The 55,838-nt window shown below is 62.3% G+C and carries 56 protein-coding genes and 1 pseudogene (2 of these 57 cut by a window edge); 29 read left to right on the top strand and 28 right to left on the bottom strand.

Going from position 1 to position 55,838, the window contains the following annotated elements; genetic code table 11:
* A protein-coding gene (locus H4V98_RS21585; RefSeq protein WP_348535215.1) for an alpha/beta fold hydrolase crosses the window boundary here: on the top strand, positions 1-291 show its 3' portion. It extends 1,659 nt beyond the left edge of the window; the window shows 291 of its 1,950 coding nt (coding positions 1,660-1,950); its start codon lies off the left edge, out of view; the stop codon is at positions 289-291.
* A gap of 180 nt (positions 292-471) precedes the next feature.
* A complete protein-coding gene (locus H4V98_RS03030) occupies positions 472-1,839 on the top strand; it encodes a leucine-rich repeat-containing protein kinase family protein (protein WP_280757266.1) in 1,368 nt (455 codons plus the stop codon).
* A gap of 156 nt (positions 1,840-1,995) precedes the next feature.
* Here H4V98_RS03030 and H4V98_RS03025 read toward each other — a convergent pair whose 3' ends face one another.
* Positions 1,996-2,331: a collagen-like protein gene (locus tag H4V98_RS03025; RefSeq protein ID WP_196862485.1), complete on the bottom strand. Its 336-nt coding sequence runs from the start codon at positions 2,329-2,331 to the stop codon at positions 1,996-1,998.
* 330 nt (positions 2,332-2,661) lie between these two features.
* Between H4V98_RS03025 and H4V98_RS03020 the strand changes: the two genes are divergently transcribed.
* From H4V98_RS03020 to H4V98_RS03000, 5 genes are all read left to right on the top strand, one after another.
* Entirely contained in the window at positions 2,662-3,111 is a 450-nt protein-coding gene (locus tag H4V98_RS03020) for a DUF2382 domain-containing protein (RefSeq protein ID WP_196862486.1), read from the top strand.
* A 54-nt stretch (positions 3,112-3,165) separates the two neighbouring features.
* A complete protein-coding gene (locus H4V98_RS03015) occupies positions 3,166-4,371 on the top strand; it encodes a YsnF/AvaK domain-containing protein (protein ID WP_196862487.1) in 1,206 nt (401 codons plus the stop codon).
* A gap of 125 nt (positions 4,372-4,496) precedes the next feature.
* Positions 4,497-5,606 (top strand): pirin family protein, encoded by a 1,110-nt coding sequence (locus H4V98_RS03010; protein WP_196862488.1) that lies wholly within the window; start codon positions 4,497-4,499, stop codon positions 5,604-5,606.
* A 156-nt stretch (positions 5,607-5,762) separates the two neighbouring features.
* Positions 5,763-6,185, top strand: coding sequence for a response regulator (locus H4V98_RS03005; RefSeq protein ID WP_196862489.1), 423 nt, complete (start codon positions 5,763-5,765; stop codon positions 6,183-6,185).
* 206 nt (positions 6,186-6,391) lie between these two features.
* Positions 6,392-7,318, top strand: coding sequence for a ketopantoate reductase family protein (locus H4V98_RS03000; protein WP_196862490.1), 927 nt, complete (start codon positions 6,392-6,394; stop codon positions 7,316-7,318).
* Positions 7,319-7,558: 240 nt separating this feature from the next.
* Here the strand turns inward: H4V98_RS03000 and H4V98_RS02995 are convergent, their stop codons facing one another.
* Entirely contained in the window at positions 7,559-7,846 is a 288-nt protein-coding gene (locus H4V98_RS02995; protein WP_280757265.1) for a hypothetical protein, read from the bottom strand.
* A 279-nt stretch (positions 7,847-8,125) separates the two neighbouring features.
* Here H4V98_RS02995 and H4V98_RS02990 point away from each other — a divergent pair, with 279 nt between their 5' ends.
* Positions 8,126-8,380, top strand: a complete 255-nt coding sequence (locus tag H4V98_RS02990) for a hypothetical protein (protein ID WP_280757264.1) — start codon at positions 8,126-8,128, stop codon at positions 8,378-8,380.
* 141 nt (positions 8,381-8,521) lie between these two features.
* Positions 8,522-9,349: a shikimate dehydrogenase gene (aroE, locus tag H4V98_RS02985; protein ID WP_196862492.1), complete on the top strand. Its 828-nt coding sequence runs from the start codon at positions 8,522-8,524 to the stop codon at positions 9,347-9,349.
* Between the two features lie 152 nt (positions 9,350-9,501).
* Here the strand turns inward: aroE and H4V98_RS02980 are convergent, their stop codons facing one another.
* Positions 9,502-10,278, bottom strand: coding sequence for a TerC family protein (locus tag H4V98_RS02980; protein WP_196862493.1), 777 nt, complete (start codon positions 10,276-10,278; stop codon positions 9,502-9,504).
* Between the two features lie 327 nt (positions 10,279-10,605).
* Between H4V98_RS02980 and H4V98_RS02975 the strand changes: the two genes are divergently transcribed.
* The 4 genes from H4V98_RS02975 (at position 10,606) to H4V98_RS02960 (ending at position 13,260) form a co-directional block, all read left to right on the top strand.
* Complete coding sequence (locus tag H4V98_RS02975) at positions 10,606-10,911, top strand: hypothetical protein (protein ID WP_196862494.1); 306 nt, start codon at positions 10,606-10,608, stop codon at positions 10,909-10,911.
* A gap of 275 nt (positions 10,912-11,186) precedes the next feature.
* Positions 11,187-11,756 (top strand): DUF3455 domain-containing protein, encoded by a 570-nt coding sequence (locus H4V98_RS02970; RefSeq protein WP_196862495.1) that lies wholly within the window; start codon positions 11,187-11,189, stop codon positions 11,754-11,756.
* Between the two features lie 123 nt (positions 11,757-11,879).
* Positions 11,880-12,455 (top strand): sigma-70 family RNA polymerase sigma factor, encoded by a 576-nt coding sequence (locus H4V98_RS02965; RefSeq protein ID WP_280757263.1) that lies wholly within the window; start codon positions 11,880-11,882, stop codon positions 12,453-12,455.
* 55 nt (positions 12,456-12,510) lie between these two features.
* Complete coding sequence (locus H4V98_RS02960) at positions 12,511-13,260, top strand: anti-sigma factor (protein WP_196862497.1); 750 nt, start codon at positions 12,511-12,513, stop codon at positions 13,258-13,260.
* Between the two features lie 143 nt (positions 13,261-13,403).
* Here the strand turns inward: H4V98_RS02960 and H4V98_RS02955 are convergent, their stop codons facing one another.
* A complete protein-coding gene (locus H4V98_RS02955) occupies positions 13,404-14,309 on the bottom strand; it encodes an IS630 family transposase (RefSeq protein ID WP_196862498.1) in 906 nt (301 codons plus the stop codon).
* Between the two features lie 75 nt (positions 14,310-14,384).
* Positions 14,385-16,610 carry a heavy metal translocating P-type ATPase gene (locus tag H4V98_RS02950; protein WP_196862499.1) on the bottom strand — a complete coding sequence of 742 codons (2,226 nt, stop codon included), beginning with the start codon at positions 16,608-16,610 and terminating at the stop codon, positions 14,385-14,387.
* Between the two features lie 55 nt (positions 16,611-16,665).
* On the opposite strand from H4V98_RS02950, the gene H4V98_RS02945 reads away from it, so the two are divergent.
* The 4 genes from H4V98_RS02945 to H4V98_RS02930 all read left to right on the top strand — a co-directional run bounded on the left by H4V98_RS02945 (position 16,666) and on the right by H4V98_RS02930 (position 19,826).
* Positions 16,666-17,124 carry a MerR family transcriptional regulator gene (locus H4V98_RS02945; RefSeq protein WP_196862674.1) on the top strand — a complete coding sequence of 153 codons (459 nt, stop codon included), beginning with the start codon at positions 16,666-16,668 and terminating at the stop codon, positions 17,122-17,124.
* 310 nt (positions 17,125-17,434) lie between these two features.
* The gene (locus H4V98_RS02940) at positions 17,435-18,397 is read left to right on the top strand and encodes an ABC transporter ATP-binding protein (RefSeq protein ID WP_196862500.1); all 963 of its coding nucleotides are present in this window, start codon (positions 17,435-17,437) and stop codon (positions 18,395-18,397) included.
* The gene (locus H4V98_RS02935; protein ID WP_196862501.1) at positions 18,394-19,155 is read left to right on the top strand and encodes an ABC transporter permease; all 762 of its coding nucleotides are present in this window, start codon (positions 18,394-18,396) and stop codon (positions 19,153-19,155) included. Before H4V98_RS02940 ends, H4V98_RS02935 begins: the two co-directional genes overlap by 4 nt.
* Positions 19,156-19,424: 269 nt before the next feature.
* Positions 19,425-19,826 (top strand): hypothetical protein, encoded by a 402-nt coding sequence (locus tag H4V98_RS02930; protein ID WP_196862502.1) that lies wholly within the window; start codon positions 19,425-19,427, stop codon positions 19,824-19,826.
* Positions 19,827-19,853: 27 nt separating this feature from the next.
* On the opposite strand, the gene dkgB is transcribed toward H4V98_RS02930, so the two are convergent.
* On the bottom strand, positions 19,854-20,666 hold the full coding sequence (dkgB, locus tag H4V98_RS02925) for a 2,5-didehydrogluconate reductase DkgB (protein WP_196862503.1): 813 nt from the start codon (positions 20,664-20,666) through the stop codon (positions 19,854-19,856).
* A 229-nt stretch (positions 20,667-20,895) separates the two neighbouring features.
* On the opposite strand from dkgB, the gene H4V98_RS02920 reads away from it, so the two are divergent.
* Complete coding sequence (locus H4V98_RS02920; protein WP_196862504.1) at positions 20,896-21,966, top strand: DUF3616 domain-containing protein; 1,071 nt, start codon at positions 20,896-20,898, stop codon at positions 21,964-21,966.
* Between the two features lie 473 nt (positions 21,967-22,439).
* Here H4V98_RS02920 and H4V98_RS02915 read toward each other — a convergent pair whose 3' ends face one another.
* The 7 genes from H4V98_RS02915 to argE form a co-directional block, all read right to left on the bottom strand.
* The gene (locus tag H4V98_RS02915) at positions 22,440-22,676 is read right to left on the bottom strand and encodes a hypothetical protein (protein WP_196862505.1); all 237 of its coding nucleotides are present in this window, start codon (positions 22,674-22,676) and stop codon (positions 22,440-22,442) included.
* Between the two features lie 140 nt (positions 22,677-22,816).
* A complete protein-coding gene (locus H4V98_RS02910; protein ID WP_196862506.1) occupies positions 22,817-23,236 on the bottom strand; it encodes a type II toxin-antitoxin system VapC family toxin in 420 nt (139 codons plus the stop codon).
* Between the two features lie 5 nt (positions 23,237-23,241).
* Positions 23,242-23,499 carry a type II toxin-antitoxin system Phd/YefM family antitoxin gene (locus tag H4V98_RS02905; protein WP_196862507.1) on the bottom strand — a complete coding sequence of 86 codons (258 nt, stop codon included), beginning with the start codon at positions 23,497-23,499 and terminating at the stop codon, positions 23,242-23,244.
* 31 nt (positions 23,500-23,530) lie between these two features.
* On the bottom strand, positions 23,531-24,196 hold the full coding sequence (locus H4V98_RS02900; RefSeq protein WP_196865145.1) for an IS630 family transposase: 666 nt from the start codon (positions 24,194-24,196) through the stop codon (positions 23,531-23,533).
* A complete protein-coding gene (locus H4V98_RS02895; RefSeq protein ID WP_196865144.1) occupies positions 24,180-24,659 on the bottom strand; it encodes a helix-turn-helix domain-containing protein in 480 nt (159 codons plus the stop codon). The genes H4V98_RS02900 and H4V98_RS02895 overlap by 17 nt, the downstream gene beginning before the upstream one ends.
* Before the next feature lie 356 nt (positions 24,660-25,015).
* Entirely contained in the window at positions 25,016-26,335 is a 1,320-nt protein-coding gene (locus H4V98_RS02890) for an MFS transporter (protein WP_196862508.1), read from the bottom strand.
* A 119-nt stretch (positions 26,336-26,454) separates the two neighbouring features.
* Positions 26,455-27,648 (bottom strand): acetylornithine deacetylase, encoded by a 1,194-nt coding sequence (argE, locus tag H4V98_RS02885; RefSeq protein ID WP_196862509.1) that lies wholly within the window; start codon positions 27,646-27,648, stop codon positions 26,455-26,457.
* Positions 27,649-27,790: 142 nt separating this feature from the next.
* On the opposite strand from argE, the gene H4V98_RS02880 reads away from it, so the two are divergent.
* The gene (locus H4V98_RS02880) at positions 27,791-28,717 is read left to right on the top strand and encodes a LysR substrate-binding domain-containing protein (RefSeq protein ID WP_196862510.1); all 927 of its coding nucleotides are present in this window, start codon (positions 27,791-27,793) and stop codon (positions 28,715-28,717) included.
* A gap of 51 nt (positions 28,718-28,768) precedes the next feature.
* On the opposite strand, the gene H4V98_RS02875 is transcribed toward H4V98_RS02880, so the two are convergent.
* From H4V98_RS02875 to mdeB, 7 genes are read right to left on the bottom strand one after another with little or no spacing between them, the layout of a single operon-like run.
* Positions 28,769-29,944 (bottom strand): amidohydrolase, encoded by a 1,176-nt coding sequence (locus H4V98_RS02875; protein WP_196862511.1) that lies wholly within the window; start codon positions 29,942-29,944, stop codon positions 28,769-28,771.
* Positions 29,945-29,953: 9 nt separating this feature from the next.
* Positions 29,954-31,174: an MFS transporter gene (locus tag H4V98_RS02870; protein WP_196862512.1), complete on the bottom strand. Its 1,221-nt coding sequence runs from the start codon at positions 31,172-31,174 to the stop codon at positions 29,954-29,956.
* On the bottom strand, positions 31,171-32,316 hold the full coding sequence (locus H4V98_RS02865) for an aminotransferase class I/II-fold pyridoxal phosphate-dependent enzyme (RefSeq protein WP_196862513.1): 1,146 nt from the start codon (positions 32,314-32,316) through the stop codon (positions 31,171-31,173). Before H4V98_RS02865 ends, H4V98_RS02870 begins: the two co-directional genes overlap by 4 nt.
* Before the next feature lie 56 nt (positions 32,317-32,372).
* Positions 32,373-33,146, bottom strand: coding sequence for a MetQ/NlpA family ABC transporter substrate-binding protein (locus H4V98_RS02860; protein ID WP_196862514.1), 774 nt, complete (start codon positions 33,144-33,146; stop codon positions 32,373-32,375).
* Positions 33,147-33,176: 30 nt separating this feature from the next.
* Complete coding sequence (locus H4V98_RS02855; protein WP_231374613.1) at positions 33,177-33,854, bottom strand: methionine ABC transporter permease; 678 nt, start codon at positions 33,852-33,854, stop codon at positions 33,177-33,179.
* Positions 33,854-34,870, bottom strand: a complete 1,017-nt coding sequence (locus tag H4V98_RS02850; RefSeq protein WP_196862515.1) for a methionine ABC transporter ATP-binding protein — start codon at positions 34,868-34,870, stop codon at positions 33,854-33,856. Before H4V98_RS02850 ends, H4V98_RS02855 begins: the two co-directional genes overlap by 1 nt.
* A gap of 45 nt (positions 34,871-34,915) precedes the next feature.
* Positions 34,916-37,573 (bottom strand): alpha-ketoglutarate dehydrogenase, encoded by a 2,658-nt coding sequence (gene mdeB, locus H4V98_RS02845; RefSeq protein ID WP_196862516.1) that lies wholly within the window; start codon positions 37,571-37,573, stop codon positions 34,916-34,918.
* Between the two features lie 144 nt (positions 37,574-37,717).
* Here mdeB and H4V98_RS02840 point away from each other — a divergent pair, with 144 nt between their 5' ends.
* Both H4V98_RS02840 and H4V98_RS02835 read left to right on the top strand, forming a co-directional pair.
* Entirely contained in the window at positions 37,718-38,194 is a 477-nt protein-coding gene (locus H4V98_RS02840; protein ID WP_280757262.1) for an Lrp/AsnC family transcriptional regulator, read from the top strand.
* Positions 38,195-38,350: 156 nt separating this feature from the next.
* Positions 38,351-38,626, top strand: coding sequence for a YkvA family protein (locus tag H4V98_RS02835; protein WP_196862517.1), 276 nt, complete (start codon positions 38,351-38,353; stop codon positions 38,624-38,626).
* 189 nt (positions 38,627-38,815) lie between these two features.
* Here the strand turns inward: H4V98_RS02835 and yjjJ are convergent, their stop codons facing one another.
* The 3 genes from yjjJ to tkt form a co-directional block, all read right to left on the bottom strand.
* A complete protein-coding gene (gene yjjJ, locus H4V98_RS02830; RefSeq protein WP_196862518.1) occupies positions 38,816-40,129 on the bottom strand; it encodes a type II toxin-antitoxin system HipA family toxin YjjJ in 1,314 nt (437 codons plus the stop codon).
* A gap of 157 nt (positions 40,130-40,286) precedes the next feature.
* The gene (gene gap, locus H4V98_RS02825; RefSeq protein WP_196862519.1) at positions 40,287-41,285 is read right to left on the bottom strand and encodes a type I glyceraldehyde-3-phosphate dehydrogenase; all 999 of its coding nucleotides are present in this window, start codon (positions 41,283-41,285) and stop codon (positions 40,287-40,289) included.
* A gap of 116 nt (positions 41,286-41,401) precedes the next feature.
* Positions 41,402-43,459, bottom strand: a complete 2,058-nt coding sequence (gene tkt, locus H4V98_RS02820) for a transketolase (RefSeq protein WP_196862520.1) — start codon at positions 43,457-43,459, stop codon at positions 41,402-41,404.
* Positions 43,460-43,659: 200 nt separating this feature from the next.
* Here tkt and H4V98_RS02815 point away from each other — a divergent pair, with 200 nt between their 5' ends.
* From H4V98_RS02815 to H4V98_RS02805, 3 genes are read left to right on the top strand one after another with little or no spacing between them, the layout of a single operon-like run.
* Positions 43,660-44,397, top strand: coding sequence for a nucleotidyltransferase family protein (locus H4V98_RS02815; RefSeq protein WP_196862521.1), 738 nt, complete (start codon positions 43,660-43,662; stop codon positions 44,395-44,397).
* Positions 44,398-44,411: 14 nt separating this feature from the next.
* Positions 44,412-45,833: an aminopeptidase P N-terminal domain-containing protein gene (locus H4V98_RS02810; protein ID WP_196862522.1), complete on the top strand. Its 1,422-nt coding sequence runs from the start codon at positions 44,412-44,414 to the stop codon at positions 45,831-45,833.
* A 47-nt stretch (positions 45,834-45,880) separates the two neighbouring features.
* Complete coding sequence (locus H4V98_RS02805) at positions 45,881-46,273, top strand: glutathione S-transferase N-terminal domain-containing protein (RefSeq protein WP_196862523.1); 393 nt, start codon at positions 45,881-45,883, stop codon at positions 46,271-46,273.
* Positions 46,274-46,319: 46 nt separating this feature from the next.
* On the opposite strand, the gene H4V98_RS02800 is transcribed toward H4V98_RS02805, so the two are convergent.
* From H4V98_RS02800 to H4V98_RS02790, 3 genes are all read right to left on the bottom strand, one after another.
* On the bottom strand, positions 46,320-46,847 hold the full coding sequence (locus H4V98_RS02800) for a zeta toxin family protein (protein ID WP_280757261.1): 528 nt from the start codon (positions 46,845-46,847) through the stop codon (positions 46,320-46,322).
* Between the two features lie 68 nt (positions 46,848-46,915).
* Positions 46,916-47,266, bottom strand: coding sequence for a hypothetical protein (locus H4V98_RS02795; RefSeq protein WP_196862524.1), 351 nt, complete (start codon positions 47,264-47,266; stop codon positions 46,916-46,918).
* Between the two features lie 174 nt (positions 47,267-47,440).
* Positions 47,441-47,668, bottom strand: a complete 228-nt coding sequence (locus H4V98_RS02790; RefSeq protein ID WP_196862525.1) for a hypothetical protein — start codon at positions 47,666-47,668, stop codon at positions 47,441-47,443.
* 61 nt (positions 47,669-47,729) lie between these two features.
* Here H4V98_RS02790 and H4V98_RS02785 point away from each other — a divergent pair.
* The 5 genes and pseudogenes from H4V98_RS02785 to H4V98_RS02765 all read left to right on the top strand — a co-directional run.
* A pseudogene (locus H4V98_RS02785) lies at positions 47,730-47,891 on the top strand (aquaporin); the annotation flags it as partial.
* A 26-nt stretch (positions 47,892-47,917) separates the two neighbouring features.
* Complete coding sequence (locus tag H4V98_RS02780; RefSeq protein WP_280757870.1) at positions 47,918-48,238, top strand: hypothetical protein; 321 nt, start codon at positions 47,918-47,920, stop codon at positions 48,236-48,238.
* A gap of 456 nt (positions 48,239-48,694) precedes the next feature.
* Positions 48,695-48,859: a rubredoxin gene (locus H4V98_RS02775; RefSeq protein WP_196862526.1), complete on the top strand. Its 165-nt coding sequence runs from the start codon at positions 48,695-48,697 to the stop codon at positions 48,857-48,859.
* 48 nt (positions 48,860-48,907) lie between these two features.
* Positions 48,908-49,150 carry a DUF2061 domain-containing protein gene (locus H4V98_RS02770; protein WP_196862527.1) on the top strand — a complete coding sequence of 81 codons (243 nt, stop codon included), beginning with the start codon at positions 48,908-48,910 and terminating at the stop codon, positions 49,148-49,150.
* Positions 49,147-50,292: an FAD-dependent oxidoreductase gene (locus H4V98_RS02765; protein WP_196862528.1), complete on the top strand. Its 1,146-nt coding sequence runs from the start codon at positions 49,147-49,149 to the stop codon at positions 50,290-50,292. The genes H4V98_RS02770 and H4V98_RS02765 overlap by 4 nt, the downstream gene beginning before the upstream one ends.
* 23 nt (positions 50,293-50,315) lie before the next feature.
* On the opposite strand, the gene putP is transcribed toward H4V98_RS02765, so the two are convergent.
* Both putP and putA read right to left on the bottom strand, forming a co-directional pair.
* Positions 50,316-51,806, bottom strand: a complete 1,491-nt coding sequence (gene putP / locus H4V98_RS02760) for a sodium/proline symporter PutP (protein WP_196862529.1) — start codon at positions 51,804-51,806, stop codon at positions 50,316-50,318.
* A 139-nt stretch (positions 51,807-51,945) separates the two neighbouring features.
* Positions 51,946-55,838, bottom strand: partial view of a trifunctional transcriptional regulator/proline dehydrogenase/L-glutamate gamma-semialdehyde dehydrogenase gene (putA, locus tag H4V98_RS02755; protein WP_196862530.1) — the 3' portion only. It continues 187 nt past the right edge of the window; the window shows 3,893 of its 4,080 coding nt (coding positions 188-4,080); the start codon falls outside the window, past its right edge; the stop codon is at positions 51,946-51,948.

The following is a 55,838-nucleotide window of genomic DNA, read 5'->3' as shown; positions in this document are numbered from 1 at the left end:
GCCTACGGCGAGCCCGGCGCGCCGGTGGTCGTCACCTCGGCACGGGAAAATGCATTTTTTTCGCTCTCGGTGCAGAACCAGGGCCTGCCCATTCCCGCCGACATCATGGACGGACTGTTCGAACTCATGGTGCGGGGCTGCGATCAGGTGAACAGCGGGCGCAGCGTGGGCCTGGGCCTGTTCATCGTGAGTGAGATCGCCAAGGCCCACGGCGGCAGGGTGTCGGTCACTTCGACGCCCGAGGGCGTAACGACCTTTTCCGTGGTGATTCCGCAAGCGCCTGACCTGTGAAAAACCTGAAACGCTATTTTTTTAATAGCTGCCAGCGTTTGATGCACCTGCGCAAACCCCTTATTTGATGCAAAACGACTGACGGGATAAGGCCAGGCGCAGCGGCCGCCGGCGTTGAGCCGGTTTTCCGCACGGCTCCAGCCCGATGGCCTGCGCCCGGCTTCGTGTCCAATACCCAGGATGAACCCACCGCACGGCACCGAGACCCTTCCCGACCTGGACATGCTGGGCCAGCTGCGCGCCGGCGCACTGGCCGGCAGCCGCCGCCTGAGCCTGTGCTGCGGGCTGGAGACCTTTCCACCCGAGATCTTCACGCTGGCCGACACGCTGGAAATCCTTGACCTCTCGGGCAATGCGCTGAGCGCCCTGCCCGACGACCTGGCGCGGCTGCACCGGCTGCGCATCATTTTTTGCTCGAACAACCGCTTCACCGAACTGCCTGCGGTGCTGGGCCAGTGCGTGCAACTGGAGATGATCGGCTTTCGGGCCAACCAGATTCGCCACGTCCCGGCCGCCGCACTGCCGCCGCGCCTGCGCGCCCTGGTGCTGACCGACAACCAGCTGACCGAATTGCCGGCCGCCCTGGGCCGCTGCACGCAATTGCAAAAACTGATGCTGGCCGGCAACCAGCTGCACAGCCTGCCGCCTGAAATGGCCGCCTGCACCCGGCTGGAGCTGCTGCGCATCCCGGCCAACCGCTTCACCGCCCTGCCTGGCTGGCTGCTGGCGTTGCCGCGCCTGGCCTGGCTGGCGTTTGCCGGCAACCCGCTGGCCGACGCAGGCGAAACCGCCGCGCAGGCCGGTGCGCCACTGGCCCGCATTGACTGGGCCAGCCTGCAGCCCGGCGCGCTGCTGGGCGAAGGCGCATCGGGCGTGATCCGCCTGGCGCTGTGGCAGCGCGGCGACACGGCATTGCCGGTGGCGGTGAAGTTGTTCAAGGGTGCGCTGACCAGCGACGGCCTGCCCCGGCATGAAATGGCGGCGTGCATTGGCGCCGGCGCGCATCCCGGCCTGATTGCCGTGCATGGCCGCGTCACCGGCCATCCGGCAGGCAGCGACGGGCTGGTCATGGCGCTGGTGGCGCCACAATTTTGCAATCTGGCTGCGCCGCCCAGCCTGGACTCGTGCACCCGCGACGTGTATGACGCCAGGGCGCGTTTCACGCCGGATGCCATGCTGCGGCTGATGCTCTGCATGGCGTCGGCCGCTGGCCAGTTGCATGCGCGCGGCATCCTGCATGGCGACCTGTATGGGCACAATGTTTTGTGTACGGACGACGGCCAGGCGCTGCTCGGCGACTTTGGCGCAGCCTCGTTTTTTCCGCCGGATGACCTGCCGCTGGCGCTGGCCCTGCAGCGCATCGAGGCACGGGCGTTTGCCTGCCTGCTGGAAGAACTGCTGACGTGCTGCCCGGCGCCAGCCGGATCGCACGCGCTACGGCAATCGCTGGCTGGCCTGCAAGCCGACTGCGCGCAGCCTGACACACACCAGCGCCCGCTGTTTGCCGACATCGTCCAGCGGCTGGTGCAGTGCCGTCAGACTGGCTGAAATAGCCTGACAGATGCAAATGCTCCTGAATCAATAGCTACCAGCGCTTGCAGAGCATGCGCAAAATGCATATTTCGTAAACTTTAAAATTTGCAAGTGACCATAAAAAAACGCAGATGGAAATCCATCTGCGTTTGAAGTGGAAAAATTAAAAAATTACTTCTGCGGGACGACGATGACCGTGTCGCCACCGGTTTTTCCGGTGTCGCCCTTGGTGCCGTCGGCACCGGTTGCACCCATTGCGCCCGTGGAACCTGTCGAGCCCATGGCGCCGTCATTGCCGGTCGCGCCCTTGGCACCTGTCGCACCGGTGGCGCCGGGAACGGCAACCGTTGAGCCGGTCGAACCCGTGGCACCGGTCGCGCCTGTCGCACCGGCCGGGCCTGGAACCACGACCACCGGTGCGGCGGCAGGCGGGGCGACCGTGGTTTTTTCGCAGGCGGTCAGGCCCAGCATCGCAACCAGAGCGGCAAGCAGTAAAGAATGTTTCATGGGAAGACCTCTGAAGTGAAGAATAAGCCGCACATCGAATCCAGCGTGTGCGTTCACAGTTTTATCTTGCCGCAACATTTAACAGTCGCTGACAAGCTGTAACGGTAATTTATCGAACTAGTTCTTTGCGCGGTGTAGGACGGTTTCACAAGCTGCTGTCGCCTTTGAGCCGCTGGTGTCTTGTTGCACCTTCGATCCGCGCCGGCTTGTTTTACCAGGCGCTGACTGAACACCTCTGTAGGTATCGGCTGACGGCATTTACCACGAAGTCCTTTCAACCGGTGTGCGGCAAAACTGCAGGATGGAGGTTCATCCGGTCCACTACACAACATGAACCCTGTCACGCCCGAAACCTCTCACATCAACAGCGTTGCGGATGCTGCAAAGGCGAACCAGCGCATCGTCATTCCGGTGCTGGCCGAGCACGCCCAGGTTCACCTGCAACGCGAACACACCGGCACCGTGCGCGTGCGCAAGGTGGTGCACCAGGTCACCGAACCCATGGCTGCCACAGGCTACCGCGAAATTGTCGAGACAACACGTGTACCCGTCGATCAGGTGGTTGAAGCGGTCGAGCCGCCCAGGACACTGGGCGACTTGCTGGTCATTCCGGTGTATGCGGAGCGGCTGGTCAGTCAGCTGGTGCTGGTCGAGGAGATTCATGTGCGCCGCCGGCGCGAAGCCTTCGAGCACACCGTGGGAACGTCCCTGCGGCGCGAAGAAGTGGTGGTGGAGCGCCTGGACCTGGTCACTGGGGAGTGGGTTGCACAGGCGCGTTGAGAACCGGGTTTTATCTGTAACCGATCAATCATGATCATTTTTAGGAGACAAGCCATGCAGACAGTAGTAGGTGTTTTTGACACGCCCGGTGAGGCCCAGGACGCAAGCGAGGTGCTTCTGGACAGCGGTTTTGATGCCAGCGAGGTTCGCCTGCAATCCAATCCGGCAGCGCAGGCAAGCGATACGGTCACCACCACCGACCGCACGATCACCGGCACAGGCACAGGCACAGGCACGGACCCGCGCCACGAGGATGAAGGCTTCATGGCAGGCATTGGCCGCTTTTTCAGTGACCTGTTCAGCAGCGACGACACGGAACATGCCGGCCACTATTCGGAAGCCGTTCGCCGGGGCAGCACCGTGGTGACCGTGACGGTGACCGAACCGGGCCGGGTTGAGGAGGTCCGCTCCATTCTGGCGGCCGCCGGTGCCGTGGACATCGACAAGCGCAGCGAAAGCTGGCGCGAAGAAGGCTACGAGGGTTTCGATCCGTCGTCCCAGCCTTACCACCCTGACCAGATTGCTGCCGAGCGCAGCCGCTACCAGAACAACAACCTGAGCGCGTCAAAGGACGTCATGACGCCTGACGGCAGCCGCCAGGTTGACCAGGGCACGGTGTTGCCCGTGGTGCGCGAGGAACTGGAAGTGGGCAAGCGTGAAGTCGACCTCGGAACAGTCCGTGTCTTCTCGCGCACCGAGACCCGGCCGGTCGAGGAACAGGTGCAACTGCGCGAAGAGCATGCCGACATCGAGCGCCGCACCGTGGACCGCCCTGCCTCTGAAGCCGACCTGAAGGCTTTCGAGGGCGGCTCGATCGAAATCCATGAAACCGCCGAAAGGCCTGTGGTCAGCAAGACCGCCCGTGTGGTGGAAGAAGTGGTCGTTGGCACCGAAGCCAGCACCCGGACCGAAACGGTGACCGAGCAACTGCGCAACACCGTGGTCGATGTGGACAAGGGCAATGCCGACACCATCAACATGGGCATGAGCGCCGATACGGGCATGGCTGAGCCAGATTACCGCAGCCATTACCAGGCGAACATGGCGTCCATGGGCGGCAGCTACGATGACTATGCGCCGGCTTACCAGTACGGATACTCCTTGCGCTCCAACCCACGTTACGCCGAGCGTTCATGGGACGAGGTCGAAGCCGATGCCCGTGACGACTGGACCCGTCGCAACCCTGCGGGTAACAGCACCTGGGAAAAGACCAAGCAGGCGGTCCGGCACGGCTGGGAAAGCATGACCGGCCAGCGCTGAATTCCGTTTGCGGCAGTGGGCCTGAAGCCCGGCAGGAAGGTGCCCACTGCACCAGCCCGCCGGGCTTTTTGCTTGAATCAGAGCGCATTGGCCTTACCTGTATTTTTTGAGAAGAAAGCGCTCCTATGTCCTCCTTGCCCGTTGACGCTCCAACCCCGTCAGGCTCGCCCGTTCTGCGTGTCGAGCCGCTGGGATTCCCGTGGCCAACGGTGGATCCTTTCCTGTTTTGCGTCTACCACGACGACGCCTACCCGGCCGCCAATGCGCGAAACGGCCCGGCGGCGCCGCTTGACGGACGCGACATCGGCCAGGACTTCAGCCGCAAGGACGGCTGGAGCATGTACCACGGCAGCACGGTGCCGGGCTTTCCGGCGCATCCGCACCGGGGTTTCGAGACCGTGACCATCGTGCGCAAGGGGCTGATCGACCATGCCGATTCACTGGGTGCGACCGCGCGCTTCGGCCGTGGCGACGTGCAGTGGCTTACCGCCGGCCAGGGCGTGGTGCATTCGGAAATGTTTCCATTGCTCGACCAGGGCGGCCCCAACCCGCTGGAGCTGTTCCAGATCTGGCTGAACCTGCCGGCGGCCCGCAAGATGGCCGCGCCGCACTTCACCATGTTCTGGGCGCAGGACATTCCGAAGTTCACCGCCACTGACAGGGAAGGACGCACGACCGACGTGGCGGTCATCACCGGCAGGCTGAACGACCCCAACGCCGACGTGGCCGCGCCCTTGCCGCCGCCGCCCGATTCCTGGGCTGCGCAGCCAGATGCAGATGTGGCGATCTGGACATTGCGCATGGCCCCCGGCGCGCGCTGGACGCTGCCTGCCGCCGTGGGCAAAACCACCCGGCGCCAGTTGTACTTCTTCAAGGGCGAATCCGTCAGCGTGGCCGGTCAGCCGGTGCGCCAGTCCAGCGCCATTGGCTTGCGCGCCGATGCGCCTGTCGAACTGGTCAACGGCCCGCAAGCCTCTGAATTCCTGCTGCTGCAGGGACGGCCGATTGGCGAGCCAGTGGCGCAGCAGGGTCCGTTCGTGATGAACACCGAAACCGAAATCCGGCAGGCGTTTGCCGACTACCAGCGGACACGGTTTGGCGGCTGGCCGTGGCCTGATGCAGCGCCGGTGCATGGACGCGAATCCAGCCGCTTCGCGCTGCATCCTGACGGCGCCGAGGAGCGGCCTGAACCTGGCGCGACTGCACTGGAGCCGGCACGGTCCTTGCCCGGCTGAAGGACGTCAAGCCCTGCCGGCAGGTGCTTGACGCGCCTTGTCCTACTTTCGCTAAAGCCATCGGATGGCGGCAACGTTTTCGCTGGTGTGTTTCCATGAAAAGGGGAGATATCCTGATGGGCAGTAGCAGCTGTCAGTCAAACACACAGGTGCTCTATGCAGCCATTAATTACTTATCTGGTTGAAGACAACCCCACCATTCGCACCAACCTGATCGAAACCCTTGGCGAAATAGCGCAGCTGAAAGTTACCGCGCATGCGGCCACCCAGAACGAAGCCAGCCAGTGGCTTGGTCGCCATTCGGACTGGCATCTGGCCATCGTCGACCTCTTTCTGAAGCAGGGAAGTGGCTTGGGGGTGTTGGCCGCATGCCGCCAGCGCGCGCCTTTCCAGAAGGTCGTGATCCTGACCAATTACGCCACGCCCGAAATACGGATGCAGTCGGTGGCGCTGGGAGCCGATGCGGTTTTCGACAAATCAACCGAACTCGAAGCCTTGCTGGATTACTGCATCGAGCAGACCCGCAAGCTGGCCATGCATCGGCCTGACGCGCCGGACCAGGGCAGCGTGCCCAACTAGCTTTTGGCGTGAAACAGGCTTCAGGCGCTTATCCCGGCTTCGTTGGCAGCTATTAATTCAGTAGCAATAGCTTACATGCATCCTGATTTTCACGAGCCTTGTCATCAAAGACAAAGAAAAACTGAATGACTCACATGGCTGCCATTGCATGGACGCCATGACCAGGCTGCGCCAGAATCCCTTCACTTATTGGCAAGGAGCAAGCTGTGAAAATTGGAATTCTGGGCGCGGGGGCATTGGGTTGTGCCATGGGCGGCGTGCTGACCGAAGCGGGCCATGAGGTCTGGCTGATCAACCGCCATGCGGACCAGGTCGAGGCCATGACGCGTCGCGGGCTGATCCTGCGCACCGGCGGCGTGGACCGCACCGTAGCCGTGCGCGCAGCCACCACGGCCCAGCCGGTGGGCACGGTGGAGCTGGTGATCGTGCTGGTCAAGTCCTTCCATACCGCCGAGGCGATGCAGGCGGCCATGTCGCTGCTGGCGCCCGGCACCACGGTGCTGTCGCTGCAAAACGGCCTGGGGCATGAAGACGTGCTGGCCGGCATCGTCGGCCGGCAGCGGCTGCTGGCCGGCAAGACCTATGTCGGCGGCACACAACTCGCGCCCGGCCATGTGATTGCCGGCACGGTGAACAAACTGACGCTGATAGGCGAGCCGGACGGCGGCGTGTCGGAACGGGTGTTGCGCATTGCCGCGCTGTTCAACGCGGCCGGGCTGGACACCACTGTCAGCGACCACATCATGGACAGCATCTGGGACAAGCTGCTGGTGAATGTGGCAACAGGCGCGTTGAGCGCCATCAGCCGCCTGCCCTATGGCTTGCTGTACCAGTCGCCCGAGCTGCAGGCCTGCGGCGTGGCGGCCGTGGCCGAGGCGATGGCCGTCGCCCGGGCCAGCGGCATCACGCTGGGCATTGCCGAGCCGGTCGATGCCTGGCACATGGCCGGCGCCGGCCTGCCCTTCGAGTTCAAGCCGTCGATGCTGCAAAGCCTGGAAAAAGGCTCGGTCACCGAGATCGATTTCATCAACGGCGCGGTGGTGCGCCAGGGCGAAAAGGTCGGCGTGCCGACGCCGGTCAACCGGACGCTGGTGGCCTGCATCAAGGGCATTGAGCGCGGGCTGGCGGGCTGATCCCGGCGCAGGGCGACATGCAGGGTCCAGGCACCTATGACTTGCTATTGATTCGATAGCTTATCGTGCATTCGCAGCTTGCGCAGAAAGCATTTTTTGGAAAAAAAATCGTAACTGCTAACGCTGCTGTTTTGATCGCTGCGTTTTCTGTTTTTTTGGCTTTGGGCAGTTTCTTTTGTGGTTTGAGGGGTGAGCGCCTTCCCGGCGGAGGGTAACTTTCTTTTCTGGCAAAAAAGAAAGTCACCAAAGAAAGTTGCCTGGGAGCGGGTTAGAGCTGAACGCTCTGACGGGCCATCGCTTCGCTGGGCCCTGGGTTCTCTGATCGGCAGCCAGTCGCCCATGCCGGTGGCTGGCTGGTTCTACCGCTTGTTCGCCAACAGCTTCACGCTCTGCTTTATCTGCTTTATCTGCTTTATCTGCTTTGTCTGCTTTGTCTGCTTTATCGCCTTGGCTTGCTTGGCTTGCGCTACGCGCGTCGCTTTCGGCTATTTCATATTTGCTGTCGGCTGCGCTATTTTTTTCTTTCACAGCTGTCGGGTGTCGAACCACCATTGCACTTTTCACTGTCCGCTATCAGCCCCCGGCCTGCCCTGACTAAAAAAAGACAGGACAAGCATCTGCCAGAAATGCTTGAAGCACAAAGGAGCCGATCAAGCAGAGCGTGAAGCTGTTAGCGAACGAGCGGTAGAACCAGCAAACCTCCGACATTGCTAACCACCCTGAGATCCAGGTGCCAAGGGCCGAGCGAAGCAATGGCCCGTCAGAGCGTTCAGCTCTGATCCGCTCCCTCCCCCAAGGCAACTTTCTTTGGTGACTTTCTTTTTTGCCAGAAAAGAAAGTTACCCCCCGCCGGGAAGGCGCTCTACACCAAAAAACTCCAGAGAAGCCCGCAAAAAGGAACCCAGCCCCGCACATCGCGCATCGCGCATCGCGCATCGCGCATCGCGCATCGCGCATCGCATCGCATCGCATCGCATCGCAAAGCAAAGCAAAGCAAAGCAAAGCAAAGCAAGGACAACACCAAATAACGGTAAAGCCGTTGACCTGCAGCAAGGCAAGTAGTTACGCAGATTCAAGAAAAAGCAGGCCTGCCGCCGCTGTTCCGCTTGCCCGGCTGCAACACCTCCCCGAGCGTGTAGCATTTGGTGCCAGCCACATCGACGCCACGGAGCGGGACGGTGTGCTTTATCCGGAGCCCCAGGCATGACAGACCGCTACGCCGTGATCGGCAACCCCATTCACCAGAGCAAATCACCACTGATCCACGGCCTGTTTGCGCTGACCACCGGCCAGGACATGCAGTACACCGCCATCGAAGGCGCGCTGGGCGGGTTCGCCGGTGCGGTCGATGCATTCCGTGCTGCCGGCGGACGGGGCCTGAACATCACGACGCCGTTCAAGCTCGACGCCTTTGCCTACGCCACCGAGCGCTCGGAGCGGGCCGAGCTGGCGGGCGCGGCCAATGCCCTGAAGTTTGACGGCGACCGGGTGCTGGCCGAGAACTTCGACGGCATCGGTCTGGTGCGCGACGTGGTGCACAACCTGAACACCCCGCTCAGGGGCAAGCGCGTGCTGATGCTCGGCGCGGGCGGTGCCGCCCGGGGCGCATTGCTGCCTTTTTTGGCGCAGCAGCCTGCCCAGCTGGTGATTGCCAACCGCAGCCTGGGCAAGGCGCAGGAACTGGTGCGGATCGCCATGGCGTCAAGCGCTGGCCCGGTGCGCGGTTGTACGTACCAAGACCTGGAGAGGCAGGCCTTTGACCTGGTGTTCAATGCCACCTCGGCCAGCCTGCTCGCCGAAATGCCGCCGGTGCCCGCCAGCGTCTTCGCGCCCGGTTGCCTGGCTTATGAACTGGCCTACGGCAAGGGACTGACGCCCTTCCTGCGCCTGGCGCAAAACGCCGGTGTGCAGCAACTGGCCGATGGCGTCGGCATGCTCGCCGAGCAGGCAGCCGAAGCCTTTGAATGGTGGCGTGGCGTGCGGCCGGACACCCGCGCAGTGATTGAAAGACTGACCGTTGCGCTGGTCTGAAAAAACGTCATGCGGGGAAGGGCGGCCTGGACGTTTTGAAAGCGTCAAACCGTAGACTGCCTGCCGGTAAAGGCAGCACTACCTGCACAAAAAGCCCTCATGCTTGCGTACGATGCAAGTTTGCCGAGGCTGCGCCCTCAGACGTGACCCCGTTACGAACCAACGACGCTGCCAGCTGCAGGCGTTGCGGCCTGTGCCTTGGCCAGACGCTTGGTGCGCGACCGGATGTTGAGCGCCTCGACGCTCAGGGAAAACAGCATGGCCACATAAACGTAAGCCTTCGGCACATGCACGTCGAAGGCTTCGGCGACCAGCAGCGTTCCCACCATGGTCAGAAAAGCCAGTGCCAGCACCTTGATGGACGGGTGCCGGTCGACAAATTCGCCGATCGGCTTGGCCGCAAACATCATCACGGCCACGGACGCGACGACGGCGGCCACCATCACGCTGATGTTGTCGACCATGCCGACAGCAGTGATCACCGAGTCCAGCGAAAACACAATGTCCACGATGCCGATCTGCACGATCGTTCCCCAGAACAAGGTGGCGCCGGCCTTGACCTTGTCAACCCCAGCGCTGACCGCGTCGGACTCACGCGCTTCGACTTCCTGGAAAATCTCGTGCGACGCCTTGTACAGCAGGAACAACCCGCCGCCGAGCAGGATCAGGTCGCGGCCGCTGATTTCCTGGCCCAGCACGGTAAAAAGCGTCGTGGTCAGCGTCATCACCCAGGCCAGGCTGAACAGCAGCCCAATGCGCGAGACCATGGCAAAGCCCAGCCCCAGGCGGCGCGCCACATCCCGCTTTTCAGGGGGCAGGCGGCCCACCAGAATGCTGATGAAGATGATGTTGTCGATGCCCAGAACAATCTCCAGGGCCGCGAGCATAAAAAAAGCGATCCAGATGTTCGGGTCGGAAAGTAGTTCCATGGAATTTTCAAAAAGGGGGTAAAGCGCGAGAGTCTAATGAGATCGTCCTGAGCGGGTCACCCGCACCATCCATGAATCCATAAGGTGCACATGGCTTATGCATGGGGCACCGTGACTGCGGCGCCACAGTGTCTGATGCGTTGTCATGCTGTCTGTATCGGGCTGGCCTTTCATCGCCAAGCCGCGCGGTGGGGAATGCAAGGCGAAACAGCGCAGTCATCATTTTTAACGCGGGTTGGCATCCGCTGGCTTGCAAGCCTTGTAAAGTCAAATGATGTCTGACGCGTAAGTTTCGAGTAAGTTAAACGATCCATGCTGCAGTGCAACATGAACGTTTCTTCCTTATCCCTTCAAAATGGACTCGAAGACATCCTGGGCGACCTGCGGTTCGCGCGCAGGAAAGGCGACCTGGGGCGGCTTGCCTTGCTGGCCTACTGCGAGGTTCGGCGCTGGGCACGCCAGGCCGAGGCGCAGGAACTGGCCCAACATTCGTCGGCGCTGGTCAACAATTTTCCGCATGCCAGCCGCGACGATTTCCTGGCCGGAATGGACGAGCTGATCGCTGAACTGGAGCATGTTCGATGCATCGTTGCGAGTACGCCAAACAACAGGTTTCCCGAGGAAGTCCGGTAACTTGCATTTCTCGCAGGCGCCCATCCGCGCTGACCTGCAAGCGAATTTCTATATCAAACAAGCCTTTTGCGCAATATTTTCCTGCGTGAGCAGCTACTGAATTGATAGTAGTTTGACGCTGCCCTCTTTCGGTCATCCTGCCTTCCAAACATCTTCTTCAAAAAAATACTTCAGCACCACTGCATCCAAAACAGTGGCTGGCGTGTAGTACCTGTAGCAGCGCAGAAAAGCTGCTGAAAACTGTGTTAACTGCTCAACATTTTTGGAGAATCACCATGTCAACCCAACGCTTTGCCTTGTCTCTTGCCGCTGTTTCCGCCATTGTGCTGCTGGGCGCCTGCGGTTCCATGGCCCCGATGAAGCCGATGGCGTCGTCCATGTTCATGCAGGACAGCCTGCCGGACGCGGTCAAGGTGCCGGCCGGCCACAAGGTGGCGATGGAAACTGTGGGCGTGGGCGAGATTACTTACGAGTGCCGCGACAAGGCCAACGCCCCCGGCATGACCGAGTGGGTATTTGTCGGCCCGAATGCGGCGCTCAATGACCGCAACGGCAAGCAGGTTGGCAAGTACTACGGCCCGCCTGCCACCTGGGAGTCGATGGACGGCTCGAAGTTGACCGCCACGCAACTGGCGGTTGCGCCTGCCGGGGCTGGCAATATTCCTTACCAGTTGGTCAAGGCGAATCCAGCGATGGGCTCAGGTGCGATGACCGGCGTGACGCACATCCAGCGCGTCGCCATCAAAGGGGGCGTGGCACCCGCCAGCGCATGCAGCCCCGCCAGCAAGGGTGCCCGGGAAATCGTGCAGTACCAGGCTGACTACATTTTCTGGAAAGCGGCCTGAATGCTGCTGCAGGGCGCCGTTTTGTGCGTCGGCTAACATCGAACGAAAATTTGTCGCGGCGGGCGTCTTAAGAGGCAGCTGCAGCCGTTTCATTCCTTGTCAACGCCGACCGCGAGCCCGCCTGTGACAATTGCGCCCGACACCCCCGCTTCCTTTGATTACGAGCAGTGCTTGCGCAACTGCGCCCGGGGCGACCGCCAGGCATTGCAGGACATCTACCGGCACGAAAGTCGCTATTTGCTCGGCGTGGCGCTGCGCATCGTGCGCCAGCGCCAACAGGCGGAAGACGTGCTGCATGATGCCTTCGTGGCCATCTGGACCAAGGCTGCCAGCTTCGACGCCACGCTCGGTTCGGGCCGTGGCTGGATCTACAGCGTGACGCGCAATCTGGCCCTCAACAGCGTGCGTAACGGCGCGCGCGAAGTGTCGGTCGACGAGGAAACCGCCGAAGCGCTCGATGCGCAAACTTCAATGCAGGCGCATCATCAATTGGCCGATGCGTTTGAAATGCACGTCAGCCTGGGCCGGCTGAACGATTGTCTGTCGCGGTTGGAGCCGGCGCGCCGAAACTGCATTTTGTTTGCCTATGTCGATGGCTGCTCGCATGGCGAAATTGCCGAACGCACCCAGACGCCGCTCGGCACCGTCAAGGCCTGGATCAAGCGCGGCATGGGCAGCCTGCGGGAGTGCATGGCATGAACTGTTCGTCTATTCCAACGCAAATTCCTGAGTGCTTGGTGCGCAGGGGCTTTGTATGAATCCGCTTGATCGTGATGAACTGGCTGGCGAGTATGTGCTGGGCACCTTGTCGGCCGCGCGTCGCCGGGACGTCGAGCAACGCCTGCCCGGCGACGCAGACCTGCGCCAAGCCGTGCAGCGCTGGCACGAACAGTTGTTGCCACTGGCGGCATTGGCTGATCCGGTAGAGCCTTCTGCTCGGCTGTGGGGCCGGATTGAAGCCAGCCTTGAGGCCATTGACGCCAATGCCGTACCGTTGCCACCGCTCGCCGCCGCTAACCCGCCCGGCCGCTCCCGGCGTTTGCAGGAAGCCGGCTGGTGGCACAGCGTGAAACTTTGGCGCGGCCTGGCTGGCAGCGGTTTCGCCGTGGCTGCGGTATTGGCCTTCGTGCTGGTCACGCGTCTGGACGCGTTGCCGCCTGCCGCGCCGCAGTACCTGGTCGTGCTGGTGGCGCCGCAGGACAAGGCGCCGGGCTGGGTGGTTCAGGCCAGCAGCCCGAAATCGCTGAGCCTGATTCCGCTGGGACAGAGCGACGTACCGGCTGAAAAATCACTGCAGTTCTGGACCAAGGCCGACAACTGGAAAGGCCCTGTGTCGCTGGGTCTGGTCAAGCCCGGAGAAACCGTGCGCATACCGCTGGACAAGCTGCCGCCGTTGCAGCCTAACCAGCTGTTTGAACTGACGCTGGAGCCCGTTAATGGCTCGCCGACCAACCGTCCCACCGGTCCGATCCAGTTCATCGGCCGGGCCGTCAAGGTGACGTGAGCGCGGGCCTTGCGGGATTTTTAAGAGAAAAGGGTCTCTTGCGCTGACCTGATATGTGCAGGCAGCTATTGATCCAATAGCAAAAACTGCGTTTCATGGTCTGCGGCGATCGCCCGCCCGGCGGCCCGCCCGCTAGAGCGGTTTCACTCTGACCGGCAAAAGCCGCAGTGGCGAACGTAGCACTCGCACTCAGCACTGTCAAAGCGGTCCAGCAACTGGCCAATGACGCTCCAGAGGGCATCTACCGTTCGAGCCTGGGTCTTTCGCAGCATCGCCTTGAGTTTGGCAAAGACCTGCTCAATCGGATTGAAGTCCGGGCTGTAGGGCGGGAGGTACCTCACCGTCGCACCCGCGCGCTCGATGGCCGCCTGGATGCCAGCGACTTGATGGGCGCTGTGGTTGTCCATCACCACGATATCGCTGGGGCGCAGCTCGGGCACCAAAACTGCTCCACCCAGGCGCGAAAGGCAGGCCCATTGATGGGGCCGTCGAGTACGAGGGGCGCGCGCAGACCCCGGGTACTGAGCGCGCAGACAAACGTGGTGGTGCGTCAGTGGCCCGCCGGGGCAAAGCCCCGGCAGCGCTGGCGTCGGGGCCATGCGCGTGGTCGCCCACGTCTCGTCAAGGAAGATCAGCCGAGCGGCAGGCAGGTCCGGTTGTCGGGCGCTCCAGTCCTGGCGGGCTTGCGCGACGTCGGGCCGCGTTTGCTCGGACGCGTGCAAGGTGATTTTTTTTAGCGTCAGCCCGAACCGGCCCAGGGTCTTGAACATCGTCGTGATGCCCACCTGAATGCCGTGCTCGGTCTGCACCCACTGACACAACTCGCGTAGCGTGTGCGCTGACGCTTTGGCGACCTGCTCGCGCAACGGCCGGTAATTGCACTGCGCGCCCGGATGGCTCTGGCCGGGCTTTTCGCGACATGCCCGCGCCCGGCACACATAAGCTTGGCTCACGCCGAAGCGCTCGGCGACCTCGCGCAGCACGCCTGGCGTGGCCAGCACCCGGTCGCGTAAATCCTGTGCGTAGGCTTGTCCATTTCGCCAAGACATGATGAATGACCTTCAAATCAGCCTCAGACCGACCTGGTCGTTCTCAGTTCCCTTTCTGGTTAAAACGAAACCGCACTAGCGGCGCAGCAACCGCAGGCCGTTGGCCACCACCAGCAAACTCGCCCCCATGTCGGCGAACACCGCCATCCACATGGTCGCGCTGCCAAACACGGCCAGCACGAAAAACACCGCCTTGATGCCGAGCGCCAGCGTGATGTTCTGCCACAGCACGGCATGCGTGCGCCGCGACAGGCGAATGGTCTCGGCAATGCGCCGCAGGCTGTCGTTCATGATGACCACGTCGGCCGCCTCGATGGCGATGTCGGTACCCGCGCCGCCCATGGCAAAGCCGATGTCGGCCTGCGCCAGCGCCGGGGCGTCGTTGATGCCGTCGCCCGTCATGCCGGTCGGGCCGTACTGGGTTTGCAGCTGGCGGATGGCGGTGAGCTTGTCCTCGGGCAAGAGGTTGCCGCGCACGTCGTCGATGCCGGCCTGCGCGGCAATGGCCCGGGCAGTGGCGGCGTTGTCGCCGGTCAGCATCACCGTCACCACGCCCAGCGCCTTCAATTCGGCCACCGCTTCGCGCGAGCCGTCCCGGATGGTGTCGGCCACCGCAAAAAAGCCCAGCACGCCTTGCGCCCCGGCCAGCAGCGTGACCGTGCGGCCCTGCGCTTCATGCACCGCCAGCGCCGCTTGCAGCGCGGGCGCGCATTGCCCGCGTTCTTCCATCATCCGGTGGTTGCCCAGCACATAAAGGTGGCCATCAACGCTTCCCTGCACGCCGCGCCCCGCCACCGCGCCAAACGCTTCGACCGGCGCACCATATTCACTGCGGCTGTCGGCCAGCCCCTGGAAAATCGCCCTGGACACCGGATGGTCGGAGCGGTCGGCCAGGCGGGCGGCGATAGCGCCGACTTCCGCCCGGTCGGCGTCGCCCCAGGCCTGCCAGTCGACCAGCGACGGCGTGCCCTGGGTGAGGGTGCCGGTCTTGTCGAGCGCCACGGCTTTGAGGCGGCGCGCCTCTTCCAGGTAGGTGCCGCCCTTGATCAAAATGCCGCGCCGCGCCGCCGTTGCCAGGCCGCTGACCACCGTCACCGGCGTGGACACCACCAGCGCGCACGGGCAGGCAATGACCAGCAGCACCAGCGCCTTGTACAGCGCCTCCAGCCAGGTCCAGTCGAGCAGCAGCGGCGTGAGCAGCGCCACCGCCAGCGCCATCACGAACACGGTCGGCGTATAGACGGCGGCGAAGCGGTCGATCAGCGTTTGCGTGGGCGCGCGCTTGCCCTGCGCCTGCTCGACGGCATGGATGATGCGCGCCAGCGTGCTGTCCTGCGCCGCGGCGGTCACTGTCAGCTCCAGTTCGCCGGTTGCGTTGATGGTGCCGCCGAACACGCTGTCGCCCACGGCCTTGTCGACCGGCAGGCTCTCCCCAGTGACCGGCGCCTGGTTCACCGCGCTGGCACCGGCCGTGACGGTGCCGTCCAGCGGAATGCGGCCGCCCGGCCGGACGCGCACCGTGGCGCCCAGCGGCACGTCATTCAATGCCACGGTCTGCCAGCCGCCGCCGGGCTGGCGCATGTCGGCGTCTTCGGGGGCCAGCGCCATCAGGCCCTTGATGGCGTTGCGGGCGCGGTCCACCGCCATGGCCTCGATCAGCTCGGCGATGGAATACAGCGCCATCACCATCGCCGCCTCGGGCCACTGGCCGATCAGGAAGGCGCCGGTCACGGCCACCGTCATCAGCGCATTGATGTTGAGCCGGCGCTTGAACAGGGCGGTGAGCCCTTTTTGGTAAACCTCCAGCCCCGCCAGGTAAATGGCGGCCAGCGCCACGGCCATGCCGGCCAGCGTCCACGGCAGGCCTTCGGGCGCCAGAAAGCTGATGGCCTCGGCCACGCCCGCCAGCACCAGCGCGCCGACCAGCCGGGGCAGGCCCGAAGGCACGCTGCCATGGTCGTGTTCGTGGTCATGCCCGGCGTGGTCGTCGTGACCGCCATGCGCGCCGCCAGCGGCTGCGGCGGTGGCAAACGGCTGCAGCTTGTAACCCGCCTGGCCAATCGCCGCGACAGCCGCCTGCAAGGCGTCGTCCGGCGCATCAATGGCCAGCGTTCGCGCCACCAGCTGAAAATTCAGCGAGCGGATGCCCTTGATGGGCTCCAGCACGCGGCGGATGTCGTTTTCTTCCACCGGGCAGTCCATCGACGGAATGCGAAAGCGTTTGACGCCTGCGGGCACGGGCCCTGTGGCGGCCGAGGGAATATCGTTGTTTTTTTCGGTGTGATCGCAGCAATCGTTCATGGTTTTCTTTCCTGTGCGACCATTACAAACCATGAAGCCACTTGAAGGTCAAGCCATGCCTGTTGAAAAACCCCTGCACCTGATCGGGAAAGCCGCCGCGCTGAGCGGCGTCAGCACCGCCAACATCCGTTTTTATGAAAAGGAAGGCCTGCTGGCGCCCGGCACGCGCGCGGCCAACAGCTACCGGGGCTATTCAAGCGGCGACATTCACCAGCTCAGGTTCATCCGGCTGTGCCGGGCCATGGACATGTCACTGGGAGAAGTCCGGACGCTGCTGAACCTGGACCTGGCAGAAAAAGCCGACTGCGTCGCCGCCAATGCCACGCTCGAATCGCACATCACGCATGTCGGCGAGCGGCTGGCCGAACTGCAGGCGCTGCAGCAAGACCTGCAGGACCTGCGCGCCCGCTGCGACGGCACCGGGCCGCAATGCCGCATCATGCAGGCGCTGCATGAGCGCGCCGAACACCTGCCGCGCGAAGAGGCCAGGGCGCGCGTGCATCGGCATGTCTGATGCAGCGCCGCACCATCGCCGTGCGGCAGGGGAAACCGCAGATGTTTAACACGGAAGTCACGGGTTCGCCGACGATGGCCAAACGCCCTGCCCCCGCCATGTGATCACGGTTGGGGAAAAGTGCAAAAACAGGCGACCGCTAAACTCGCACACCCTGTCGCCGCACGCAGTCCCGGTAAGCCCTGATGACTGCCATGCGCCCGGCGGTACATTGGCAAGTGCCGCGCCGCGTTCTGCAGATGCTCCATTTTCAATAGCTGCCAGCGCCCGTGGTTATTGCGCTACCGGCCTTTTTTTATAAGAATTCCCTGTGCAAACGATTATTTCCATTCAAAAGCTGAGCAAGGTGTATGCCTCGGGGTATCAAGCCCTCAAGTCGGTCGATCTTGACATCCGGCGCGGCGAGATTTTTGCGCTGCTGGGCCCCAACGGCGCCGGCAAGACGACGCTGATCAACATCGTCTGCGGCATCGTCAACCTGAGTTCGGGCAGCGTGACCGCCGACGGACACGACATTGTTCGCGACTACCGCGCCGCGCGCGCCAAGATCGGGCTGGTGCCGCAGGAGCTCTCGACCGACTCGTTTGAAACCGTCTGGTCCACCGTCAGTTTCAGCCGGGGGCTGTTTGGCAAGCCGGCAAACCCGGCGCACATTGAAAAGGTGTTGCGCGACCTGTCGCTGTGGGACAAGAAGGACAGCAAGATCATGACGCTGTCGGGCGGCATGAAGCGCCGGGTGCTGATTGCCAAGGCGCTGTCGCACGAGCCGCAAATCTTGTTTCTCGACGAACCCACCGCCGGCGTCGATGTCGAGCTGCGCCAGGGCATGTGGCAGATGGTGCGCAACCTGCGCGAAAGCGGCGTCACCATCATCCTGACCACGCACTACATCGAGGAAGCCGAGGAAATGGCCGACCGCATCGGCGTCATCAACAAGGGCGAGCTGATCGTGGTGGAAGACAAGGCGGTGCTGATGCGCAAACTCGGCAAGAAGCAGTTGACGCTGCAACTGCGCGCGCCGCTGCAAACCCTGCCCGAGGCACTGGCCGGTCTGCCGCTGGAGCTGACCGAGGGCGGCCAGACGCTGGTCTACACCTTCGACACCCAGCAAGAGGAAACCGGCATCGGCGAGCTGCTCAAGCAGCTGGCCGCACTCGGCATCGACTTCAAGGACCTGCATTCGAGCGAAAGTTCGCTGGAAGACATTTTTGTCAGCCTGGTGCATGCGGACAAACCGCCAACCATCGACAACAGCAACAAGGAGATGGCATGAACTGGCACGGCATCCGGGCGATCTACCGGTTTGAAATGGCGCGCACCCTGCGCACGCTGGCGCAGTCGATCATCGCGCCGGTGGTCTCGACATCGCTGTATTTCGTCGTGTTCGGCGCGGCCATTGGCTCGCGCATGGGCGACATCGACGGCATCAGCTACGGCGCCTTCATCATTCCCGGCCTGATCATGCTGTCGCTGCTGAACGAAAGCATCTCCAACTCGGCCTTCGGCATCTACATGCCGAAGTGGTCGGGCACGATTTACGAATTGCTGTCAGCGCCGGTGTCGGCGATGGAGGTGGTGATGGGCTATGTCGGCGCGGCGGCGAGCAAGTCGGTGCTGCTGGGCCTGTTGATCTTGGCGACGGCGCGCCTGTTTGTGCCCTACAGCATTGCGCACCCGTTCTGGATGCTGTGCTTTTTGCTGCTGACCGCCGTGACCTTCAGCCTGTTCGGTTTCATCATCGGGCTGTGGGCCGACAACTTCCAGAAGCTGCAGATCGTGCCGCTGATGGTGGTCACGCCACTGACCTTTCTGGGCGGCGCGTTTTACTCGATCAACATGCTGCCGCCGCTGTGGCAAAAAGTCGCCCTGTTCAACCCGGTGGTCTACCTGATCAGCGGCTTTCGGTGGAGCTTTTACGGCGTGGCCGATGTCAACGTGGGCATCAGCGTGGCCGCCATCCTGAGCTTTCTGGCGCTGTGCCTGGGCACGATCTGGTGGATTTTCCGCACCGGCTGGAAACTCAAGGCCTGAGCGACTCCGGTTGCCATGCTTGCGGTAGCGGCTTGCACTTATCCATCAAGGGCCAAACGCCTGTTTGACTTGAAAAAAAGGGCAGCAGGGCGTTCAGCGCGGGCTGGCTGACGCACGAGCGGTCGCCAGCACCTGAAAATCTGGCCTCCATTCGCTGCCGCAGTCTGCACAAGCGTCCGATGCGCGCGGCGGGTGCAAGTAAACTGGTTGCGCCCCTGCGGGCCGGCACGGATGACCATCACCCGTGCCGAAATTCAAAAAAGGCGCGTATGGCGGTTGGCTGGCTGGCGGTGTTGCAACTGGTTCCCTGGACGGACGTGATCAAGAACGCGCCCAAGGTGGCTGACGGGGCCAAAAAACTCTGGCAGACCGTCGGCAATAAAACGCCGCCTTCGGCCGAAACCACGGGTACCGGCGTGCCGCCTTCACCGGAAGGCCAGGCCATTGCCGCCCTCCAGGCGCGTGTGCTGACGCTGGAAAACGCCACCCAGGACCTGCACGAACAGATGCTCGCCTCGTCGGAACTCATCAAGTCGCTGGCCGAACAAAACACCCAGCTCATCCGGCGCGCCGAGGTCAACCGGCTGCGGCTGCTGGCGCTGGCCAGCGTGACCGCCGTGGTGGCCGTCGCCGCGGTCATCGGCCTGACGCTGTCGCTGGCCGGGCCCTGAACAGGGCGCCACCCAGCGTTCTCTGCGTCAGTCCCAGACGGGCGCCAGGGCTTTGGGATCTACCTCGCGGCCGCCCCGGTCCAGCGCAGCGATCTGCGCCATTTCGTCCTCTGTGAGTTCAAGCTGTTGCGCCTGCAGGTTGCTTTGCAGGTTGGCGCGTTGTGTCGACGAGGGAATCACCGCGAACCCCAGCTGCATGGCCCAGGCCAGCGCGACCTGCGCAACGCTTGCGCCGTGCGGCTTCGCAATTTTCTCCAGTACCGGGTCCTGCAGCACCTTGCCATAGGCGAGCGTCATGTACGACGTGATGTGAATGCCCTGGCTGCGCGCAAAGTCCACGACCTTGCGGTTATGCAGATAAGGGCTCAACTCGATCTGGTTGGTGGCGATGTTGTCGGCACCCACTGCGTTGATGGCCCGTTGCAGGTAATCGATATTGAAGTTGGACACGCCAATCAGCCGGCTCAGCCCCTGTGCCTTGGCCTGCATCAGCGCACCCAGGGTTTCTTCCAGCGGCACTGGCTGGCCAGGAGCCGGCCAGTGGATCAATGTCAGGTCAACCTGGTCCATGCGCAGCCTGGCCAGACTCTCCTTGAGGCTGGAAATCACCCGTTTTTCCGCAAAGTTGTCGGTCCAGACCTTGGTCGTGATGAACAGGTCGCTGCGCGGCACACCGCTGGCGGCAATCGCCTGGCCGACCTCGGCTTCATTGCGGTAGATCTGCGCGGTGTCGATGGCGCGGTAACCCAGTTCAAGCGCGGTGCTGACGGAGTCGATCACGACCTGGTCTTTCAGGCGAAACGTGCCCAGGCCAAAGGCAGGAATGGTTGAAGGCGTCACGGTGGTTTCCTTTTTTTTGAATATGGACAGGCCCGCCACCTTACTGGCAGGTGAAAACAAGGGAAGGCCAAAGGGACTTTGCGGCTTGCCAAAAAAGTCACGCTATCGCAGGCATTGAGGCACCAATGCGCCACGTACAGGGAACGCAGTCGCGGCACTGCGCTACAGTGCCGCGATGAACATGACACGACCAAGGGCCCGATGGTTTCAGTTGCTGCTATTGATAAGCATGAGCCTTGGCCTCGGCGCCAGCGTGCTTGCGCAGCCAGCGCCGCCCAGCGTTCGGCCCGACAGCGGACCGTGGGACAGCGGCGCCGGTTTTCACTTTGACCTGAAAAAGAAGCCGCTGCAAAAAACCCGCCAGTCCGTCAGCGGCATTGCCTGCAACCTGAACGCCGCGCAGCAACGCATCTGCCTGCTGGCGTTTGACGAAGGCGCCGAAGCGCGTTACGCCACCATCGACCCGCCAGCCTTGCGCATCGACCTTGAGCCCGTGTTGCTGCGCGATACCACCGAGGAGCTGGACGCCGAAGCCGCCGCCACCGACGGCCGTTATTTTTACGTCGCCGGCTCGCACTCCGCCAAGCGCGGCGACTGCGCCAGCAACCCCGGCAGCCGCCACGTGATCCGCTTCAGGCTGGACCCGGCCACGGGCCGCGCCTTGCGCTCCCCAACCGGGGCGCTGGTGGAGCATGCCGACAGCGGCAGGCTGTGGCCGCTGATGCAGGCACAGCCCGAACTGGCGCCGTATGTGGGCGAGCGCAAATGCCTGGGCGACGAGCCGCCTGACAAAGCACCCACACTGGCCGGCCAGCAAGGCGTGAACATCGAAGGCATGGCGGTACAGGGCGGGCAGCTGTATTTCGGTTTTCGCGGCCCGGTACTGGACGGCGTGGCCCGCGTGCTGGCCGTGAACGCCGAGGCACTGTTCAGCCCTCAGCCAGCCAGCGACGCCAAGCCCACGGTCACCCGCCTGGCGCTGGGCCCCCACCGGGGCATCCGCGACATGGTGGCCGTCAAGACCGGCATGTTGCTGCTCGCCGGGCCCGACGACAGCCGCGCGAACCAAGGCGCAGGCTGGACAGTCGCATGGTGGGACGGCAAGGCGGCGGCCGGCGTGGTGCAACCCAGGATGCTGGCGGCGCTCGACTTGAGCGGCGTCAAGCTGCGCCAATGCGACAAGGAACTCAAGCCCGAGGCCATCACCGTGCTGGAAGAAACACCCACGGCCTACAAACTTCTGGTGCTGTCAGACGGCCTGTGCGACGGCGGACCGCTGGCCTTCACGGTTCCGCGCTGACGGATAAATACTCCTGAAAGCATAGCTGCTTGCGCATACTGGTATTGCGCAAACAGCCTATTTGGTTAAAAATCCGTAACTGCCCAGATCACTTTTCAGGTTACCGCGCCATGGCGGGTGCCACCGTGGTCTTCGGCGCCTCTGGCATGCTCGCTTTCCGCGTCATCCCGGCGCCATGTGTCATCGCGGCTTTGTCTGCCGCCCAGGCCGACTGTGTCATTCCAGCCTACTCTGCCATCTCCGGCTTCCTGTGCCATCTCCGCCTCGTGTGTTGTCACCCCCCCCTGTGTTGTCCCGATTCCTCTGTGATCCCCTCTTCCCCTGTGATCCCCTCTTCCCCTGTCATCCCCTCCTCCTCTGTCATCCCGGGCTCGACCCGGGATCCATGCCTTTCCCCCCAGCGGGTTCATGGATTGCCGGTCAAGCCCGCAACGACACAATAGAAATCGAAAAACGTCCAGCGAGCCAGTCAGTTAGCCCAAGCCTGTCAACGCGGCGCTGACCACAGCTTCATCCAGCGCCGCAAAGCGCGTGTTGTGCCGGTCGGTCAGCGGGCCTCCCCCCGGAATCACCGCGCCGCTGGCGTCGTAACCGATGGCCTTGAACTTCCACACAGCGCCGATCAGCTTGAGGTTTCCCACGCATTCGCCCTGGCTGGACAGCACACGCACCACCTGGTCGTTCAACGGATGCAGGGTCAGTTTGTTCATTATTGTTTCCTTAACGGAAGGATCATAGGGAGGCGGGTAAATCGAAGGCGAGGCGCTGCGCATCAGCGCCTAAAAGCTTGACGCGACGATGCCGCCCAAGGCGGTGCGTCATCGTCACGTCTATACAAGCTAAGGAGGGCTTATCTCTTTAGCAAAACGGTTTCAAACGGGTTGAAAAGCGCGACACCGAAGTCGGAAAAGTCAGCGGTGTTGCGCGTCACCACTTTCAATTGATGGCGAATCGCCGTTGCAGCGATCATGGCGTCTTCATACAGGGTGTCAGAGCGCCGGTGCATGAGCTTTGCCCAGTGGCGAAAGGTGGCTGCATCCATCGGCAGCACGTTATAAGACGCGGCCACCTGATCGGCCCACTGCTCTATCTCCGCCGCCTTGGCCGCGTCCTGATCGCGCGTGAGTTCAATGCCCGCCTGAATCTCGCCAAGGCTGACCGCTGAAATGTGCAGATCCCGGTCATCGACCGACTCAAACCACGCCAGCACCGCGCCGTGCGGCCTGGGGCGGCGCAGTTCGGAAATAACGTTCGCGTCCAGCAAATACACGGCGCTTATCCGAGCGCCGCAACCCGCCGCCCACGGGCAGAACCACGTGGAGGCACCAGAACCTCAGTGCGCGCAGCGTCCGACAAAAGCAACTCTTTCAGTGACGGCCGGGCAGCCGACTGCAAGCGCTTCCACTCAGCCGCCGGCACCAGCACAGCCGCTTCAGCCCCCCGGCGGGTAACCATCTGCGGCCCCTCTGCCAGACAAGCATCGAGGAATTCACTAAAACGCGCTTTTGCATCTTGAACGGGCCATCTGTTCATAAGAATACCTCTTGCTTTAACTAGTAGACAGTCAACCTGATTCGTTGTCTGCGTGCGGATAGACCCAAGCCATTTTTTGGCGTGCCTTGCTTAAGTTGAATTGCCAGCGTATTGGTTTGGCCTCAGCATTTCTGTGCGCACAGATCGCATCAAGTTCGCGTTGCAATTGCTCTTTATCGGAGATCCTCTTCTTGAAGACCGTGCGGCCCAGGACTGCAAACTCCAGCTCGGCGATGTTGAGCCATGAGCCATGCTTGGGCGTGTGCCTGATCTCGATTTTCTTGGCCAGTCGGCGTGCCTCTTCTGGCGCAAATGTGGTGTAGAGCGCACCCTTGGTGTGCGTGTTCAAGTTGTCGCAGACCAGCGTGATCTTCTGGGCTTTGGGAAACATCCCGTCAAGCTCCTTGCACACGGCGGCGAAATCAGTCTTTTTGCGATGCTCCATCACCAGGCATTTGCGCAGCCCAGCCGCTGGCTGGCAGATCATCATCACTTCTGCCACGCCGCAGCGCTCGTATTCGCAATCCTCGCGCCGGGGCCGTCCTGGTGCCCCCGGCATCGCCTCGCGTACCTCCCGCAGTAGCTGAAACGGGCTTTCATCGAAACACACCACTGGATTTTTCTCGTGGAGCGGGAGTCCGTAAATTTCAATGACGTCCTCCATGCAAGCGACGAACTCTTCATCGACTTTTGCGATGCACCACTCCTGCTTTTGCCACGGCTTGAGTTCGCTTTTTTAAAAGCTGGCGCACGCCTTCATGGCTGTATGACTGGGCAAAGCCGAGTTCCACGATTTTCGAGCCCAGCAGGCGTAAGGTCCAGTGGTCGTGCCCATCGGGTGCTTTTGAGCAGGCGATCGCCGTAATCATCGCCGCTTGCTTGGCGTCAAGCTTGGGTTTGGAGCCCGGGCGGGGCAACTCACCCAACGCGGCCTCCAAGCCGCCTTCAGCGAGACGCTTTCGGATTTTTAAAACGGTAGGTAACGAGACATCCAAGGCTAGGCAGATATCTTGATTGAAGTGGCCTTTGGCAAGTTTGGTCAAGATACGCGCGCGGGTGATCACGCGAGCGCTGTTGACGCCCTTGTGGATGATGGCGAAAAGATGCTCTTGCTCGTCATCGCTGAGTTCGATTCTGTTAGGCGATGTGATTCGTGGCATGGCCGTCTCCAAGTGGTTTCGGAGAATATCGCCCACAAAACTGGCAAAAGTAACCCAGCAGAAAAATTTAGACTTTAATTAACGAATCAGGTTGACTGTCTACTAGTCACCTGTCTAGTCATTTTAAATCACACTGGAACAGCTTGCTGGCGGCAGACTGGACGGAAGTAAGCAAGCAAGCCAAAACGGTCTTCCTTGATGATTCCGTCGATACCCCCATCGCCTGCGCACCTTTGTGACCCAGGCCTTTGAAGAAACATCTTCATTCGGCACGCCTGAAAAAAAAGGAGCGCAGGGTTCAAATGAACCCTGCGCTCCTTTTGACATTCCAAAGCGCAACGAGGCGCCCAAAACCCTCAACGCATGTTCAGCTTGTAGCGAGCGGCCAAGGTGGCAATCACGCTCAGGACGGCGCCAAAAATGACATAGAACGTCACCGCCAGTTTGTTGCCTGTGACCGCGATCAGCCAGGTGATGGTCAGGGCCGCAAAGCCGCCGAAAAGCATCACGCCGATGTTGTAGCTCAATGACATGCCGGTGCCGCGTGTCTGCACCGGAAAGATGTCTGACAGCAAGGCGGGCATGGCGGCAAAATACATGGTCATCAAAAAGCCGACGACGCCCTGCACCAGCAACAGGTTGACAAAGCTCGGGTTAAGCGAGAGCCAGGCAAACAGCGGGTAGGTCAGCAAGACAAACAACACGCTGCTGCAGAGCATGAAGGGGGTGCGGCCGTATTTGTCAGACAGGTGACCGACCACCGGTGACAAAAACATCATCATCAGGCCCGCCAGAATGGTGGCGCTGAAGGCGGCGGTCGAGGTCATGCCCAGTTGCTTGACGGCGTAGGTCGGCATGTAGACCACCAGGTAAACCGACACGGTGGCCATGATGACGCTGCCTGAGCCGATGAACAAACGCATTTTCTGATCGCGCATGATGTCGCTCAACGGCGTGCTGGTGGCTTCGGCCTGGGAAAACTCTGGCGATTCTTCAAGGTTCTTGCGGATGTAGTAGCCGGCAGGCCCGATCAGCAGGCCAAAGATGAACGGAATGCGCCAGCCCCACGATTCGAGCTGGTCGGTGCTGAGCTGCGAAGAAAGAACAGCCCCGAACACGGCAGCCATGACGATGCTCAGCCCCTGGCTGGCCACCTGCCAGCTGGAAAAGAATCCGCGGCGGTGTGGCGCATGCTCGACCAAAAACGCGGTCGAGCTGCCAAATTCGCCACCGGCCGAAAAGCCTTGCAGCAAGCGCGCGATGACAATGCCGGCCGGTGCCCACAAACCGATGTGCGCGTAGGTCGGCATGATGGCGATCATCAGCGTGCCGATCATCATCAGCAGGATGGACAGCGTCAAGGCGGCCTTTCGGCCCACGCGGTCCGAGTACGAACCGATGACGATGGCGCCCAGCGGGCGCATGAAAAACGAAACGCCAAACGTGGCGAAGGTGATCATCAACGAAACGGTCTGGTTCTCGGTCGGGAAAAACAGCTTGGCGATGGTCACCGCCATGGCGCTGTAAATCAGCACATCGAACCATTCCAGCGCATTGCCGATTGACGACGAGATCACTGCCCGCCAGGTTTGCGGATGCTGCTTGTAGGGTGCTTCGGCAGCGGCACTTTGCCCGGTGCGGCTGGCGTGCAGGTTCGGAGACAAGGTCTGGCTCATGGATAAATCCTTTTAGGGTTGCACCGCATGGGTCATGCGAACACGGCCGGCAGCGCTGAATTGCGCTGGGAAAAAAGCCGGCCAGGCATGGCGGGTGATCTGTCTGTCTGGCTGATTGTTTATTGCGGGAAGGCGGGCACAGGGTCGAGCAGGCGAAGCAGAAAAGCCTCGCATTGCGCCACTTGTTCCAGAGGCACAAACTCGTTGGGCCGGTGGGCTTGCTCGATGCTGCCGGGACCGCACACCACGGTTGGAATGCCAGCACCCTGAAACAGCCCGGCTTCGGTGCCATACGAGACCGCACCGGTGGCCTTGTTGCGCGACAAGGCGATGGCCAGCTGGACAATCGCTTCATGCTCTTGGGTGCTCAGGCCGGGCGCAGAGGCCAGCCGTTCAAAGGCAATTTTTGCGTTGGGTTCGACCAGCAGCATTTCGGGCAGCAGCCTGGCGGCGTAACTCTCGACTTCCTGCAGCAGGTGGGTGGCGTCGGTGCCCGGCATGGTGCGCGCCTCGAATTCGAAAATGCATTCTTTGGGCACGATGTTGGACGCCAGGCCGCCGCGAATCAGGCCGGTTTGCATCGTGGTGTACGGCACGGTGAATCCGTAATCGCGCGTTTCAAGCTGCGCAAAGCGGTCCGCCATTTGCCGGATATAGACAATGATGCGCGCGGCGTATTCAATTGCATTGACGCCCAGATTGGTGTAGCTGGAATGGGCTTCCCGACCCGTGACGCAGCAGCGAAAACGATGGGTTCCCTTGTGTGCAATGACGGGCTGCATGGAGGTCGGCTCGCCGACAATGCAGCCGGCGGTTTTCAGGTTCAGGTCCTGCAGATCGGCAATCAGGCTTTTCACGCCGATGCAGCCGACTTCCTCGTCATAGGAAAAGGCCAGATGCAGCGGCGCATCCATCTTGGCGGCCAAAAACCGGGGGGCCAGTGCCAATGCGGTGGCGATGTAGCTTTTCATGTCGCAAGACCCGCGGCCATAGAGCAAGCCCTCCTTGATGGTGGCTTTGAAGGGGTCGGTGTCCCATGCCTGGCCGTCGACCGGCACGACATCGGTGTGACCGGACAAAATCAGCCCCGGCTTGCGGCCTTCTCCAAGCGTGGCGAACAAATTGGCTTTCTTGCCGGCCGCGTCATAGGTCAGGCGCGACGTGACGCCGAGTCCGGCCAGATAGTCGCGTATCCATTCGATCATGCCGAGGTTGGAGTCGCGGGAAACCGTCGGAAACGCAATCAGCCGCTCGATCATGGCAAGCACGTCGGGCGAGGGCTGGAGCAATGCGGGAGAGGGGGTCGTGGTCATGAGATTCCTAGGGTTTTCCCGTAGTGGCTGAATTTTATTCATACAATCGCAAGCGCATCTTGGCGAAAGTTAAAGCCGACTGTATGAAGACTCTGGATTTTCATAAAATGGAAAATAGTCAGCTATTGGATGAAAATTATTAATGCAGATAAGCTTCAAGCAAATAAGCTATTTTCTGGCGGCGGCTGAAACGGGTCAGTTCTCGGCGGCCGCTGCCAAGGCTTACGTCACGCAGACCACCATCACCGTGGCCATCAGGGAGCTGGAGTCCATCCTGGGCCTGAAGCTGTTTTTGCGCCATCACGCCTCGGGCGTGTCGCTGACGGTCGATGGCCAAAAGTTTCTGCATCACGCCTACAGCATCATGGCAGCCGTCAATTCGGCCCTTCACGACCCCGGGCTGATATCCCAGGAGATTTCTGGCCGCGTGCGGCTTGGCGCAACGCCCACGATGCTGGGCTCTTACATGGTGCCGGCGATTGCCCGTTTTTTAAGCGCTTACCCGCAGATCGAGGTCGAGGTGATCGAGCTGGAGCGCCCGCTGCTGGAAAGTGCATTGCTGCGCGCTGAAGTCGATATCGGCGTGCTTTGGCTGATCAACCTGGATCAGCCGGCCGCCTTCAATACCGTGCCCTTGACCCGTTCGCGCCGGCAGCTGTGGTTGCCCGCCTCGCATCCGCTGCTGAACAAGCGCAACGTTTCACTGAGCGACATCAGTGCGCTGCCCTACGTGCTTTACAACGCCGACGAAACGCCGCGCAACACGCTTTTGTTCTGGCAACAGGCGGGGCTGGAGCCGAAGATTCGCTACCGGGTCAGTTCGGTTGAAGCGGTGCGCAGCCTGGTGGCACAAGGCATGGGCGTGACGATTCTGTCGGATGTGATTTACCGGCCGTTTTCCAGCGAAGGGCTGCGAATCGAGACGCGGCCCTTGATGAACGGGTTGCCCTCCATCGAAATCGGTTTGGCCTGGGGCATTGAGCAGCCGCTGTCCAGCGCCGCAGATGCCTTGAGGGCATTCATGGAACTCACCTTCAGCGGCCCGGGTCTGGGTCTCAAGGTGGCTTAGACGATAGACCGGGAACTGCTGCAGCCACAGCACGGGGCGAGGCACGCCAAACTACAGGCTTTCAAAACACTTCAGCGCATACCCCACATGCAGCGCCGCGCCCCGGTACAGCGCGTCTTCGTCAATATTGAACCGGGGATGGTGGTGCGCAAAGCACGCACCCCGGCTTTCGTTGCGTACCCCGATGAAGGCCATCAGCCCCGGGTACACATCGAGAAAGTCACCGAAATTTTCAGACACCATGAGTGGCGGAAATGCGATCAGGTCGCCGGCCCCGAACAGATCCTGAACGGTCTGCTCGGCCAGCTGGCTGCAGCGCGCCTCGTTGAAAAGCATGGGACCGCCGCGCTTGATGCTCACCTCCACAGTGGCCCGAAAGGCGTCCGCCGTGCTTTGCACCACCCGGCGCAACGCCGCTTGCAGATGAACCTGATCCGCCTTGTCCGTGGTCCTGAGGGTGCCTGCCAAAACGGCCTTGTCAGGAATGACATTGCCCGCTTCGCCGCTGTGCAGCTTGCCAAACGTGAGCGCTGCGGCGTGCGTCGGATCAATTTCCCGCGCGATCAGATGAGACACGTTCATCACGATGGCCGACGCCACCACAATCGGGTCCACCCCCCGGTGCGGCGTGGCCCCGTGGCAGCCCACCCCGTGGATGACCACTTCAAAGTTGTCGCCCGCTGCCATGCGCGGCCCGGCCTGCACGGAAAATTTTCCACTTTCAATCTCTGACCACAGGTGAATGGCAAACGCGCTTTTGACTGGGAACGGCGCCAGTAGTTTGAGGATTTCCGCCGTGCCGCCGCCGCGCTCCTCGGCCTGCTGGAAACACAGTTTCACCGTTCCATTCATCGAGTCTTTGACATGCTGAAAAACCTGTGCGGCGCCCAGCAGCATGGCAACGTGGCCGTCATGGCCGCAGGCATGCATGACACCGGGGGTTTTGGAGCAATAGGGCAGATGTCCGTTGTCTTCATGGATGGGCAAGGCGTCCATGTCGGCGCGCAGGGCAACCATCTGGTGCGGATGCTTGCCCTCGATGGTTGCAACGATTCCGTAGTCGCCTGCAAGCTCAAAGGGAATGCCCAGTTTGTTCAATTCGTCCTGCACCAGTTTTGAGGTGCCTTGTTCCTCGAACGACAGTTCAGGGTGGCTGTGTATCTTGCGCCGCAGCGCCACCATGTAACTCTGGTAGCGCCTCGAAATGTCCGTGACTGATTCGGTCATGCCTGATTCCTATAGTGGGGGTGTTGAAACGGCAACGCCGGCTCTGGTTTTTTTCAGCAAGGGCCACATGCCCGCCAGACCCAGAAGCGGTCCTGGCAGCAAGATCCAGACAGCCTTGCTGCCCAGCCCTTCGATGACGCTCAATAAAATGGTGATGCTGACGATGGTGATCAAAAACCCGATGCTGTTCTGCACAGCCAGCGCACTGCCCACCGATTGCGGCGGGCAGCTCCGGGCCGAGATGGACGAGAATTGCGGAGAATCGGCGACCACAAAAAACCCCCAGGCCAGCAGCACCACAAAGCGCAGCATCAGCCAGTCGGGGGGCAGCAAGGGATACATCAGGCACAACAGGCCCGAGGCCAGCAAGGCGAATGCCGCCACATAAGCACTGTCCAGCCTGATGCTGACACGCCCGCCGCAGACACAGCCGAGAAAACCTGCCGCAATGCAAAAAAAGCTGATGGCGGCAACCGACCCCGGCAGACCCCAGTGGGCTTGACCGGCATCCAGCAGCAATTGGGCGGCAAGCCAGGGCAACACCGCCCAAAAAGCATACAGCTCCCACATATGGCCAAAATAGCCCAGGGCAGCGGCCCTGAAATCGGGAATTTTGAAGACGCCAAACGCCCTGCCCAATGAAGCGCCCCGGTGGCTGTCGCTCTTTTTCAGGTAAGGACCATCCCCCAGAAAGTACACCAGCACTGCCCCTGCCAACGCCAAGGCAGAAGACACCTGGACCACGGTTTGCCAGGGCAGGGTTGCGCCCAGCGCCCGCACGCCATGGGGCAATGCGGTGCCCAGCGTCAACATGCCCACCAGCAGTCCCAGCGCAGCCCCGGACTTGCCGCCCACCCAGCCGACAATCATCTTCATGCCCAGGGGGTAGATTCCCGCCAGGCACAAGCCGACTGCAAAGCGCAGCACCAGCCCCGACTCGAAACCGATCCAGCCCCCTGAGAACGCCGTGTTGACAAGGGCGCCTGACACGCAGGCCATCGCAAAAATCCGACTGGTTGAATACCGGTCGGCCCAGCCGGAGTAAGCCAGCCACAGCGTGCCGGCAATGAAGCCTGACTGGGTTGCCGCAATCAGCCAGGCAAACTGGGCAGGGCCGATATGCCAGGCCGCCATCAGGTCATCGGCGGCACTGTTCGGACTGAACCACAGCGACGTGCCCAGCCACTGGGCCAACACGATCAACGCAACGGCCCACCGCCGCTGGTTCATGAACAGTGCGTCAGCGCCGAGCTCAGGTCGTCGATCAGGTCGTCGGCATTTTCAAGTCCGACAGACACCCGCAGCAAGCCTTGTGGCGTCTTGCTTTCAGGGCCCTCGATCGAGGCGCGATGCTCAATCAGGCTTTCGACGCCGCCCAAGCTGGTGGCACGGGTGAAAATTTCCACATGCGCGGCCAGCGCCATGGCTGCGTCCTTGCCGCCCTTGACCTCGAACGACAGCATGCCGCCAAAGCCGGACATCTGCTTGCTGGCAATGGCATGAAAAGCGTTGTCCGGCAGGCCGGGGTAATGCACCACGCTGACTTTTTCATGCTGCTGCAAAAATTCGGCGACCTTTTGCGCATTGGCGCAGTGCGCCTGCATGCGGTACGGCAGGGTGGGCAGGCTGCGCATGACCAGCCAGCAGTCGAACGGCGAAGGCACGGCGCCGCCATAAAGCTGCGCGGTACGCAGCTGGGCGAAATGCTCGTCATCCAGCCGCGACACGACGGCTCCGCCCAGCACGTCGCTGCGCCCGCCCAGGTACTTGGTGGTGGCATGCATCACCATGTCGCAACCCAGCGCCAGCGGCTGCTGAAGCACGGGGCTGGCAAACGTGTTGTCGGCAATGGCGCGCGCGCCATGCTGGCGGGCAATCTCTGCGATGGCGGTGATGTCGACACATTGCAGCAGCGGATTTGACGGCGTTTCGATCCAGATGATTTTGGTCTGCGGCGTCAACGCCTGGCGCACGCTGTCCAGATTCGTCATGTCGACAAACGAAGCGGTGACGCCCCATTTGGCGAAAAGATGCTTCAAGACATTGGCCGTGCCGTGGTAAATATCGACCGGTGCAATGACATGGTTGCCCGGCATCAAGCCCTGGAAAATCGCGGTCACGGCCGCCAGGCCGGAGCCGAAGGCGGCACTTGCAGCGCCGCCTTCAAGCGCAGCCAGCGCAGCTTCCAGCCCATTGCGGTTCGGGTTGTGATTACGCGAATAAAGAAAGCCACGCGAATAACCCCCGTCCGCATCGCGCTCGAAAGTGGTTGAAAGGTGGATGGCTTCGGTGACCGCGCCAGTGCCGACATCGACAGAGTGTCCGGCATGCACCGCCAGGGTTTCGATTTTGTATTGTTTTCCGGGTTTCATGGGGTTTTCAGAGCGTAGGGATTAAATGGAGCAGACAGACAAGAGGGGCAAGAGATTCAGAAAGCCGGGACGATATTGCCCTTGAATCGCTCGAGAATGAACTTCTTTGACTCTGGCGACTGCAATGCCGCCACCAGTTTTTTCATGGCGGGGCTGTCCTTGTTGTCGGCCCTGGCCGCGAGCAGGTTGACGTAGTTGGACTGGCCGCTTTCAAGGATCAGCGCATCCTTGCTCGGGCTGAGCTTGGCTTCCAGCGCAAAGGTGGTGTTGATGATGGCCAGATCGACTTCACCGAGCACGCGCGGCAGCATGGGGGCTTCAAGCTGCTTGATCTTGATGTTTTTCAGGTTCTGCGTGATGTCTTTTTCGGTAGCCATGTTGTTTTTGGGATCGGTCAGCTTGATGACCTTGGCCTGGTCCAGCAGCTGCAGGGCGCGGCCGCCATTCACGGCATCGTTCGGTATGGCCACCACCGCGCCGTCTTTCAGTTCCGAGATATTGGTGATCTTTTTTGAGTAAGCGCCAAAAGGCGCAATCAGCACATCGGCCACCGCCTGGATGGACGCGCCACGGCTGCGGTTGAATTCATCCAGGTACGGCTTGTGCTGGAAGAAATTGGCATCGATGCGTTTCTCGACGAGTTGGACATTGGGCTGGACATAGTCGGTGTAGACCTTGATTTCCAGGTCCACCCCCTGCTGCAAAAGCATGGGCTTGAGGTGTTCGAGCAACTCGGCATGCGGCGTCGGGCTGGCGCCAATCACCAGCTTGTCAGCGGCATGTGCCATCAGGGAAGTGCCCAGTACGAGCGCCATCAATAACTTCTTCATAGATTTTCCTTGCGTTAAAAAAACCAAACCTCAGCGACTGAAATGCGTGACCAGCCGGTCCCCGGCCCATTGCAGGATCTGGACCAGAATCAGCAGCAAGATGATGGTGATGAACATCACATTCAGCTGAAAGCGCTGGTAACCATAACGGATGGCCAGGTCGCCCAGGCCGCCACCGCCGACCACGCCAGACAAGGCGGTGTAAGACACCAGCGCAATGGCCGTGACAGTGGCCGCTGCAATGATGCCGGGCAAGGCTTCGGGCAGCAGCGCACCGGTCACGATCTGCCGCACGCTTGCCCCCATCGCCAAGGAGGCTTCAATGATGCCGTGATCGACCTCGCGCAGCGCGGTTTCCACCAGACGTGCAAAAAACGGCGTCCCGCCGACGACCAGCGGCGGAATGGCGCCAGCCACACCCAGCGATGTGCCTGTCAGCAAAACGGTCACCGGAATCATGGCAATTAGCAATATGACAAAGGGCAGGGACCGCAGGATATTCACGCCGAAAGAAACCGAAGCGTAGGTTCGCGGTGAAGCCAGCAGTTTTTTGGGGCTCGTCAGGAAAAGCAGGATGCCCAGCGGCAAACCCAGCAAAAGCGTCAGCGACAGGGCGCCGCCCAGCATCAGCAGCGTGTCCACCGACGCCCATCCGATGTCATCCCAGGCCACACCGCCCGACATCAGGCTTTGAAAAAATTCATTCATTAAAAACTCTCCTCGACAACCACACCGGCCTCGGCGAGTTGTTTGATGGCCGCCAATGCGTTCTCGGTGTCACCTTTGAAAGCGACGGTCAGTTGCCCGCAGGGGGTTGACTTGATTTTTCCAAAACGGCCATTGAGGATCAGAAAATCAACCTCGCATTGCCTGGCGATGCGGGTAAAAACCGGTTGCGTCATGGATTCGTTCATGAAGGTCAGGCGCCGCACCATGCCGTCGCCGGCCTGCTTGAGGTCTTCACTGAATTCGTCCTCGGAGAAGTCTTCCGCCTCCATGACAAAGTTGCGGGTCGTCGGATGCCGGGGATGCAAAAACACCTGGGTCACCGGCCCGCTTTCCACGATCTTGCCGCCGTCAATCACGGCAACCCGGTCGCAAATCGTGCGGATGACATCCATCTCGTGCGTGATCAGGACAATCGTCAGGTTCAGTTTTTCATTGATTTCCCGCAGCAGTTGCAAGATGGACCGTGTGGTCTGCGGATCGAGCGCACTGGTGGCCTCGTCGCACAGCAGGATTTTGGGCCGGTTGGCCAGGGCGCGGGCAATGCCCACGCGCTGCTTTTCACCGCCCGACAGCTGCTTCGGGTATTTGTGCTTGTGCCGGCTCAACCCCACCAGCTCAAGCATCTCGTCGACCCGCGCATCAATTTTTGCAGTGTCCCGCTCGCCGGCAATGCGGATGGGAAACGAGACATTTTCAGCCACCGTTTTAGAGCTCAGCAGATTGAAATGCTGAAAGATCATGCCGATGTTTCGTCTGAAGTTCCGCAGCGCCAGGTTGTCGTAGGCCAGTATGGCCTCGCCGTCGACGATGATCTCGCCCCCGGACGGCCGCTCCAGCAGGTTGATCAGCCTGAGCAGCGTGGACTTGCCCGCGCCCGAATGGCCAATCACGCCAAATATCTCCCCCCTGACGATGGACAGGTCAACTCCGCTCAGGGCCGGAATCTGCTTGTCCTTGACCACGTAACTCTTGTGCACATTTTTCAGGTGAATCACATTTTTATCCTATTCAATCGGCCGCAAGAATTCTTCGTGATGCACTCATGGACTGGCCCGAAGCGCGCGCCATGCCGCGCGTTCAATGCTGGCCGCGTCCACCGAGAAATGACGGCGAAGCGCCGCCCGGGTGTCGCTGCGGCCAAAGCCATCGGTGCCCAGTGTGGTGTAGGCGCGGCCAGTCGGCAGGTAAGCCCGGATGCTTTCAGGCACGGCGCGCACGTAGTCGGTCGCCGCCACGATGGGGCCCTCGGTCTGCAGGAGCTTCGCCGTGACAAACGCTGCGCCCGCATCAGTATCGCAGGCGGTGCCGGTTGCGCCGGTTGCGTCTGATGTGCTGGCCTGGGCCTGGCGCGCCAGCTCGCTCCAGCTGGTCACGCTGATCACTTCGGCGTCAACGCCTTGCGCTGCCAGCAGATGGGCCGCCTTGATCACCTCGGTGAGGATCGCCCCTGACCCCATCAGCGTGACCTTGAGGGCAGCGCTGCCCGGTTGGCGCGCCCCGGCGGCCGCCGGATAGTGGCCGAACCGGTAACAGCCCGAAATCACGTCAGCGTGCACATCGGGCGGCAAATTGGGCTGGGCATAGTTCTCGTTCATCAGCGTCAGGTAATAAAACACATCCTGCTGCTCGACCAGCATTTCCTGCATGCCGTGCTGGAGGATCACGGCCAGTTCACCGGCAAAGGCCGGGTCGTAGGCCTTGCAGTTCGGAATGGTCGCGGCGATCAGGTGGCTGCTGCCGTCCTGGTGCTGCAGCCCTTCCCCGCCCAGGGTGGTTCGCCCCGAGGTCGCGCCCAGCAGGAAACCCCGTGCGCGCTGGTCGGCAGCCGCCCAGATCTGGTCGCCCACCCGCTGGAACCCGAACATGGAGTAATAGATATAAAACGGCAGCATGGCAAGGCCATGCACGCTGTAGCTGGTGGCCGCCGCCGTCCAGCTGGCCATGGCGCCGGCCTCGCTGATGCCTTCTTCCAGGATCTGGCCGTCGATGGCTTCGCGGTAACTCAGGACCGAGCCAATGTCTTCAGGCGCATAGCGCTGGCCCAGGCTCGAATAGATACCGACCTGTTTGAAAAGATTGGCCATGCCGAAGGTGCGCGCTTCGTCGGCCACGATGGGCACGATGCGCGGACCCAGCACCGCATCTTTCAGCAGTCCGCCCAGCATGCGGACAAAGGCCATGGTGGTGCTCATCTCCTTGCCTTGCGGTTGCAGTGCAAAGGCGGCATAGCGCGCCAGCTCGGGCACCGGAAGGGTTGCGCACGCGGTGTCGCGGCGCGGCAGGTAGCCGCCCAAAGCCTGGCGGCGCGCATGCAGGTACTGGATTTCAGGGCTGTCCGCCGAGGGTTTGAAAAACGCCAGCGACGTGGCCTGCGCGTCGCTCAATGGCAGGTTGAAGCGGTTCCTGAATTCGATCAGCTCTTTTTCGTCGAGTTTTTTCTGGCTGTGGGTGGTCATCTTGCCCTGCCCGGCCTTGCCCATGCCATAGCCTTTTTTGGTGTGCGCCAGGATGACTGTCGGCTGGCCCTGGTGCGCGGCAGCAGCGGCATAGGCCGCATGAATCTTCACCAGGTCGTGGCCGCCGCGCTTGAGTCGGTCTATCTGCTCGTCGGTCATGCCTTGCGCCAGGTGGGCCAGTGCTTCGTTCTGGCCGAAAAATGTTTCCCGGTTGTAGCGTCCGTCCTTGGCGGCAAACGTCTGCATCTGGCCATCGACGGTGTTGGCAAATGCGCGGGTCAGCGCGCCGCTCGTGTCGCGGGCGAAGAGCCCGTCCCAGTCGCTGCCCCAGATCAGCTTGATGACGTTCCAGCCGGCCCCGGAAAACAGCTTTTCCAGCTCGTCGATGATGCGGCCATTGCCACGCACCGGCCCGTCCAGCCGCTGCAGGTTGCAATTGACGACCCAGACCAGGTTGTCCAGCCCCTCACGGGCCGCCAGCGTCAGCGCGCTCATGCTTTCGGGCTCGTCCATTTCACCGTCGCCAAACACGCCCCAGACCTTGCGGTTCGCGCAGTCCAGCAATTGCCGGTGGCTCAGGTAGCGCATGAAGCGGGCGTGGTAGATCGAGCTGATCGGGCCGATGCCCATGGAGCCGGTGGGAAACTGCCAGAAATCGGGCATCAGGTAGGGGTGCGGATAGCTGCACAGGCCGCGTGCGCCCGTTCCGCCCAGCGCGGCGGGGCTGGTCAGTTCCTGGCGGTAGTAGCCCAGGTCTGCCTCGCTCAAGCGGCCTTCGAGGTAGGCCCGCGCATACACGCCGGGCGCGCTGTGCGGCTGGAAAAACACCAGATCGCCCAGATGCCCGCCTTCGGGGCGCTGGTCTCGGGCATGAAAAAAGTGGTTGAAGCCGACCTCGAACAGATCAGCGGCACTGGCATAACTGGCAATGTGGCCGCCGAGGTCGCCGTAGGCCTGGTTGGCCCGCGCCACCATCGCCAGGGCGTTCCAGCGCATCAGCGAGGCGAGCCGCTCTTCAATGGCCAGGTCGCCCGCAAACGGCGGCTGCTGGTCCACCGCAATGGTGTTCACGTAAGGCGTGCACAACTCAGGCTGCCAGCCGATGCGGGCGGTGCGCGCCTGGCGCGCCAGGGTGTCGAGCACAAAGCGGGCACGCTCCGGTCCCTGCGTGGCCAGCAGGGCTGCCAGGGCGTCCTGCCACTCGCCGGTTTCTTCGGGATCGGTATCGAGCGGTTCATTCATGTGTGCAAAATTCATGGATTTAAAACAAGCAGGTCATATGGACGAATTTACGCAAATAAAGTGCGCACAGGCTGCTGATCTCGGGGAAGACTTACCCGAACTCGCAGCACAATGAGCTGCACTACCTTAACTTTTAAAATTTTTATGCTGGATTCAGTTGACTTACGCATTATTGATGCCTTGCAACGCAACGGTGGACTGACCAACGTGGAACTGGCGCGGCAGGTCCACCTGTCGCCTTCGCCTTGTCTGGCGCGCGTCAAGGCGTTGAAGGACGATGGCGTCATAGAGCGCTACGTGGCGCTGGTGAGCGCCGCAGCCCTGGGCATTGGCCTGAACGTTTTTATCTCCATCAGCCTCACCAGCCAGAGTAAGGCCGCGCTGGCCGAGTTCGAGAAACGCATTGCAGAGCACGACGAGGTCATGGAGTGTTATTTGATGAGCGGCGACAGCGATTACCTGATCCGCGTGGCCATCACCGACATTGCCGCCCTGGAAAAATTCATCGTGGAACAGCTCACGCCGATTACGGGCATCGAAAAGATCCGCTCCAGTTTTGCGCTCAAGCAGGTGCGCTACAAAACGGCGCTGCCGCTGCCTGTGCAGGGTCGGCCGCGTTGATGCACAACCACGATTTTCAAACGCGTCTGAGGGCTGCAAGCAGCGCGAAGCGCCGAATGTAACGTCCGGTGAAAAACCCTTGCAGTCGCCCCGGCCAGCGCCATTTGTATTAGACGCGGGTCCATCAGGAGCCGATCAGTAAGGAGATTGATTGCCATGTTGAAACGCTTGACCCTGCTTTGGACTGTTTTACGCGGCGACGCGCGGCAGTTGTGGTTTGCGCTGCGCCACCCGGACGCGCCAGGCTGGCTGAAGTGGGGCACGGCGCTGATTGCGCTGTATCTCTTTTCGCCCATCGACCTGATTCCCGACGTGCTGCCGGTGATCGGCCTGGTTGACGACCTGGTGCTGGTGCCGCTGGCGATTCGCTGGCTGCTCAAGCGCCTGCCGCCCGAGATTGCCCAGGCAGCGGCCCGTCGCCGCGCCGGATGAACCTTGCGTGGGCGCCGTAGCCGGTCAAAGCGGATTCGCTTGACTGAAAATCACAGCGGGCCAGGAATTCTGCATGCTTGCTACGGTATTCATAGCTGTATATGCATATGCAGCATGCGCAAATGACCTTTTGATTCTTAAAAAGGTTTGCATCGCTCTGAACGAATGCGCTGCAGCGCACGGGCAGCGTCACAACATGCGAAGGGTTTGCAGGTTGCCTGATGCCACTGCCCTGAAACCGGCCGAAATGCGTGCGTCCAGCGCGGCGGTTTGCCAGAAGGCGATGGCCAGTTCTTTGGCCTGCGTCCACTGGTCGAGCGTCGCGGCACTGGGTTGCAGCGGGCGGGCGGCAAAGTCGCGCGGCACCAGTTCGCCGCCCACCGGCGCGTACAGCATGGGCAGCATGTCGTAGGTGGGCGACAGCCGCCAGTCGTCGCCCTCGAGCAACAGGGAAATGTTGCCGTAATGGCGGTCGGTATTGGCAATCAGCACGCCGTAGGCTTCCAGAAAGCGCAGGTGCGCCGCGTCCTGCGGGCGCAACAGCGAGCGTGCTTCCATGCGGCGGGCGGTAGCCGCCCAGTTGTCTTCCTCGCCGACATACTGCGCGTCATAGACCTGCAAGGACACCATGCCGATGCGCCCGGCGGCGGTGCGGTCAAAGCGCTCGGACTCAAGGAACATGCGGCCCTCGATAAAAAACACCTGCGTGCGGGCGGCGGGCAGGCCGGCGCTGTCAAGCGTTTGCAGCGCCAGGTGCTCGCACACCAGCAGGTCGCGGGTGCGCTGGTCCACGTCGGAATCGCCTGCTGGAGAGAACTTGACAATCACCGCGCGACCGCCAATCAAGGTGCAAAACTTGGGCTGCTCGCCACCCGCCGACGAACCGGGCAGCGCGCCCAGCATGGCCTGCTGCGCCAGGCGCGGATAGTCAGCGCTGGAGTCCGCCCGCGAAGCGCGTTCGCCCAGTGTGTGAAAGCGCTCGAAAGCCGGCTCGCCGACGATCAGGTTCCCTGGCAAGTCGTCGCCAAAGCTGGCCAGCGCCTTCAGCGCATCGTCGGCGCTCCAGTGGCGCGGATCGGCCGCCAGCCCCAGGACGGGATGGGTATGGGCAAAGGTGCGGCCCATGAAGCCTTGCGGTCGCATGTCGTCCAGAAACCAGGGCAGGCCGTCGTGCAGTTCGCTCACGCCATCGGCCTCATCGACCCAGAAGCGCCCGCCGGGCAGCGGCACGATGCGGCCAAAGGGCGTGACCTGCCCGCGCGCATCGACGCGCATCACCGGCAATTCGCTGCCCGCGCCCGGAATGCGGCGCGGCAGCAGGTAGCGCCGCGCCCGCGCCGCGCCGCTCTGCAACACATCGCCTGCCGCCAGCAGGGGCGCCAGCGCGCGCGACACCGTCGATTGGCTTACGCTTAGGCGCGCCTGCAGTTCAATGCTGGTGGCGACACCGCCTTGCGCGCGCAGGGCCGTCAACAGGGCGTCAGTCAGCGCGTGGGTTGGCATGTAAGGAAATGATGAATAGATTTATGCATGAATACTTTCAGCCCTCATCATAAGTAAATTCGCGATTTTTCTCATTAACGAGAATAGATACTTTCGAAAAATTTCAGGGCAAAAAAAAAGCGCCCTGAGGCGCATTTTTTTTGCAGTTGAAGAAGATTTACTTCGACACGACCCGCGCCATTTCAAGGCACTTGTTTGAATAACCCCATTCGTTGTCGTACCAGGCGACGATCTTGATGAAAGTGCCGTCCAGCGCAATGCTGGCGTCCGCATCAAAAATCGAGGTGCGGGTATCGCCACGGAAGTCCGTCGCGACAACCTTGTCTTCGGTGTAGCCCAGCACACCCTTGAGCGCGCCTTCGCTTTGCGCCTTCATTTCGGCGCAGATTTCCTTCAGCGTCGCTTCGCTGCTCAGCTCGCAGGTCAGGTCCACCACCGACACGTCGGACGTGGGCACGCGGAACGACATGCCGGTGAGCTTTTTGTTCAGCTCGGGAATCACCACGCCGACGGCCTTGGCCGCGCCGGTTGACGAGGGAATGATGTTTTCCAGAATGCCGCGGCCGCCGCGCCAGTCCTTGTTGCTCGGGCCGTCCACGGTTTTTTGCGTGGCGGTGGTGGCATGCACCGTGGTCATCAGGCCGCGCTTGATGCCCCATTTGTCGTGCAGCACCTTGGCGATGGGTGCCAGGCAGTTGGTGGTGCAGCTGGCGTTGCTGATGATGGCCTGGCCGGCGTAGGTCTTGTCGTTCACGCCGAAGACGAACATCGGGGTGTCGTCTTTCGACGGTGCCGAGAAGATGACCTTCTTGGCACCGGCGGTCAGGTGTTTTTCACCGGCAGCCTTGTCCAGGAACAGGCCGGTGGCTTCCAGCACCACATCGGCGCCGACTTCGGCCCACTTCAGGTTGGCGGGGTCGCGTTCCTGCGTCAGGCGGATGCGCTTGCCGTTGACGATCAGCGTGTTGCCTTCGACCGAAACCTCGCCCTTGAAGCGGCCATGCACCGAGTCGTACTGCAGCATGTAAGCCAGGTAGTCCGGCTCCAGCAGGTCGTTGATCGCGACGATTTCGATGTCGCTAAAGTTTTGAACAGCGGCGCGCAACACGTTGCGGCCAATGCGGCCGAAGCCGTTGATACCCATCTTGATCGTCATTCTCTTTCGCTCCTGTAGTTAACTTTTGATCATCCGTTCAGACCGGACCGCGTGGTTTGCGCAAGGTCAAGGGTGAACGGATTGCCTGCCTGGCGCCGGGTTTGTGGCACCAGTCCTTACTTTTTACGCAGCACCTTGCGTACCGTCGCCACCACGTTTTCCGGCGTGAAGCCGAAATGCTTGAACAGCACGCCCGCCGGCGCCGACTCGCCAAAGGTGTCGATGCCGACGACGGCGGCGCAGCCGTATTTCCACCAGCCGTCGGTCACGCCCATTTCCACTGCGATGCGGGGAATGCCTTCGGGCAGGATTTTCGACTTGTAGGCGGCGTCCTGGCGGTCAAACGTCGTGTTGCTCGGCATGGACACGACGCGCACGGCAATTTTTTGCGCCGCAAGCAGTTCCTGCGCCTTCAGCGCCAGCTGCACTTCGGAGCCGGTGGCGATGATGACGGCCTGGGCCTTTTTGTTCAGGCCGACTTCTGCCGGCTCGGCGAGCACGTAGGCGCCCTTGCTGATCTGGCCGACATCGTCTTTCGGCGCGTAGGGCAGGTTCTGGCGGCTCAGCAGCAAGGCTGTTGGACGGCTCTTGTTTTCCAGCGCCACGGCCCAGGCCACAGCGGTCTCGGCGGTATCGCCCGGACGCCAGACGTCGAGGTTGGGAATCAGCCGCAGGCTGGCGGCGTGCTCGATCGACTGGTGCGTCGGGCCGTCTTCGCCCAGGCCGATGGAGTCATGGGTGAAGACGTGAATGACGCGCAATTTCATCAGCGCAGCCATGCGGATGGCGTTGCGCGAGTAGTCGCTGAACGTCAAAAACGTGCCGCCGTAGGGAATGAAGCCGCCATGCAGCGCCACGCCGTTCATGACCGCCGCCATGCCGAATTCGCGCACGCCGTAGTTGATGTGGCGCCCGCCGACCAGGCTGCCGTTGGCCGCTTCGGTTTTCACCACCTCGCCGCTGGCGTCAAAGCGCAGCGCAGGCGTGGCCTTGGTGTTGGTCAGGTTGGAGCCGGTCAGGTCGGCCGAGCCGCCCAGCAGTTCGGGCAGGCCGGCGGTGAACGATTCGAGGGCCAGTTGCGACGCCTTGCGCGACGCCACGTTTTCGGCCCTGGTGTGCGCGCTTACAACGGTGTCGACGGCCAGTTGCGAGAAGCTTTTCGGCAACTCGCCTTTCATGCGACGAACGAATTCAGCCGCCAGCTCGGGATGGGCCTTGGTGTAGGCGGCAAACTTCTTGTCCCAGGCGGCCTCGGCCTTGGCGCCCTTGACCTTGGCGTCCCAGGCCGCGTAGGTTTCCTTGGGCAGGTCGAAGGCGGTGTGCGGCCAGTTGATGGCGGTGCGCGTGAGGCCGATTTCCTCGGCGCCCAGCGGCTCGCCGTGGGCTTTGGAGGTGTTGGCGCGGTTGGGCGAGCCTTTGCCGATGTGCGTCTTGCAGACGATCAGCGTTGGCTTGTCCAGGCTGCTTTTGGCGCCGGCAATGGCGGCCGACACGGCGGTGGCGTCATGGCCGTCCACCACGTCGATCACGTTCCAGCCGCAGGCGGCAAAGCGCATCGGCGTGTTGTCGATGAACCAGGGCGCGACCTGGCCGTCGATGGAAATTCCGTTGTCGTCGTACAGCGCAACCAGCTTGTTCAGCTTCCAGGCGCCAGCCAGCGCGATGGCTTCATGGCTGATGCCTTCCATCAGGCAACCGTCGCCCAGGAACACATAGGTGTGGTGGTCAACGATGGTGTGGTCGGTTTTGCCGCTGACGCGGTTGAATTCGCTGGCCAGCAGCTTTTCAGCCAGTGCCATGCCGACGGCGTTGGTCAGGCCCTGGCCGAGCGGGCCGGTGGTGGTCTCGATGCCTGGCGTCACGTCCACTTCGGGGTGGCCGGGGGTCTTGGAGCCGAACTGGCGGAAGTTCTTCAGCTCTTCGATGGGCAACTGGTAGCCGGTCAGGTGCAGCACTGAATAGATCAGCATCGACGCATGGCCGTTGCTCAGCACGAAGCGGTCGCGGTTCATCCAGTGCGGGTTGGCCGGGTTGTGCCTGAGGTGGTCGCCCCAGAGCGCGACCGCCATGTCGGCCATGCCCATGGGCGCGCCGGGGTGACCGGAGTTGGCTTGTTGCACCGCGTCCATTGCAAGTGCGCGTATCGCATTCGCCATCATTTCGTTTTTGGCCATCAGGCTAAGCTCCGGAAAGTTCGATCGTCAAGGTAATCCGGCATTTTAACGGCCGATGCGCTGACTGCCTCTTGTCGCTGCTTTGTGCAGCGCCGAAACAGCGGCGGCGGCAAATGCCCTAAAGTCGTGCTTATGCAAACCAAACCCTTCTGCGCCAGCCTTTTTTTCTGCCGCGTTCACCGGCTGTTTGGGCGGTGCAGATGAGCCCGCCGATCCCGGCCATGATCCTGGCTGCCGGGCGCGGCGAGCGCATGCGCCCGCTGACCGACGACTGCCCGAAGCCGCTGCTCAAGGTGCACGGCCAGGCGCTGATCGACTGGCATGTGCTGGCGCTGGCACGCGGCGGTTTTCACGAACTGGTCGTCAACACCGCCTGGCTGGGCGAACAAATTTCAAGCCATTTAGACCTTTTGCGCACTACCGGCGGGAACGAGCAGCTATCATTTTCATACTCGCACGAAGGCGATGATTTTGGCTACGCGCTGGAAACCGCTGGTGGCATTGCGCGGGCGCTGCCGCTGCTGGGCGACGTGTTCTGGCTGCTGGCCGCCGATGTGTTCGTGCCCGGTTTTGAATTCTCGCCCGAAGCCGTCAGCCGCTTTGTGGCCGGCGGCAAGCTCGCCCACCTGTGGCTGGTGCCCAATCCGCCGCACAACCCGCACGGCGATTTTGGCTTGGGCGCAGGCGGCCTGGCGCGCAACCTGCCGGCCGGCGATGCCGCGCCGCGATACACCTACAGCACCATCGGCCTGTACCGGCGCGAGTTGTTCGACGCCCTGCCCTTCGGCAATTCGCCAGGCTTGGCGGTCGCATTGGCGCCGCTGCTGCGCGAGGCCATGGACCGCCAGCAAGTCAGCGCCGAGCTGTACCTGGGCGCCTGGACCGATGTCGGCACACCCGAGCGACTGGCCGAACTGAATCAAAATTTCCCGAACTGAAAGCATCCTCCCCCATGAGCACCCTGTTGAACCCTTCTGCTGTCTTTGCCAAACGCCGCGCTGCCATTGGCCGCGCCCTGATCAAGGCCGGCGGCGGCGTCGCCGTGCTGCCGACGGCGCCCGAGATGCCGCGCAACCGCGACAGTGACTTTCCCTACCGCCACGACAGCTATTTTTACTACCTCACCGGCTTCAGCGAGCCGGGCGCCTGGCTGGTGATCGAAGCCAGCGGCAAAACCATCAAGAGCACATTGTTTTGCCGGCCCAAGGATCTGGAGCGTGAAATCTGGGACGGCATTCGCCTCGGCCCTGAAGCGGCGCCTGCGCAACTCGGTGTCGAAGCGGCTTTCAGCGCGGACATGCTCGACGAGAAAATGCCCGAGCTGCTGGCGAACCAGAACGCCGTGTGGTTTCCCTTCGCCACCCACAAGGGACTGGAAACAACGGTCGATGGGTGGCTGAACAAGGTGCGCGCCCGTGTGCGCTTTGGCGCCGAATGCCCGCAAAGCCAGCACGATTTATGCAAATTGCTCGACGAAATGCGGCTGGTCAAGGACGCGCATGAAATCGCCATTTTGCGGCGCGCCGGTGCCATCTCGGCCGGTGCCCATGTGCGCGCCATGCAGACCTCGGCGGCGATGCTGCGCGCCGGTAAAAATGGCGTGCCAGGCGGACTGCGCGAATACCACCTCGAAGCCGAACTGCTGCACGAGTTCCGCCGCCACGGCTCCGAATTCCCGGCCTACACCAGCATCGTCGCCGCCGGTGCCAACGCCTGCGTGCTGCATTACCGCGCCGGCAACGCCGAACTCATACCCGACCAGCTGTGCCTGATCGACGCCGGCTGCGAGCTCGAAGGCTACGCCAGCGACATCACGCGCACCTTTCCGGCCGATGGCAAATTCACCCCGGCGCAGCGCATTCTTTACGACATCGTGCAGGCCTCGCAGGAAGCGGCCATAGCCGCCACGCGGCCGGGCAACCGTTTCATCGACCCGCACAACGCCGCCACGCGGGTGCTCATCGAAGGCATGCTGGACACCGGCCTGCTGGCCAGGGCCAAGCACGGCAGCGTCGATGACGTGCTCGAATCGGGCGCCTACCGCCAGTTCTACATGCACCGCACCGGCCACTGGATGGGCATGGACGTGCACGACTGCGGCGACTACACCGAGCCCGGCAGCCAGCCGCAGCCCGAGAAAGACGCCTTGGGCCAGATGGTCATGCGCAAGCCGTCTCGCATCCTGAAACCCGGCATGGTGCTGACCATCGAGCCCGGCCTGTACGTGCGCCCGGCCAAGGGCGTGCCGAAGAAATTCTGGGACATCGGCATCCGCATCGAGGACGATGCGCTGGTCACCGCCAAAGGCTGCGAGCTGATGACGCGCGGCGTTCCGGTGAAGGCCGACGAGATCGAGGCCTTGATGCGCGGCTGACCTGCGCCTGCCGCCGGGCCGTGGCGACGCACGCCCTAAAATCAGCCATGAAAACTTTTATCCGATTCTTCTTTAAAACCGTGCGCGTCGTCCTGGGCCCGGTGGTGGTGCTCAAGGAAACGCTCACCCGGCCCCGGGGCGTGGTGCGCATCCAGGCCGCGCAGGACAAGGTCAACCGGCAATGCAAGTCGCTGACGCTGTACCAGTACAAGACCTGCCCGTTTTGCAGCAAGGTCCGGCAGGAAATGAGCCGCCTGTCGCTGAACATCCAGCGCATCGACGCGCAGCCCGCCGGCCCCGACCGGCAGGCCTTGCTCCAGGGCGGCGGCCAGGCCAAGGTGCCCTGCCTGAAGATCACCGACAAGGCCGGCAAAAGCGAGTGGCTTTACGACTCGGACAAGATCATTGCGTATTTGCGCGGGCGGTTCGTGGCGGCTTGAGGGCGGGCAGGTGTAGCGCGTTTCAAGGCCGCGACAGGTAAAAAGCTTACTTCGCCGCCAGCATCGCCGCCGCCCAGAGCGGCAACTCGTCCGCCAGCACAGTCGTCAGCGCCTTCTCGCACAGCGCCACCAATCGGTGCGCGCCCAGCTCCACTTCGACCGCATCGTAGAGAAAGGCCAGATCGGCGAGACGCACTGCCTGCCCAAGATAGGCCATGGTGCGCGGATAACGCCCCAAGATGCGGCTGGCCGGAACGTTGTGGCCGCCTTCCCTGACACGCTGGCTGACGCGGGCCACCAGCCGCTGCGGATCGTCCAGGGCCACCACATACAGAACCACCTGATAGCCCAGCGACTGCGCATGGCGGATCAGGTCAAGCTTTGATTCGTGCGAAAAAACGGTTTCGCTGACAAAACCGGCCCGGGCATCGAGCAATGTCTCCCGCCGTGTGTCAGCCCATTCACGCGCCGCTTCGGAACGCTTTTGCAGGTCAGGGACATGCTGCAAACAGTCCCTTTCGTACAGGTCGGCATTGACGAATTCCAGATGGTTTTCAATGGTGCCGCTGGCCACCAAGGCGCGTTAAAGCGTGGATTTGCCTGCGCCGTTCGGTCCGGCCAGAAGGTGAAAAATGGGCGGACTCAAGCAGCTGCGCGCAGCGCGGCGGCCAGCTGGCGGTTGTCTTCAACCAACGTCCGGATATTCGCCTGCAAGACCCCGCTGTTGCTGGCGGCGAGAACGCGAAGCTTGAGTGCCTCCAGCGAATCGGGTATTTTTTGGCGAACTGCTTTGGCCGCCGCCTCATAGCCCTCGATAGCCGCCTGCGCCTCCTGCGCCGTCAAGCCCGAATGCTCGACGATGCGGCCCAGCGTGGCCCAGTATTCAACCTGGCCGGCGACCGAGCGCCGCAGCGGCTGGGCGGCTTCGCGGGCTTGCTGCACCAGGGCGGCGGGAAGTTTGACAGATGAAAAACCGATGGAAGGTGAAGCCATGAAAAATCTCCTGATTGGCGCATTTTGCGCCAGTCGGCATGTTTCTTCAAGACGGCGTTCAGGCCATGGCGCTCAGGAAAACACGCGCCATTGGCGGGCGGGCCACGCCCAGGCTTTAAAAGCACGGCTGAAAGTGTTTTTTCCGTCCGGCCTGCCCCGCCGAAAAGCCGGACGTCAGGTAACCATCAACCCAAAAAATGCGGTATTAAAGCCATTGATTTGTAATGTCGGTCGCCGCTTTCTCAGCCTTGCCTTGCCGGTGTTGACAGAGGGGAACACCCCGATCTGGAGCCGCTGGCCGCGCCGCAACAGGGTCATCTTGCGTTGCGTGGGCGCCATTGCGTTCACCCTGAACCGCTTGCGCCCGAAAAGGCAAAGGCGGTATTCTTTTTTTTCCGGCATACCGGCACGCGCCGGCCACCTGCGCAATATGCCAGCACCTTCGAACTTCGGGAGAGAAAAAATTCCCTTGTCCAATCGACTTGCCGCCGAGTTCTTCGGCACTTTCTGGCTGGTGCTCGGGGGTTGCGGCAGCGCCGTGATCGCGGCAGCCTTTCCGGGCGTGGGCATCGGCCTGACCGGGGTGTCGCTGGCCTTTGGTTTGAGCGTACTGGCCATGGCCTTTGTCCGATCAGCCTGGGGATCAGTGGCATGGAAAACCTCCAGGCCACCGCCAGCCCCTCGCCCTTTACCTGCCCCGATTGCGGCGGCTTGCTGTTCGAGACGGACGACAGGCGCCAGGTACGCTACCGCTGCCATACCGGCCATGCGTTCAGCAGGCGCAGCCTGGCTGATCAACAGGAAACAATGTCCGACGCAGCCCTGTGGACCCGCCTGCGGGGGCTGCAGAAAAAAAAGCCGTATTGCGGCGGCTGGCACAGAGCCAGCACCCTGTCAGCCCGAAAAGCGCACCAGACACACGGCCCGCGGCCGATGCGATTGCCGACCTGTGCAGCGCGACTCGCAAGCTGACCCGGCACGCCCCCCGGTGCCGAGAGCGCGGACTGATTCGGTTTGCAGGTCAATCCGGCAAGTCCCTGCATTGTTTTGGCCGTTGCAGCGTGTGCTGATTTCAAGACGGAACAACCATGACTTCTCAATCAACGCGTTAAAGGTGCACGCTCTGCCTATCGCCTGCTTAGACAAAAACAAATGGTCAGATTGATAGTTTTTAAATATCATTAATCTATATTAATTAAATTAATTCTATTGCAAGAGGACGTTTTACGATGGGCACACTGCGCTTTAACGGCAAGACCTGAGACTTTTGCGAAAAGTACCCCGGCTTTCACACTCTTGCCGAAGTCCGGAAAAGGTGCCACTGGTGCACAGGTCGCGCCATGTGTTTAGCTATGTTATTAATAGCATAATAAGCTTGTCAATGTTGCGCAAACAGTCTTTTTCACCGATAGAACTGAAAGAATTCACATGAAGACCTACCTCTGCCTCATTTGCGGTTTCATCTATGACGAAGCCGCAGGCTTACCCGAAGACGGTATTGCCCCGGGCACGCGCTGGGCCGATGTGCCAGAGAGCTGGATTTGCCCGGATTGCGGTGTGGCCAAGGCCGAGTTTGAAGCGGTCGAGATTTAACTGACAACCTGCATTTCTGTTTTTTGATTGCCTTGAAGGAGTTTCCCCATGCCCAAATTTGCCCGTGACAATTTGCCCACACTGAAGAAAACCGCCACCTATTACGTGGTGCACGTCACGGTGGCGGCGCTGGTGGCCTATGCAGTGACCGGCAACTTTCTGCTGTCGCTGACACTCAGCCTGCTGGAGCCGACGGTGCAGGCGTTTGCCTTTTTCTTCCATGAAAAAGCCTGGCAGCGCTGGGGCGGCAAAGCCAAGGCCACGTCGGCGCCGGCAGGCGCTGCGGCATGACAAATACCGTAGTTGTCATTGGCGCGGGTCTGGCCGGCTGGACCACGGTGCGCGAGTTCCGCAAACTCGACAGCACCACGCCGGTGACCTTGATCACCGGCGACAGTGGGGACTTCTACGCCAAGCCGTCGCTGTCCAACGCCTTTGCGCAAGGCCGGTTGCCGGCCCAGCTCGTCAGCACGCCAGCCGCCAGGATGGCCGAGACACTGGGCGTCACCTTGCTGGCCCACACCCGCGTCCAGGCGCTCGACACTGCAGCGCAGTCGGTCATGACCCCCGCAGGCAGCATTGCCTTTCGTGACCTGGTGCTGGCCACCGGCGCGCAGCCGATTCGCGTGCCGGTCGAGGGCGATGCGGCAGACCGGGTGCTCAGCGTCAATTCGCTGGACGACTTCGCAGTGCTGCATGCGCAGTTGCAAGCCGGCAGCGGTCGCCCGGTGCTGATCATGGGCGCGGGCCTGATCGGCTGCGAGTTTGCCAATGACCTGGCCAGTGCCGGTTTTTGCGTCAGCGTGGTGGACCCGGGCCTGCGCCCGCTGGCCGCCCTGCTGCCCGAAGCGGCCAGCGCCGAGTTGCGCCAGGCCCTGGAAGCGCTGGGGGTGACGTTTCACTTCGGCACCACCGTGCGCCGCGTTGACGCGACCCAGAATGCGGAAAATTTGCAGGTTTTATTGTCAAATGGGCTGCTGGCGCAGGCTGACTGTGTGTTGAGCGCTATTGGTTTGAGAGCGGACACGCGCCTGGCGCAGGCTGCTGGGCTGGCCGTCGAGCGCGGCATCATGGTGAACCGCCAGCTCCGGACCAGCGCGGCGCACGTTCATGCGCTGGGCGACTGCGCGCAGTATGCGCATGGGGTCACCCTGCCCTATGTCATGCCCATCATGACGGCGGCCCGGGCGCTGGCGGCCACGCTGGCCGGAACGCCGAGCGACGCGGTGTTTGCACTGATGCCGGTGTCCGTCAAGACACCGGCATTGCCGTTGGTGGCAGCCCCGCCCAGCCCCGGAACAGCCGGCCAGTGGCATGCACCGGAAGCCGGCCTCTGGCAGTGGCTGGACGAGGCCGGTGTGCAGCGCGGCTTTGTGCTGTCGGGCAGCCGCACCGCGCAGCGCATGGCCGAATCAAAACGCGTGGTCTTGTAGCCCGCGCCGGCGCGCGACAGGCCTCAGGCCTGGACCGTGCCCAGTTCGGTTTCCACCGCCTGGTGGCTTTTCAGCATGGTGGCCGAAGGCTGGCCCATGCGGCTGACCACCACGGTGACCAGCCAGGCCAGGATGAAACCGGGAACGATTTCATACAGGCCGAACCAGCCGCCCTGCTTCCAGACCAGCACCGTCACCGCGCCCACCACGATGCCGGCCAGTGCGCCGTTGCGCGTCATGTGTGACCAGAACAGCGACAGGATGATCACCGGGCCAAAGGCCGCGCCAAAACCCGCCCAGGCGTAGCTGACCATGCCCAGCACCTTGGCTTCGGGGTCGCTGGCAATGCCGATGGCGACCAGCGCAATGGCCATCACCATGGCCCGGCCGACCCACACCAGTTCGGTCTGGCCGGCGCTCTTGCGCAAAAAGGTGCGGTAGATGTCTTCGGTCAGCGCGCTGGAGCAGACCAGCAACTGGCACGACAGCGTGCTCATCACGGCGCCCAGGATGGCGGCCAGCAGCACACCGGCGATCCACGGGTTGAACAGTTGCTTGGCCAGCTCGATGAACACGGTTTCGGAATTGGCGTTGACGGCTGCAGCGCCTTCGGGATGCGCCAGGAAGTAGGGAATGCCGATGAAGCCGACCGCCACTGCACCGAACAGGCACAGGATCATCCAGGTCATGCTGATGCGGCGCGCGGCCGGAATGGTCGCCACCGATTCAGCGGCCATGAAGCGCACCAGGATGTGCGGCTGGCCAAAGTAGCCCAGCCCCCAGGCCAGCAGCGACACGATGCCGACGAATGAAGCGCCCTGCATCATGTCCAGCCTGGCCGGCTCCACCAGGTCGGCAATCGTTTGCGTGGGCTGCAGGCCGCCGGTGACGGCAAGGTAGGCCACAACCGGCGCCACGATCAGCGCGGTGATCATCAAGGACGCCTGAATGGTGTCGGTCCAGCTCACGGCCAGAAAGCCGCCGATAAACACATAGGCGATGGTGCAGGCAGCGCCCACCCACAGCGCAGTCTGGTAAGGCAGGCCGAACATGTTTTCGAACAATCTGGCGCCGGCGACCACGCCCGAAGCGCAGTACACGGTGAAGAACACCAGAATCACCACAGTCGTCAAAATACGCAGCAGGTTGGCCTTGTCCTCGAAACGGTTGGCAAAATAGTCGGGCAGCGTCAGCGCATTGCCGGCGCGCTCGGTGTAGAGCCGCAGCCGCGCCGCCACGAATCGCCAGTTCAGGTAGGCGCCCATGATCAGGCCGACGCCAATCCAGGCTTCGCTCAGGCCCGACAGATAAATCGCGCCCGGCAAGCCCAGCAGCAGCCAGCCGCTCATATCAGAAGCGCCGGCCGACAGCGCGGTGACAAAGCTGCCCAGGCTGCGGCCGCCCAGAATGTAGTCGTCGAGGTTGTCGGTGGCGCGGTAGCCCAGAAAGCCGATGAACAGCATGCCAATCAGGTAGATGCCGAAGGTGATGACGGTGGGATCCGTGAAGTTCATGGGTGTCTCCTCAAAGTAGGATGTGATGAATCAAAAGATAAGCGCGGTCCCTGCCGTCAGGCAGATAGCGCCGGCTCGCCCCGGGATGTCAGGGCGGCCGTCGAGGGGAAAGGTGACCGGACGAAGAAAAAGTTGACGCTCAGCCCATGGTCATGAGTTGCGCGTTGCCGCCGGCGGCGGCCGTGTTGGTGCTGATGCTTTGCTCGTGCATCAGCGCGCTCACGTCGTACACGGCGCCGGCGGCCAGTTGCGCCGACGTCAGGTTTTCAACCCGCACGATGGCGCCAGGGTGCTCGGCAATGCGCGGCAACAAGGCCTGCAAAGCATCGCCGTCGCCCTCGAACAGCATCGCGCTCAGCTGCGTTTCACCCATCAATTTCCCGGCGCTTCGGGTTTGGACAAAAGCCTTCACCTCGGCCGGCAGCGCGGCCAACGCCAGCGCCACCGGGCTGTGCGCCGCAGGTGTTTCCAGCCAGCACGGGTTGCCGCTGGCCAGTGCGGCGGCGACCTGCTGCACCAGGCCAAGCGCGGTTTGCGGCACGGCCCAGACGGCGCCGCGCGGCAGCAGCCGGTAACGGTTTGACTCCCCGGTCGGGCCGGGCAAGGTGAACCACTGGCCCAGCACACTGCTGGCGCGGTAAGCGTTGCAGGCGGTTTCGGCACGGGCCGCGTCACCGCTGGTCTGCCAGCCGTCGAGCGCTAAAAATACCGGGCCTTTCAGCGCTTCGCCCAGGATTTGCAAGGCCCGCAAGGCAGGCAGGTCGGCCGGTTTTGGCACGGCAACCGGCGCTGCGCCGCGGCTCACCGGCATCGCCGGCAGCATGGCCAGCGCCTGGTTGCCCTGCGCCGGGCCGGCCTGCAGCAAGCGATAAAGGTACAGCGGGCCGCCCGCCTTGGGGCCGGTGCCGGAAAGCCCCATGCCGCCAAAGGGCTGCACGCCGACCACCGCGCCAATCACGTTGCGGTTGACGTAGATGTTGCCAGCCTGCACTTTTTGCGTCACCTGGGCAATGGTTTCGTCGATGCGGCTGTGCACGCCGAAAGTCAGGCCATAGCCGGTGGCGTTCAGCGCATCGAGCACCTTGCCCAGTTGGTCGCGGCGGTAACGCAGCACATGCAGCACCGGGCCGAAGACTTCGCGCTTCAAGCGCTCGATGCTGTCGATCTCGATCAGCGCGGGCATCACGAAATGGCCCTGGGCCGCACTTTCGTCGCGCCCCATGCGGGTGACGCGCTGGCCTTCGGCCTGCATCTGCGCAATGTGCTGCTCGATCTGGGCGCGGGCGTCTTCGTCAATCACCGGGCCCACGTCGGTGTGCATGCGGTCGGGGTTGCCCATGACCCATTCGCGCATGGCGTGCTTGACCATGTCCACCACGCGCTCGGCGCCGTCTTCCTGCAGGCACAGCAGGCGCAATGCCGAACAGCGCTGGCCGGCGGAATCGAACGCCGACGACAGCACGTCGTCCACCAGTTGCTCGGCCAGCGCGGACGAGTCGGCCACCAGCGCGTTCTGACCGCCGGTTTCGGCGATCAGCGCAATCGGGTGGCCCTGCGGGCTCAGGCGTTTGGCCAGCGTCTGCGCAATCAGCCGTGACACCTCGGTCGAGCCGGTGAACATCACGCCTGCCACCTGGCGGTGCGCCACCAGCGCGGCGCCGACGGTGTCGCCGGTGCCGGGCACCAGTTGCACGGCATCGACCGGCACGCCGGCTTCATGCAGGATCCTGACCATCACATCGGCCACCAGCGGCGTCTGCTCGGCCGGTTTGGCCAGCGCGCAGTTGCCACTGGCCAGCGCAGCGGCGACCTGGCCGGCAAAAATCGCCAGCGGGAAGTTCCACGGGCTGATGCACAGCACCACGCCCAGCGGGCGGTGCGTGTCGTTGTCAAAGGTGGCGGCCACCTGGGCGGCGTAGTAACGCAGGAAATCCACCGCCTCGCGCACTTCGGCGATCGCGTTGGGCAGGGACTTGCCGGCTTCGCGCACGATCAGACCGAGCACGCTTTGCGTACGCTGCTCCAGCACGTCGGCGGCGCGTGTCAGGCAAGCAGCGCGTTCTTGCGGCGGCGTGCCATGCCAGATTTGCGCGGCACGGGCAGCGCGGCTGACCGCTTGCTCGACATCCTGCGACGTGGCGGGGCGCACCCAGCCAACCTGGTCGCGGGTGTCGGCCGGGTTCAGCACCGGCTGCCAGCCGTCGGCAGCAGCGCTATTAATAGAGAAGCTGCTCACGCCCGTACCACCTGCGCAAGCGGTATAAATGCCTTGTGTGCTGCGCAACAGGCCGGCAGAGAGCGATGCGAGTTGCTGCTCGTTTGCCAAATTCAGGCCCGACGAGTTCAGCCGCGACTGCGCGCCCAGGTCGGCAAACATCTGGCGCGGCAGCGGAATCTTCGGGTGCGGCGCGCCCAGATGGCCGGTGTCACGCTCGATCTGCCGCACTTCGGCCACCGGGTCCACCACCAGTTCGGCCACCGGCACATTGGCGTCGCCAATGCGGTTGACAAACGAGGTGTTGGCGCCGTTTTCCAGCAAGCGGCGCACCAGGTAGGCCAGCAAGGTTTCGTGCGTGCCGACCGGGGCGTAAATGCGGCACGGCCGCGCCAGCTTGCCGTCGGCCACGCTGCCCGTGACCTGGTCGTACAGCGGCTCGCCCATGCCGTGCAGGCACTGGAATTCGTACTGGCCGCTGTAGTAGTTGTTGCCGGCCATGTGGTAGATGCTTGCAACGGTCTGCGCGTTGTGGGTGGCAAACTGCGGATAGACCGCGTCGGGCGCGGCCAACAGCTTGCGCGCGCAGGCCAGGTAAGACACGTCGGTGTGCACCTTGCGCGTGTACACCGGGTAGCCGTCCAGGCCATCGAGCTGGGCGCGCTTGATTTCGCTGTCCCAGTAGGCGCCCTTGACCAGCCGGATCATCAGCCGGTGGCTGCTCCGGCGGCCCAGGTCAATCAGATGGTCGATCACGTAGGGGCAGCGCTTCAAATACGCCTGCACCACAAAACCAATGCCGTTCCAGCCCTTGAGTGCCGGCTCGAAGCACAGGCTTTCCAGCAGGTCGAGCGACAACTCCAGCCGGTCGGCCTCTTCGGCGTCGATGTTCAGGCCGATGTCGTACTGGCGCGCCAGCAACGCCAGTTGAAGCAGGCGCGGCAGCAACTCGCCCATCACGCGGTCGCGCTGGGCCCGGCTGTAGCGCGGGTGCAGCGCCGACAGCTTGACCGATATGCCCGGCCCTTCATGGATGCCGCGCCCGTGCGAGGCCTTGCCGATGGCATGGATCGCCTGCTCGTAAGACGCCAGGTAGCGCTCGGCGTCCTGTTCGGTGATGGCGGCTTCGCCCAGCATGTCGTAGGAATAGCGAAAGCCGGCTTTTTCCAGCGACCGGCTGTTGGCCAGCGCTTCGGAAATGGTCTGGCCGGTCACGAACTGCTCGCCCATGAGCTTCATGGCGCGGTGCACGCCCTGGCGGATCAGCGGCTCGCCGCCCTTGCCGATCAGCCGGGTCAGCGACGAGGCCAGGCTTTTCTCGCTGCTGGTCGAGGTCAGCTTGCCGGTCAGCATCAGGCCCCAAACGGCGGCATTGACAAACATCGACGGCGAGTTGCCCAGGTGCGCATGCCAGTCGCCGCGGCTGATCTTGTCGCGAATCAGCGCGTCGCGGGTGGCATTGTCGGGAATGCGCAGCAGCGCTTCGGCCAGGCACATCAGCGCCACGCCTTCCTGGCTGGAGAGCGAAAACTCCTGCACCAGCGCTTCGACGCCGCCGGTGTCTTGTCTGCCGCGCAAACCTTCCACCAAACGGGTGGCGAGCGTTTCAATGGCGGTGCGTTGCGTCGCATCAGCGGCATGCGCCAGTTGCACCAGCAGCGGCAGGCATTCTTCCTCGGGCCGGTGCCAGGCGGCGGTGATCGCGGCGCGCAGGTCGGTCTGCGGCAACACGTTTTGCGCCCAGTCAAGGAAAGGCGGCGCAGGATGCCCCACGCTGGCCACCAGCGCCGGATCGTCCGCCTCTTCAGATTCAGCCA

This window comes from Polaromonas sp. CG_23.6 (assembly GCF_029892315.1).
Lineage (GTDB): Bacteria > Pseudomonadota > Gammaproteobacteria > Burkholderiales > Burkholderiaceae_C > Polaromonas.
The sequence above is the reverse complement of the archived record's forward strand: the minus strand, read 5'-3'. Positions and strand labels throughout refer to the sequence as shown.

What these genes read in the sequence shown, in the direction of transcription:
- H4V98_RS03030 (WP_280757266.1), top strand. Translation starts at nt 472, where the DNA reads ATGAACCCACCGCACGGCACCGAGACCCTTCCCGACCTGGACATGCTG.
- H4V98_RS03025 (WP_196862485.1), bottom strand. Translation starts at nt 2,331, where the DNA reads ATGAAACATTCTTTACTGCTTGCCGCTCTGGTTGCGATGCTGGGCCTG.
- H4V98_RS03020 (WP_196862486.1), top strand. Translation starts at nt 2,662, where the DNA reads ATGAACCCTGTCACGCCCGAAACCTCTCACATCAACAGCGTTGCGGAT.
- H4V98_RS03015 (WP_196862487.1), top strand. Translation starts at nt 3,166, where the DNA reads ATGCAGACAGTAGTAGGTGTTTTTGACACGCCCGGTGAGGCCCAGGAC.
- H4V98_RS03010 (WP_196862488.1), top strand. Translation starts at nt 4,497, where the DNA reads ATGTCCTCCTTGCCCGTTGACGCTCCAACCCCGTCAGGCTCGCCCGTT.
- H4V98_RS03005 (WP_196862489.1), top strand. Translation starts at nt 5,763, where the DNA reads ATGCAGCCATTAATTACTTATCTGGTTGAAGACAACCCCACCATTCGC.
- aroE (WP_196862492.1), top strand. Translation starts at nt 8,522, where the DNA reads ATGACAGACCGCTACGCCGTGATCGGCAACCCCATTCACCAGAGCAAA.
- H4V98_RS02980 (WP_196862493.1), bottom strand. Translation starts at nt 10,278, where the DNA reads ATGGAACTACTTTCCGACCCGAACATCTGGATCGCTTTTTTTATGCTC.
- H4V98_RS02975 (WP_196862494.1), top strand. Translation starts at nt 10,606, where the DNA reads ATGAACGTTTCTTCCTTATCCCTTCAAAATGGACTCGAAGACATCCTG.
- H4V98_RS02970 (WP_196862495.1), top strand. Translation starts at nt 11,187, where the DNA reads ATGTCAACCCAACGCTTTGCCTTGTCTCTTGCCGCTGTTTCCGCCATT.
- H4V98_RS02960 (WP_196862497.1), top strand. Translation starts at nt 12,511, where the DNA reads ATGAATCCGCTTGATCGTGATGAACTGGCTGGCGAGTATGTGCTGGGC.
- H4V98_RS02955 (WP_196862498.1), bottom strand. Translation starts at nt 14,309, where the DNA reads ATGTCTTGGCGAAATGGACAAGCCTACGCACAGGATTTACGCGACCGG.
- H4V98_RS02950 (WP_196862499.1), bottom strand. Translation starts at nt 16,610, where the DNA reads ATGAACGATTGCTGCGATCACACCGAAAAAAACAACGATATTCCCTCG.
- H4V98_RS02945 (WP_196862674.1), top strand. Translation starts at nt 16,666, where the DNA reads ATGCCTGTTGAAAAACCCCTGCACCTGATCGGGAAAGCCGCCGCGCTG.
- H4V98_RS02935 (WP_196862501.1), top strand. Translation starts at nt 18,394, where the DNA reads ATGAACTGGCACGGCATCCGGGCGATCTACCGGTTTGAAATGGCGCGC.
- H4V98_RS02930 (WP_196862502.1), top strand. Translation starts at nt 19,425, where the DNA reads ATGGCGGTTGGCTGGCTGGCGGTGTTGCAACTGGTTCCCTGGACGGAC.
- H4V98_RS02920 (WP_196862504.1), top strand. Translation starts at nt 20,896, where the DNA reads ATGAGCCTTGGCCTCGGCGCCAGCGTGCTTGCGCAGCCAGCGCCGCCC.
- H4V98_RS02915 (WP_196862505.1), bottom strand. Translation starts at nt 22,676, where the DNA reads ATGAACAAACTGACCCTGCATCCGTTGAACGACCAGGTGGTGCGTGTG.
- H4V98_RS02905 (WP_196862507.1), bottom strand. Translation starts at nt 23,499, where the DNA reads ATGAACAGATGGCCCGTTCAAGATGCAAAAGCGCGTTTTAGTGAATTC.
- H4V98_RS02895 (WP_196865144.1), bottom strand. Translation starts at nt 24,659, where the DNA reads ATGCCACGAATCACATCGCCTAACAGAATCGAACTCAGCGATGACGAG.
- H4V98_RS02890 (WP_196862508.1), bottom strand. Translation starts at nt 26,335, where the DNA reads ATGAGCCAGACCTTGTCTCCGAACCTGCACGCCAGCCGCACCGGGCAA.
- argE (WP_196862509.1), bottom strand. Translation starts at nt 27,648, where the DNA reads ATGACCACGACCCCCTCTCCCGCATTGCTCCAGCCCTCGCCCGACGTG.
- H4V98_RS02880 (WP_196862510.1), top strand. Translation starts at nt 27,791, where the DNA reads ATGCAGATAAGCTTCAAGCAAATAAGCTATTTTCTGGCGGCGGCTGAA.
- H4V98_RS02875 (WP_196862511.1), bottom strand. Translation starts at nt 29,944, where the DNA reads ATGACCGAATCAGTCACGGACATTTCGAGGCGCTACCAGAGTTACATG.
- H4V98_RS02870 (WP_196862512.1), bottom strand. Translation starts at nt 31,174, where the DNA reads ATGAACCAGCGGCGGTGGGCCGTTGCGTTGATCGTGTTGGCCCAGTGG.
- H4V98_RS02865 (WP_196862513.1), bottom strand. Translation starts at nt 32,316, where the DNA reads ATGAAACCCGGAAAACAATACAAAATCGAAACCCTGGCGGTGCATGCC.
- H4V98_RS02860 (WP_196862514.1), bottom strand. Translation starts at nt 33,146, where the DNA reads ATGAAGAAGTTATTGATGGCGCTCGTACTGGGCACTTCCCTGATGGCA.
- H4V98_RS02855 (WP_231374613.1), bottom strand. Translation starts at nt 33,854, where the DNA reads ATGAATGAATTTTTTCAAAGCCTGATGTCGGGCGGTGTGGCCTGGGAT.
- mdeB (WP_196862516.1), bottom strand. Translation starts at nt 37,573, where the DNA reads ATGAATGAACCGCTCGATACCGATCCCGAAGAAACCGGCGAGTGGCAG.
- H4V98_RS02840 (WP_280757262.1), top strand. Translation starts at nt 37,718, where the DNA reads ATGCTGGATTCAGTTGACTTACGCATTATTGATGCCTTGCAACGCAAC.
- H4V98_RS02835 (WP_196862517.1), top strand. Translation starts at nt 38,351, where the DNA reads ATGTTGAAACGCTTGACCCTGCTTTGGACTGTTTTACGCGGCGACGCG.
- yjjJ (WP_196862518.1), bottom strand. Translation starts at nt 40,129, where the DNA reads ATGCCAACCCACGCGCTGACTGACGCCCTGTTGACGGCCCTGCGCGCG.
- gap (WP_196862519.1), bottom strand. Translation starts at nt 41,285, where the DNA reads ATGACGATCAAGATGGGTATCAACGGCTTCGGCCGCATTGGCCGCAAC.
- tkt (WP_196862520.1), bottom strand. Translation starts at nt 43,459, where the DNA reads ATGGCCAAAAACGAAATGATGGCGAATGCGATACGCGCACTTGCAATG.
- H4V98_RS02815 (WP_196862521.1), top strand. Translation starts at nt 43,660, where the DNA reads ATGAGCCCGCCGATCCCGGCCATGATCCTGGCTGCCGGGCGCGGCGAG.
- H4V98_RS02810 (WP_196862522.1), top strand. Translation starts at nt 44,412, where the DNA reads ATGAGCACCCTGTTGAACCCTTCTGCTGTCTTTGCCAAACGCCGCGCT.
- H4V98_RS02805 (WP_196862523.1), top strand. Translation starts at nt 45,881, where the DNA reads ATGAAAACTTTTATCCGATTCTTCTTTAAAACCGTGCGCGTCGTCCTG.
- H4V98_RS02795 (WP_196862524.1), bottom strand. Translation starts at nt 47,266, where the DNA reads ATGGCTTCACCTTCCATCGGTTTTTCATCTGTCAAACTTCCCGCCGCC.
- H4V98_RS02790 (WP_196862525.1), bottom strand. Translation starts at nt 47,668, where the DNA reads ATGCCGGAAAAAAAAGAATACCGCCTTTGCCTTTTCGGGCGCAAGCGG.
- H4V98_RS02780 (WP_280757870.1), top strand. Translation starts at nt 47,918, where the DNA reads ATGGAAAACCTCCAGGCCACCGCCAGCCCCTCGCCCTTTACCTGCCCC.
- H4V98_RS02775 (WP_196862526.1), top strand. Translation starts at nt 48,695, where the DNA reads ATGAAGACCTACCTCTGCCTCATTTGCGGTTTCATCTATGACGAAGCC.
- H4V98_RS02770 (WP_196862527.1), top strand. Translation starts at nt 48,908, where the DNA reads ATGCCCAAATTTGCCCGTGACAATTTGCCCACACTGAAGAAAACCGCC.
- H4V98_RS02765 (WP_196862528.1), top strand. Translation starts at nt 49,147, where the DNA reads ATGACAAATACCGTAGTTGTCATTGGCGCGGGTCTGGCCGGCTGGACC.
- putP (WP_196862529.1), bottom strand. Translation starts at nt 51,806, where the DNA reads ATGAACTTCACGGATCCCACCGTCATCACCTTCGGCATCTACCTGATT.